The sequence below is a fragment of the Rhizobium sp. CRRU65 genome, assembly GCF_048551595.1.
In the GTDB taxonomy this organism is placed as follows: Bacteria; Pseudomonadota; Alphaproteobacteria; order Rhizobiales; family Rhizobiaceae; genus Rhizobium; species Rhizobium leguminosarum_J.
In genome coordinates this window covers 55,839-113,509 of sequence record NZ_JBLYZH010000005.1, presented here as the reverse complement: position 1 = coordinate 113,509, position 57,671 = coordinate 55,839, and the positions used below count along the sequence as shown (strand labels likewise).

The following is a 57,671-nucleotide window of genomic DNA, read 5'->3' as shown; positions in this document are numbered from 1 at the left end:
CGTCCACACACGGCAGTGCTTAAGCGCCGCGGCGTTACGTCGAGACGTACTGGCGCGAGCCGGCCCTGCGGTCTGCACTCACGGGCGCCAGCTGAGCGAGGTACGTCGGTCCGTCGGAAAGCCCCGTAATCGGTGGCTGAGCGTTCCGGCGAGTAGGGCGTGACTCACACAGATCTTGCGGGAATGGCTGCTTGTGGCGCGACTATGAACTTTAGGTCATCGCCAATGTCGGCTCCCGGGGGCCAACACGAGGGCGCAAAGCGGTCGTTGAGCGTGAACCGCAGTTGGCATCGAGCGGATGCCGGACCAGCTTCTTCGCCTTGAAGAGATCAGAACCTACGGCCTGTCACTGAAATCGGCTAAATGCTTACACTGTCGCCCGCAATCGCCTAGAAGATCGCTCTGAGCGCTTCGGCGAGCCGGCCGAATTCGCAAAGACTGTGCTGTTTCTAGCAAGCGAAGACTCGTCTTACACAACGGGCAGGGAACTGAGCGGGCGGCCGCTATTCTATCTGAGGAACGCGCCCAAATTCACCAAGCGCTTCTCGCAGCTTAGGCACAGCGAAGTCAATGAACCGACGTCGCTTTAAAGGCATGTTGTTTCGGGTAAGATGGACGATGTGAACCGGGATCGCTTCAACTTCATACTCTTGCAAGATATAGGTCAGCTTTCCCGCTTTGATAGCAGCATCGGCGTCGTGCTCCAGCACGACGGTTGCGCCGATACTGTCAATGCTGCGTCGACGGCAGCGTCCGGCGACGATACCAGCAGCCTGGGCAGCCAGGGCGAGAGGTTGGGGCTATCGAAGACAACGATCATCGAGCCGTGCAAAATGCCCGCCTTGAACGATGTGAGAGGCCTACACCTGATAACTTCATCCAAGTAACGAGATCCCGCGCTCCGAGCATCACTTGAACGCCATATCAAGCGCGCTTAAAAACTCGAGCATGAGGTCATTGACGGCACGCTGGCGCAAAATCCGGGCTTCTCTGATTTCCGTGTCGTCTGCAGCACCTTCAATTTCGAACTGCGCCACGGCAACGTTGCCTTCGCGCAGGTAGCCTTCGTCTGGCTCCGGATCACAAAAACGGGTGAGCAATATCGTCAGTGCACGTTCGATGACCTCCCGATCGCTTCCCTTCAGAGCCTCTTGGAATTTGGCGATTGCACCGGCGAGCCCGCCTTCTCCGTGTTCGAGGCAGTAGACGAGATCGTGCGCATCTTTGCGCTCACGCCGGTGATCAAAGGCAAACACCTTGAGGCATGTGAATGCCACGATATCGGCGTAGGGGATGGATTCTGTCGAGCGGCCTTTTTCACCCAACAGATCAGCGGTGACTTCCATCCGATCGTGGTGCCCGAACACGAGCGACGCGTGAGGGATATTCACCGCAGAAACATTTCCTTCCGTCGGCAGTTCCTGCAATGCGCCACCCCGGAGCTTCGGATCGTCTGCCAAGAACTCCAGAATGACGAGAATGCCGTGCTCGGTCATGGTCTGCCAACGCCAGTTGACCTTATTGCCCTTGTCATTTCGCGCACGCTCGAAACCCATTTTTTTGAGGTTCTGCTCGAGCGTCCGGTATGCCTCGGTGTCGGCGAGGATCGACAGATCGACGACGACATCGATATCGCCGGTTCCTGCATGAGGCGGGACGTCAGGCGGCCTCTTGGTGACGATGTAGCGCGGTGCAAGCCCACCGACCAGAAAGACGGAATCACGCCAGGGGCCGAGGCCGCTGAAGAGCGTAACCAGGACGCGCTCGCAGTCGCGGGTAACATCGGCACTGTATTCAGTCAGTATCTGGGGCTTTGTCATTCGGGTACCGCGAGTTTTGTCAGCCGAAGATGGTCGGCCAGTTCCTTCGAGCGACCGCTGTCAAGCTGCAGGAGGTCGAGGTAAGTTTGAAGTGGATCTGTGACCCAGACATGACCGACCCGTTGGCGAAACAGAAAGTCATGCCGTGGATTAGAGTCTATAACTCCCAGATTCCAACCCTCTTTGACGGCCTTTGCTCCCAGTTTTCGAAGAAGGCTTTCGCCGCCATGATCGATGCGACAATGGATTTGGGATATTTTCGAGAGGTGCGGTGCATGGATCTGCCCGGCCATGAGCCCGGAAATTTCGTAGCGAACTCCCGTCTCATCGCAGATGCGGTCAATCTCATGGATCGCCTCATCGATATTGGTCATCCGCATATAGTACGAGCGGAGCGGCTTCGGCTTGATCGAAGCGACATAGGAAGACCACTCGTCAAGTAGCGCGCGCGGATTGGAGAGTATCCTTTCCTTCGATGGACCGGCACCCTTGGAGCTCACCCATTCGCGGCGCTCTAGATCGATAAGAACCTGGGATGCCGTTGTCGGAGATACGGATGCCCGCTCGGCCAGTTCATGCACACCGAACCATTGGTCCTTAAATGTCCAGACGGCATGGAGGGCCTGTGCGCGACTTCCAACGAACAGATTGTTGAGCGATCGAGCCTGCTGCTTCGAGGCTGGCTTTTCGACGAGAACAAAGAGATTGTCGGCCGAAAGATAGAGACTGCCGCTACGATCGAAATAACCGACCTTCTCCTCGCGCAGGAGTGCACGTGCACCTGGGGAAATGGTATTGGCCATCAATAAGGGGAGAACTCTGGAATTGCCTGGCGGCATGGCGGCAATGTATTTCTTCAGCTGCCAGATTGCTTCCCTGACGTCTCTTGGAAAAGCTGATCTTTTGACCTCGACAACAAGTTTGAGAGGCGCATCAAAAAATCGCGCATCTATAAGGAAATCTGCGTGAGAGTTTCCCATCTGCGGCTCAAACATGGGCTGGGACGTGATTTCCCCGCCTGCCTTCGTGAGGCTAGCCGTCAACTCACTCAACATATCGAAAGCTATGGACTGTTCCAAAGATATTCCCTGCGCAGCAAATATTACCCTTATGCCGCATATCCGCGAAAATGTCTATATGTACTGCGCAGCAAACAAATGAAAACCCCCTGTGCAAGGTCCGGCCTGCGCGGCAAGTACGCATTACCAGGTAAGCAAATACCTGATTTGAAATCGAATTCACGTAGCAACGGGATCAAGCGAAACTCATAGGGGGGACCAGCCGACGGCGGATTTCAGCTGCTGGCAATCGGCAACACGGTTCCCGCATACTAGTGGTCGAATTCCACATGATCGCCATCGGCGAACTGATCAAGTACCCAGCACACCATCCCCGAAGCAAGCCCCAACCGCGGGCCTGTGCTACTACAACTGCAAACGTTCCAGGCACGTAAGGGCGGGCGTGAGCCCGGCTCTGTGAACGAGCATGAAGTGGCGCGAACGTTTCAGTGTGCGGTGCCTGGTTTTTCGTTTGCCCTCACAATGGCGTCCGCTTCCGATGAAGGTGGATGGCGAGGGCTGAGCGTTTCTGGTGCGGCGGGACGAAGAGATTTCGGACTGCTGAAAAGACTGAGATGAAACGTTGCAAGCCGCCGGTATATCGAAATCCCTGTATCATTCGTTCTCGTTTTCGAAGTGGCACGTGAGAATTTTCAGAGGACGGTGCTGTCCGCGGGCGCCGCAAGCTCGTCGCGGCCTGCTTGGGGCGAGACAGCGACATTATTAAGTTTTGTTGCTCGGGGCGCCAACAGGTTGCAGGACATTTGTGACACATCTAAACCGATCAGCGCAGACGTCACGCAAATACGTCCAGTTTGAGTTTGAAAATCACCAAGGAACATACTCATTGCTGAACGCCATCGCCGATGCCTTGCCCGGGCCGCCAGTCAGATTTCCAGGGAGCACGTGATCCCATGCATGGAAGTTCGCTTTTCGACAGATTGATCGACGCGACGGTCGCCGCCGCCAACGAACATTCCCTCAAGACGGCATTGAGCGACGTTGCCCGAGCGCATGGATTTGAGCGGTTTGCCTACCTTAATCTCCATACCGCAAAGAGCTTTGCCGTTTCAACCTACCAAAAGGAATGGCAATCGCTCTATTTCTCCCGTTCTTATATGGCCATCGATCCTGTGGTGACCGCAGCCAAGCGACTGAGGCGGGCTTTCAGGTGGTCAGCCGATTTCGAACGCCGGCGCGCGGACGATGGCATCAAGGAATTCTACGATACCGCGGCTGAATTCGGGATTCGGTCAGGTCTGTCGATCCCCATCTGGACGGGGTTTGGCCAGTTTGCCATCTTGACGCTGGCCTCAGCCAGGCACCTGGAGACCTCGGGACCGGACGATCTCGACACGGTCGGCGCAGCTGGCGCGGCGGCACTGATCCATGCCCGGCTCCAGGGTACGACCACGCCGACCCAAAGACCGGACTTCATCTTTTCCGATCGCGAGGCGCTTTGCCTGCGATGGGCGGCCGAAGGCCTTCCGATGCACTCCATCGCCGATGTGACGGGCCTGACCTATCACACCGTGCGCTGGGACCTCGATCGGGTAAAGGCCAAGCTTGGCGTCTACACCCAGAAACAGGCCGTGGCGGTCGCAAGCCGGTTCGGGCTGATCTGACGGGCCTAGCTGGCGCGCGTATAGATCAGTTGCGATAAGGGCCTGGGAAAACGACGTCCTGGTCGACCAGCACGTTGAACTTGTAGCCGGGTCTGATTTGAAGTGTCGGCTGGACGTCGAGGTTTTTGCCCACGCTCCGTTCGGATAACCGTCCGAAAACATCCGCGAAATTCCGCCGGGCAGCGTCCGAGGCGGTATCCTCCGTCGAACTCTCCGGCATGGCCATATCGACCCCTGTGCCGATAAGAGCGATGAGAACCGCCGAACCGAACGTTTGAAGGTAATGTCGGTCGACTTGGTCTCGAAAGCCGCCGTAGCCTTCAGCGTCGGTCCCCGCCATGCCGCCGAGCTGAAGGGTCGAGCCGTTGGGAAAGATGATATCGGTCCACACGACCAGCACGCGCGACTGACCGAAAGAGATCTTGTGATCGTAGCGGCCAAAGAGCTTGGCACCTTGCGGGACGAGCAACTGGTGGCCGGTGGCGCTGTCGTAGACATTCTGGCTTGTCTGGGCGGTAATCCGCCCCGGAAGATCGGAGCTTATGCCGGTAATCAGCGTGGCGGGGATGACCGAACCGCGTTTCAGCTCGTAGCGTGAAATCTGAGGCGCCACCTTGTTCGGCAGATAGCCGAGATCCTTGATGTCTTGGTTGAAGAATGATTCTTTCGCTGACTGCATGTTGGGATCGCCGTTTTGCCCTGAAAGTCCTGCCTGCATCGCCGCGGCGTACAGGTCTGAGGCCCCGCCAGGTGTTTTTGCGCTTTGGGTATTCGCCTGCGTCGTATCGGCGGCGGAAAGATCCTTTAGACTGACATCGACGGCAAGTGGTGAATCAAGTGCTGCGGCTTTGGCTTGAAGACTTGCCATTTGCTGGCGATGGCGCTCCCGCAGGAATTGCTCTTTCTGCTCACGCCCGAGGCGGGCAAGCCATTCTTCCTCCGGCTCGAGACCGGGCTTATTGCGCGCCCTTTCGGTCTTTTCGGTTTCGACCGTGTGTTGCGACTTCTCCTCTTGCCTGTTGCTGACCGGTGCCGGCTGATAGATCTGTGTCTGCTCGGGATCGCCGATGATGGCATCCTTGACGCCTCGCTTCAGCTGATCGGCATAAGTGGAGGCCGACGCATTCGAGGCCTGACCAATGCCATCCGCCCCTTGAAAATAAAACCCGCGGGACGAAAGACCGTAGCTGATCACGCCGAGAAAGAGCACGATCAGGGCGATGGCGATGATGATCGGGATGCGGTTCAGCCGCTTGTTGCTGCTGTCCTTGTTTGAAGCGCCGCCAAGCTGAAGCGATTGGACCACCCCCCTCTCCTCCCCTAATTGCGCCTGACAGAGACGGGGCTGGCCGGCGATGCGCCGGTCGCGCTAGTGGCGTAAGCCCGCGCGAGTTCAATCGAACCTGCCGATATCGAAACAAGCGCCTGCCCCTCAAGGTCGTCGACGCCATAGGTTAGGGCGACCATGCGTTTCGTCTCGTCGAGCTTCTGCTCCGTCACGACCTCGTAGCCCCATGCCTTCAGGGCGGCTTCCATGGCCTGCCCGAAGGGCGTGGCGTCCTCGTTCCATTTGACCTTGTTGATCCCCGGGCCCACCTGTTCCGCAAGCCGACCGACCATGTCGCCTGCGATCGCACTGGCGGCAGGGTCGGAGAGGTCGCGCGAGACTGAGCTAGCGGTAGGGCCGTCGGTGGCGGTCGTGCAGCCTGCAAGCAGGCACCCGATGACGGATAGTAGGAGGCTTCGCATGGTCACCCTCCCCTGCGAATGGTGATCTTCTGTTTGTGCTTTCCAACACCGGAGATGAGAACCGCGCGGTCGATATTATAGTCCACTACCATCATGTCGTTCTTCATACGGTAGTTGACGACCCGATTTTGGCCGCCTGAGACGACAAAAAGCACCGGCGCGTCCTGACCGGCGATCGAGCGGGGAAACTGGATGTAGGTCTTCAGGCCGTCCGAATAGACGCGCATGGGCTTCCACGAGGCTTTGCCGCTAACCGAATAGGCGAAGGTCAATTGCTCCGACGGGACGCCTGCTCCCGGCGTCCTTCCAGCTTCGAGACGGGCGTTGACATCGGCAAGCTTGCTCGACACATCCTCCGGATAGTCGAAGCCGACGCGCGCCATGTACTGGCTCGTGTGTGATTTGAGCTGGATATGATAGGTCCGGCGCGAGGTCGTCACCACCATGGAGGTGACGAGGCCTGGTTCCGACGGTTTGACGATGAGGTGGATCGCCTGGCCGCCCGCGGCGCCGGACGTTGCCGGTTCGACCTTCCATCGAACGGTGTCGCCGACAAGCACATCGCGAACGACCTCGCCGCCCTGAAGCTCGATGTCGCAGACCTGCAGCGGCGAACACACCACCGACGGCTGAGTTTCTCCAAACAGGAAGATGACCTTTCCATCCGCCCCCTTGGTGACGAGCCCCGTGCCCCCGCGCCACTTTCCTGAGAGGTTCGCGCCCTTTGCTTCGTTTGCGGTCATGCTCTGCGCCTTGGCTTCGTTTGTCGCAAAGACGACGACCCAGGCGCAGCCAAGGGCCGCGAGATATGTTGCTCTTCTCATCGACGTATCCCTGTCCTCAAAGCTGCGCGGTCCACTCGAAGTCTTTCAGATAAAGACCGATCGGATTAAGCCTGATCACGCCCTCGTCCTGTGGTGCCGTCAGCGTAACGGTCGCAATCCCGCGGTATCGGCGTGTTCCGGTTTCCTTTCCCTTCCGATCGCGCTCGAACTCCGTCCAGTCGATCTGGTAGGACTGGTTGGAGAGGGCGACGATGTTGCTGACTTCGATCGCAACTGTCGCGTTCTTGGCTTTCTCGAACGGCGAATTGCCGCGGAACCAGGCGTTGATTTTCTCGGTCGACGGATCGGATGTCCGAAGCAGCGCATACGTCCGATCGATGTATTGCTTTTGAACGACGGCGTCTGGCGTCACCGACCGGAAGCTCGTGACGAAGCCACCGAGCGTGGCGCGAACCACCCGCGGGTCGGCATATTCGATCTGCTGAGGAAAACCCGCGCTGACCGAGGTCCCAAGCTTGTCGACCTCGACGATATAGGGGACGAGTTTGACCTGCGTGCTCAAATAGAGCGCATAGACGAAGCCGATCACGGCCATTGCCAGTGCGATCATGCCGACAACGCGCCAGGCCGCCGCCGCCCTGACATAGGAACCATATCGTTCGTTCCATTCCTGCCTGGCGGCGAGATATGGGTTCTCAGGGGCGCGTTGCATTGCCATCGACCGATCCTTGCGGTGATTATTTTTTGTCGTCGCGGAGCGGCGACGGGCGTAAACCGCCGCGTGCCTGCGCCTGATCGAGTTTCGCATTGGCGAGGCCAAGAAGAGAGCTGGCATGGGCGCCGGGTGAGCCGATCGCCTTTTCCTTGGCCGCGGATCCGACCGCTTCGCCCGTCGCGCTCAATCCCGCACCAACGCCGCGCAAGGCAGCGCCCGCTATGGACGCACCCTCGGCACGCGCAGCACGCGCGGCGGCAAAGCCCGCGCTGGCGCCACCGCCAGCTAGAATCCCTGCGCCCAGTGCGAATGATCCCGCCTGCCCGCCATGGCGGATCACCTCCATGCCGCCGCTGACGGAGACGCCTTGGACGACACCCTGCAGAATGTTTGGGACGTAGATTGATATCATGAAGACGACAACTGATAGGCCAGCGATCGCCAGGCTGGTGATGAGTTGCTGTTCAGCCGCGACCGACACCTCGGCCAAGCCGATGAGAACCTCCGAGCCGATGCGCGCAATCATTACCAGTGCCATCAGCTTCATACCGACTGAAAACGCATAGACGAGATATTTGACCGCGAAGTCCTTGGTGAAGGATGAACCACCTAATCCAAGCATGATCATGCCGGCCAACAAGCCTACATACATTTCGACGATGACAGCGACGAACACCGCGGCGACGAGCGAGAACGCGATGACGACAACAACCATGGCGAAGACGGCGGCAATAGCCAGAGAGTTGTCCTCAAAGAGGCCGAACTGGACCTGTTCGGACATTTTGTCCGCGACCTCTATGCCAGCGTCGAAGATCGCGGCCGGAGAAGCGGAGCCACCTTCCGCGCCCAACTGATATAGGCTGTCCACCACCGCCTTGGCGAGGGCTGGTCCCCGATCCAGGATAAAGGCAAAGAGACCGACGAACATGATCCGGCGAACGAGTTCCGCGAACCAACTATCCAGTGACGCAGCTTGCAGCGCCAGCCATACGGCTGCTATTCCAATTTCTATCCCAGCCAGGATCCAAAAGAGCGACCGAGCTGCCCGTGACACCGTCGACTCCCAATCCTTCGCGGCACTGACCACCTGGTTTTCCAACGTCGAGAGCGCCGATCCTTGCTGGGCGAAGGCTGGCCCTACCGCCACGATCGCAAGGCCGATCGCAAGCATGATCAATCCGAGTGTTCGTCCTGAGTTTACCACCTTGTCCGCATCTCCTGTCCTTGCCTCAGATGCCGTTTCGTCAACGGCTTAAAGAAATCCTCAGGCGTTGTTCGGCGGCTGTCGCGGTCGTCGAGGTAGGATGGGAATGCGTGTCCACCATGATGAGGACCGCTGCGGTGGCCACTCCAACCGTACCCACGCGGAAGGCAATGATCGCGACAGGGCTCACCAGCGCGGCTCCATCATTTGTCCATCTGGGATTCCTCTTCCCGCGGGTTCGAAAAACTTCTCTCTTCTCTTCTGCGCCAGGTCCTTGTCGGTCTGGTTTGCCTGCAGCCAGGTGCCCATCATCGTCATTTGCTGGGAAAGTAGACCGCGCAGCTTCTGCATCTGGGCGACCTGCTGCGCCGCGATCTGGTGGCCGACCTGCAGGGCCTTCATCTGCCCATCCGCGCTTTGGGACATCGAGCGGAGTGAGGCCATGGTGGATTCTTCGGTCTCGAACTGGTCCGCCGTCAGGCTTGCGGCGTTCAAACTGCCCGCGATCGTGTCACGGTTGGTGTCGGACCAAGACTGATAGGTCGAGGAGAAGCTCGTCCCGTCCGACAGACTGGTCTTGAGATCCGCATAGCTCGGGAAGCGCTGTTTGAGGATATCGTCGGCGTTGCCCATGGAAAACGCGATCCCCTGCCCTTGCGAGACGACACTCTGCAGGCGCTTGAGGTCGCTCTCGACTTCGCCCCAGATGTGGTTGGGCAGCTGCGCTGTATTCTGCAGCATGTTTTGGTAGATTTTCAGCTGGTTCTGGATCTGCTCGGCGAGCTGGCTGATCTGGGTAAGCTGGTTTTCGACCTGGACGCTGGAGCTTTCGAGCAACTTGATCAGCTCGGCATTGTTGGCAAGTTGTGTCCATTCCGTTGCAGCGCCCGTCGCGCTGCCGGCGTTTGCAGGATCAGGCAGAACGAGCGCGCTTGACAGGGCTGCGACCATCAGAAGCCTATGCGTCTTTGAGAAGCGATGCAGCATCCTTGATCCCTCTTTTGTGGAGCCAGTGCAGCGGCCATTCAGGGCCATGTTCTTCATGAAGCGCACGGATGTGCTTCAAGTCGTCCTTACTCGAGGCGCCCACGAACGACAGCGTCAGCGGGCCAAGAGCCATGTCGAACAGGCGGCGCCCTTCGGGTGACGCGACGTAATATTCCCGTTTCGGTATGGCGGTCGCGACGATCTCGATCTGCCGTCGGTTAAAGCCGATCCGCTCATAGAAATCGCGGGTCCCGGTCTCGCGGGCTGCCCCATTCGGCAGGCAGATTTTCGTTGGGCAGCTCTCTTTCAGGACGTCGATGATGCCAGAGCGTTCGGCATCCGAGATCGACTGGGTGGCAAGCAACACCGCGCAATTGGCTTTGCGCAGCACCTTGAGCCATTCCCGGATTTTGTCGCGGAACACGGGATGACCGAGCATCAGCCAGGCCTCGTCGAGGACGATGAGGCTTGGCGCGCCGGTTAGGCGTTTTTCGATGCGGCGGAAGAGATAGGTGAGCACCGGCACGAGATTGCGCTCGCCCATGTTCATGACCTGCTCGATTTCAAACGTCTGAAATAGCCCCAGTGCGAGGCCGTCGGTCTCGGCATCGAGCAACTGGCCCATCGGGCCGTCGACGGTGTAGTGATGGAGAGCATCCTTGATCTCGCGCATCTGAACGCCACTGACGAAATCCGAGATCGACCGACCCGGAGCCCCGTCCATCAGGCCGATCTGGCGGGAGATGGCGTTGCGGTGATCGGGCGTGATCGAGATGCCCTGCATCACCACCAAGCTTTCGATCCACTCGGACGCCCAGGCACGATCGCCGTCCGACGACAGTTCGGACAGCGGGCAAAAGGAGAGCCCGGTGTCTTCGTCGCCGCCGATCTCGTAGTGATCGCCGCCGCAAGCAAGTGTCAGCGGCAGCATCGAACGGCCTTTGTCGAAGGCGAAGATCTGGGCGTTCTCGTAGCGGCGGAACTGTGCAGCGATCAGCGCAAGGAGCGTCGACTTTCCTGAGCCGGTGGGACCGAACACCAGGGTATGGCCGACGTCATCGACATGAAGGTTGAGCCGAAAGGGCGTCGAGCCGGTCGCGACCTGCATCAGCGGTGGTGAATCGGGTGGGTAAAACGGGCAAGGTGCCTGCGGATTTCCGGACCAGACGGAGTTGAGCGGGATGAGATCGGAGAGATTGCGCGTGTTGATCAGCGGCTCGCGAATGTTGCAATACCAGTTTCCAGGCAGGCTCCCCAAATAGGCGTCGGTCGCATTCAGCGTCTCGATTCGTGCGCCAAAGCCCTCGGCCTGGATGAGACGCCGGATCGCTTCCGTCTTTTCGTTAAGTCGTTCCGCATCGTTGTCGAACAGCACGACGACCGGCGTGTAATATCCATAAGCGACGAGCTGTGACGATGCTTGTGCGATTGCATCCTCGGTCTCGGCGACCATCGATATTGCGTCCTGGTCGACCGAACGGCTTTGCGTCTGGAAAAGTTGGTCGAAGAAAGGTCGAACCTTCTGCAGCCACTTCTTGCGGGTCCGCTCAAGGCGTACCCTCGCCTCCTCGGCGTCGAGGAAAATGAAGCGCGACGACCATCGATAGCCAAGCGGCATCGCATCCAGGCTGTTCAGGATGCCCGGCCAGCTTTCGGATGGAAGGCCGTCGATTGCCACCACGCCGAGAAAACGGTCCTCCACCTTGGGAGCAAGACCGTGCTGAAGCTCGGCGGTCACGATCCAGTCGATATACATTGGGATATCGGGAAGTCGGACAGGGTGGTTCTCGCCCGTCACGCAAAAGCGGACGAATTGTAGCAGTTCGTCATAGCGAGCAACGCACGCGCCGCCGCGCTCGGCGGTCTCCCGGGTCAGCATTCGCCTGATGGAAATGATATTGGCGAGATACTGTTCGACTTCCCGGATCGCATTGCGGAAGATGAAGAGCACGGTGTCGGCATAGGATTGCTTTCGACTGTCTTCGTCGGAATAGATGTACTTGCTGAGCCTCGATCGACGCTGCTCGGTCGGCCGATAGGTGGCGATGATGGCATGACGGCTTTCGAAATGCCCCTGCTCGCGCTCGAAGTGGGCTCGTCGTTCCTCGTCGATCGCCTGCGTCACCCGATCGGGGAAATGCGATTTCCCAGCCGAGGCGTAGTCGACCGTTGCGAGCCGCACCGCCTCCACCTGGATCATCCAACCGGACCCGAGACGTGACAATATGGCGTTGATCTGGCGCGACACCTCGTTCCGTTCGAAATCGGTGGAGCTTTCGGAATCAGGCCCGGCAAAATACCAGCCGGCCATCAGTGAGCCATCCTTGAGCAGGATGATCCCGTTATCGACAAGCCCTGCGTAGGGGACGAGATCGGCGAAGGACGGCGCCGTGTGCCGGAAAGCGCGAAGCGATACCATCTTTGCCCCTCAGTAACGTCGCCAGGGGGAGGACGTGGCCCTGTAGGAGGGTCTGTAGGCCATGTGGCGGATATACACGCGTCGCATCAGCGGATCGGCCTTTGCCATCATTCTCAACGCTGCGACGATGACGGTCCACAGCGCCGCACCAAACAGCGCGGAATAGATCGTCAGGACGACAAAGATCAGGATGATCGCCGCAAGTCCCGTGATCAGAACCAGTTCCCGGTCCGCACCCATCAGGAGGTTGGGGCGCGAAAGCGCGCGATGTATGGGATTGCGCTGCAAGGTGGTCGCCTCAACCGCCATTACCTGCCCTCCCCTCTTCGCCATCGCGGGCCTTCAGCTTGTGATCGGCAATGCCGATAGAGGCGCCGGTCGCGCCAAAAAGGGCGACGATCTGGGTCGCGCCAAGCAGAATGCCGGCAACGAGCACCACGTACATGAGCCGGCGTGCGAAGTCGTTGAGTTCTCCGCCGAAGATCAACATGCCGCCTGCGATTGCGACAGCAGCAAGCGCGATAAACCCGGCAACCGGACCGGTGATCGATTCTTGGATTTGTTGAAGAGGATCTTCCCAGGGCAGGCCGCCGCCCGAACTTGCCCAAGCCGGGTCGGCAAGGATGAAGGCCAATACAAGCGCGATGGCGGCGAGGTCTATCGAGCGTTCAAGCCGCATGCTGCAGGTCTCCACGAGTCTCGAGCTGATATTCGCCGCCTATAAATCCATGAACGCGCAGGATGTCGCTGACGCGGCGGCCTTTTGGGGTTCGATCGATCGAGATGATCAGGTCGACTGCCTCGCCTATGACTGCTTGTACCGGTTGCCTGCTCACCTCGGCGGTCAGTTGCTCCAGCCGTCGAAGCGCCGATTGCGCGGTATTTGAATGGATGGTCGCCACGCCCCCGGGATGGCCCGTGTTCCAGGCCTTGAGCAGAGTGAGCGCTGCGCCGTCGCGAACCTCGCCGACGATGATCCTGTCCGGCCGCAATCTCATCGTGCTCTTCAGGAGTTGCGCCATGTCGACACGATCGCTTGTGCGCAATGCGACCGCGTTGCTGGCGGCGCATTGGATCTCGACCGTGTCCTCCAGAATGACCAATCGGTCGTTCGGAGCCTGCTCGGCGATCGCTGCGACGACAGCATTGGTCAGGGTCGTCTTGCCGGACCCTGTCCCCCCGCAGATGACCATGTTCCACCGCTTATCTATCGCCTGGCGGATCATGAGGGCCTGACCGGCCGTCATGGCGCTGCTTGTCAGATAGTCTTCGAGCCGGATGCGCTGCGACGCCCGCCGGCGGATCGAAAAACACGGCGCGGGGACGATCGGGGGCAGCAGGCCCTCGAAACGATGGCCGCCAAGGGGCAGTTCACCGGAGACGATCGGCTTTCGGTCGCCCACCTCGGTATTCAACACGTGTGCAACGCAGCCGATGGCGACCTCGGCGGCGCGCTTGTCCATTTGGCCGGTATGGACGATCCCGCGTCCCAGACGCTCCACGAACAGATTTCCGTCGGGGTTCAGCATGATTTCGACGACGCTCGGGTCGTTGAGGGCAAGGCAAAGTTCCTCGCCAAGGGCGTCCTCGAGTTTGCGGATAAGGCGCGGCAGCGCCAGGTTGGGTATCGACATCGCGGCTGCCTGCTTATGCCGCATGCTGGCGCCGCGCACCGAATGCGGAGCGGTAGGCGTGCGGTCGGACCCGTTCGAAGTTCTCCCACTTGACCGGCAGGATGCCGGCCACGCTCAGCGTCTCGTTGATCATGATCGGCTGACCAAGGCGCTGCATCGGCCAGCCGGCGCGCCGCAAGATTCGCTCGAAGCGAACATCGGTGGCTGTTGCGATTTCGCGGTAACCGTGATGGAGGCACCATTCGAGGATGCCTGCGAACATGCCGAACGTGACGTCGCTCAGGCCCCCTTCCCCGGCCCTACGGGAACCCGCGGTATCGACGCAAAAACGAGAGCTTTCGATCATGGCCGGATCGGCGTCGAGCCGTCCTGCCGAAAGAAGCTGCGGGAAGACCTGCTGCAGCATGGTAGGACCGATGGCCGGCAGCAGCCGTGCGCAGCCGATCACCACATCGCCATCCGATAGGGCAAGAATATAGGTCGGCTCGAATTCGTCGAATTGATCGCGCTCCCGCCCGTTGGACCTGGACACGTTCCAGGCGAGACGGTCGGCGAAAACACGCGACCGCAGCCGGTACATTTGATCGAGAAGTGCTGCGTCCTTGCGCGATTTTGTCGTCTTGAGTGCTATCAGCTTCATCATCCCACTCCGCAATTAGGCTGGTCTGCGGATGCTGGTTTGCGGAAAGCGGCGGGTTGGTTCCAGTCGCAAATCTGCGAGTCGCGCATCGGTCAGGGCCGATGGTGACGCCGGGTTGGGCGCCGGGACGGTCGGCCCACATTGGGCCGCACCCGCAAAACTGCGGGTACAGAGACGGGCGCTGGAGGCCGCGGGATCGTCTTAAGCATATGAAAAATATGGTGAAGGCCAGCAACAGGTTGCCGGCAGCGGCTCATTCGTTAAGTTTTCGTTAACCAAAGAACATTTGACGACTCAGGCGAGAACTGCAACCCTTGCGACGGAAAATGCGCGATGATCGGTGAAAAACCGTCGCGAGGTGAAAATGGATCAGATGACGACCCGCAAGCCAACGAGCGAATCCTCCGCTGCGAAGATTACACGCCAAGCGCAGATGTTGTCAGCGCAGTTGCAGTCTCTTCGCACCCATATGTATCCGCCGGAGGCGATGAAATCGTTGCGCACCTTTACCTCGCGCGACGTGGCCACCATGCTTGGGATCGCCGAATCGACGCTCCGACAGATGTCGTTGGACGGCGAAGGCGCAATGCCCGAGAGGCTGGAGAATGGCCGCAGGAGCTATACGCTCGCCCAGGTCAATGAGATCCGTCGATACCTGGCGGTGAAGCGGCCCATGGAAGCCTTGGATTTCTTCCCGCGCCGGCGTCCCGGTGAGAAGTTGCAGGTTATCGCGGTTGCGAACTTCAAGGGCGGATCGGCCAAAACGACGACGACCGTTCATCTCGCCCATTATCTTGCTCTGACGGGTTTGCGGGTGCTCGCGATCGATCTTGACCCGCAGGCATCCTTGTCGGCCATGTTCGGCTATCAGCCGGAGTTCGATGTCAGCGACAACGAGACCATATATGCGGCGATTCGCTATGACGACGACAACCGCCGGCCGATGCGCGACGTCATTCGCAAAACCTATTTTGACGGAATCGATCTCATACCCGGCAACCTGGAGCTCATGGAATACGAGCATGAGACGCCGCAGGCGATCGCAAGCGGCGGCGGGCGCGGCGACGGGATCTTCTTCCGGCGGCTCGGCGCCGTCATAAACAGCGTCGAGGAAGACTACGATGTCGTCGTCATCGACGCGCCGCCGCAACTGGGCTATCTGACCCTGGGCGCGCTTTGTGCGGCGACCTCGCTGCTGATCACCGTTCATCCGGCGATGATCGACGTTGCCAGCATGAACCAGTTCCTGGCAATGATGAGCGATGTCATGCACGTCATCGAGGAGCGTGGCGGTGTTCTGGAACACGATTTCATCCGATATGTCATCACCAGGCACAATCCGAACGACGTCCCGCAGGTGAACGTCGTCGCGCTCCTGCGCTCCCTGTTCGGCGAGGACGTGCTGGCGCCAGCGGTGGTGGACACGACCGCGATTGCCAGCGCCGGCCTTGAGAAGAAGAGCCTTTACGAAATGGCGCGTGGTTCGGTTGGTCGAGACACGCTCACGCGCGCCCTGGATTCCGTCGACGCAGTCAATCTCGAGATCTTCAACCACCTCAAATCGGTATGGGGACGGTCATGACGAATGCCAAAGAACGCTCCAGTCGGATGAAAAGTCTGTTCGCGAATGTCGATTCCGCCGAGCTTGCCAAGCAAATCTCAGCTGGGCCTGCGGTGAAGGTCGGATCTGGAGCCGTCAAGTCGATGGACCGGGCCTTCGTTGCCGTCGAAGAGGAGAATGAACGCCTCCGCCTGCAATTGAGCGGCTCGGAAGCCATTGTCGAAATTGACTCCGCTCTTGTCGTTCCCTCCTTTGTCAGGGACCGCCTCGATATCGAGGGAGATCCGAATTTCCAGGGTTTCGTCGAGGGCATTCGGGAAAGCGGCCAGAGACTTCCCATCCTCGTTCGCCCCTCCCCCGACAAGCAAGGCTACTTTCAGGTCGCTTACGGCCACAGGCGCTTGCGCGCCTGTCAGATCCTTGAACGGCCGGTGAAAGCGATCGTCCGCGATCTTACCGACGATGAACTGGTGGTCGCTCAAGGTATCGAGAATACCGAACGCGCCAATCTCTCCTTCATCGAGCAGGCGTTCTTTGCCGCGACCCTCAAGGCGCGCGGCTTTCGGCGGGAGACGATCGCCGCCGCGCTCGGCAGGGCGGATGGCAAGCTGACCTACGTTTCGATGCTGATTGGAATCGCCGAACAGGTCCCCGCCGAACTGATCGGCATCATTGGTCCGGCTCCTTCGATCGGCCGCCCCAAGTGGGAAAAGCTCGCCGCCCAATTCAAGGATGGCAAGGCACCGGCTGCGGCCCAGACGATCATTGATAAGCTGACTTCGACGGCTGTATGGGCCGCTGCCACGAGTGACCAGCGCTTCGCCGCGCTGATGAGCGCGCTCGAACACAAGGCGGCTAGGGGAAACCAGGGCGAAGAGGTCGACCTCGGCGGCGGCGCCGTGATCACCGCGAAATCTTCGCGTTCTTCAACGCTTATCACGATTCCGGAAAGCAAGGTGCCGGGCCTCTCGGCCTGGCTCGTCGAAAGGCTTCCGGCGCTGGTGGAGGAGTACCGAAAGCAAACGGGAGAGACGCCGATGGGGTAGGCTAATTCAGAAATAGGAAAGGGCCCACCGACGGCAATCGGCGAACCCTTGAATCCTAGCCGACAGTACGAAAACGTCCCGTCGACATCAGCTCTTACAAACTGATTCTATGACGGACCGCTGGCACAATCAACCCCTGCGTAACAGCCGGGAATGAAAAACTGTGCCCGTCTGCTGGCTTTCATCAACAAGAATCTCGATGGAGCCGCACGCCAAGGCGTTGCGGGCAGCTAGCCCATGACAGAAGCAACGGCAATCGCATCGTTCAGACGCGTCAGTCCGGCCATTCTCGCAAGCGCGCGGATGGCGATGGCCAACGACATACCGGACACCTCGAAGTCGGAGATCTCTCTCCTGTTGAAAAAGGCAGCGCCGATCCTTGGGATCGACGGCACGACCTATCACGTCCTGGACATTCTCCTTGGCCTCTCGCGCGCCGATGACTGGAAAGGCGCCGGGCGACCGATCGTTGCCATCTCGAACGCCAAGCTCGCCGAATACACGCTGCGCTCCGAACGCACAGTGATGCGTTGCCTGCGCAGGATCGTTGAGGCTGGGATCGCCGCCTACCGTGACAGTCCGACCGGCCGGCGTTTCGTGTACCGCGACAATGACGGGATGGTTGCCAGCGGCTTCGGGCTTGATTTCACGCCGGCGCGCGTGCGGCTCGCAGAGATCAGGGAGAGCGTCGAGAACTACCAGAGGGAACTCAAGGCCAGCCAGGATGCACGTCGCGCGGTCACGCGATTTTCCAGAGCAATCATCGATGCCTGCGAGGCGTTCCCGGAAAAGGCAGACATCTGGAGGAGCGCCGCACAAGCAATCATCGATGCCGTAGCCGGCCGGGCAGAACAGGCAAGCGGTCTCGAATCACTCCACGGAGAGGTTCTTGAGTACGCGGAGCAACGCTTCCGGGAACAAGATTTGTCATGCGCGGGTGACATCCGCGTCACCTCTAATATTAATACAACCCCTAAAAACCTTTCTGATAGTAATCAACGGACCCGCTCTAACGAGCGAGACATAATTTCCACTGACGACGGCTTCGCCGTCGATATGGCTTATGAAAATAAGTCTGAAGCGGCTGCGGGTGACATGCAATCCCGATTGCGGCAGGCGGAAAAGACGGTTGGTGATATCCAAGGTGTCGTTCTAGCTGCGGTGCCGATTGGTTTGCTTCAGGTTGGGTGCCGCGCGGCGCAGGAATGTGTCAGCGTGGAGTTTGACGGATGGTCCGATGTAGTCGGGGCGGCTGAAACGATGCGGCGCATGATCGGCCTGTCGGAGACTGCATGGGTAGACGGTGTAGGGAGGGTCGGCCGATATGCTGCGTCCGCCATCTTGGCGACCGTGCTCGAAAAATCCTTGCGCGACCCGGAGCTAATTGCAAAGCCCGGGGGCTATTTCCGTGCAATGGTCGACCGGGCTGTCGATGGAAGTCTTCACCTCTCGAAAAGCCTTTACGGTCTTGCGGAAAGCGAGATGAACACACGGGATAGATAGGCGAAAAGTAACAGCTGTTACCCTGCCCTTGGCCTTGCGGGACGGATTAATCGCGACGAGGTTTTGGGGCGAAGCCGCCGCAGGAATGGATCGAGTTCAGGGGCGTGGCCTCGCCATCTGGGGCGGATGGGCGGCAACGGGGCGGGCGAATACAGGAAGAGTGGTCGTTTCGTCGGGTATCCATTTTCGCCCGACGTCGATGCAGCCATATCCATCTGGCTTCCGCAACAAGACGGCGAGGGCGGTACAACTGCCCTGAAGTAACTTCAGACAAAGCTGTTGCCGAGAACTGCCATTCCTACTGTCGATTGAAATGGGATCTGCTTGGCTGCCGATCGAGGGCACCCCTCAGATCTGAATGTGTTGCCGGTGATAGCCCAGCGTCGACGGTTCTGGCGGTTGCGATCTCGCTCTCTGGCTGCGTGGTTCATACTTTTCGGGGATGAATTTTTGCGCGTCCTTGGAGCCACTCCGCTCGAGGAAGAACGTGGATGTTGGCGGGCATAGACGAATTCGAAGGAGCGGGGGCGGCCCACGGCGAGGGCATTGGGTAAGGACGTTCGCATATACGTCCATGATGCTGCGGGGTGGCAGCTGAGCGTGCGCGAGGGATGGAGTTTATGATGAGAGTGAGGGAGAGTCGTGAAGAAGGACGTCTTCGAATGTTCATTCAGCAACCCATGCCACCTGTCTCGGCCCGCCTGTGGCCCGCTCAGAGATCATGTGCATTGCTGCTTAAAGGGACCGAACGTCAGTCGGGGCGTGCGGCACCCGCCATGCAAAAGAAGTTCCAGGAAGGCCGGCAATGGCGTTTGCGCGATGGGTGCTGCAGGCCGTCTTGCTGGAGAGATCGACGGGTGGAGGGTTGCCTATCGTCGCTTCTGAAATGAAAGTTGCCTATCCACGGACGGAGAGGTCCGTGGGCAGGATCCGGTCGACACGCCCGTTTCGCGCTGTCATCATCGTGAATGTTTTTGTCGCTCGCGTTGGACCAACCAGGCGATCTTAACGAGAAACCCAAAAGGTAACAGCTGTTACCTTTTGGGCGTTGCGTGCCGACAAGGATGTGACCCTTCTCCTTCTTCAAAATGCTCAATCACCAAAGGCGACACTGCTTCCTGGAGCTCGGGTAGGTGCCGAGCGGTCTGACTTTCAAGGCGTAAGAGACGTGGAAGGGTCCGGCGCAGGGCGGCAGAAATCGGTGCCACTGGCGACGTCGACACTATGGCGTAGCGTGCACTTGATGCTGGAGCGGTGGCAGCGAGAATGACTTGCGGAGAGAGGGCCGAGCGCGATCGTGATAGGCGGGGCCTAAAAAAGTAACAGCTGTTACCTTCTGCGACACGGCTTTAAGACACGCAATGATGCAGCGTTTGAACACGCAATCGTTTCAATCGCGGCATGCGCGCGAATTGCTCGATGACTTCACATCCGCCGCATTGCATGACTTTTTTTGGGCCCCCGTGTCGCCTCGACTGGTTCGGCCTCTTCGGTCCTTTGTCCAAGGGGACGCGGCGGTTGGGATCTATCTCTTTTTCTTAATCAGGGCAGATTTAGTGCATAGCGTGCGTGCCGGCGATCGCCGGTGCGCGTGAGCGCTTCTTTCTCCACCAAGTCATGAAGATCGCGCGTCGCTGTCGCTCGCGAGGTCCACGTGATCGAAATGTAATTCTCAGCGCTCAATCCGCCTTTAAACCCCCCAGGACCTTCTCGGAACATCCGAGCGAGGGCCTTCTCCTGGCGGTCGTTGAATTGCCCGCGGAACCTGTCATAGAATTGCGCCTTGCTGATGTAGAAGGCCACCCGCATCAAGGTGGTCTGTTGTGCATCAAGGATGGTTCCCGCAAAATACACCAGCCATTCGGTGATATCGAGCGTGCGCTGATGCCGTTCGAGCTGATCGTAATAGGCTTTCCGGCCATTCTCGATCGTGTAGGCAAGTGCAATCAAGCTCGGTTGCCCGATATTTTGGGCAAGCGATTTTTCGGCGAGCGCTCGGCCAAGCCTGCCATTTCCATCTTCAAACGGATGGATGCTTTCGAAGTACAAATGGCCTATGCCGGCACGGGTGAGCGCGGGCAAGGGGAGTTCACCGTGCGGCGCCGTTTTGTTGAACCACTCGGTGTAGGCCGCCATTTCCGCCGGGACCTGCCTTGATGGTGGAGCCTCATAGTGGACGGTCGGATTGTCCAGACGGCCGGACACAATCTGCATGGCATCTTCATGCGTTCGATATGCGCCGATCGCTCCAAGATGGCGATTGCCTGTCATCAACATGCCGTTCCAGCGAAACAGGGTTTCATCATTGAGCGGGGCCGACCAAGTGTCGTACACATCGACCATCATTTCCGCGATGCCGCGCTCTTGCGGAGTTGATGGCCGATTGTCGGCATCGAGACCAAACTGGCGGCGCAATGAGGATTGCACGCTCAACCGATCAAGCATTTCGCCCTCAATCTCGGAGGTTTTCACTGCCTCGTCGCTTAAAAGCTCGATACGAAGCAGATTGCGTTCCTCATCGCCGACATGACGGACTGCGCCGATCACCTCCCCCGAGGACAGAAGGAATCGGCTTTCGAGTGGTTCAAGCGGCGCATGATCATAGATGAAATGCGGCCAACCTTCCTGCGTCCAGTTCCACTTCATGAGTTATAGGCACCTTTTCTATAACTCACTATAATGCATTGCGATGAGTGATAGAAATGAATTCTATCGCTCATGCAATGGATCGAAGGTGCTCGCGGAGACCCAGAGAGCACCTTGAAAGGTTAGAATCGACTATATCCAAAGGGCAGCAAACCCATATGTCGCCAATCAAACGCGCCTCGTCGGCTGCGTCACAACCGGCACTCATAAGCGTATGGCCTGAGGACGCGCTTCGTCCAACAGCGCCCTCGGATTGTTGATGACGCTCGCGCCCGGGTTTGGAAGACATTGCGATAGCAGCCACGGCTAAAGTGCACGGATTCACGGTCTTGACCCGCAATATGCGCCATTTCGGGCCCTGGGCGTTCAGGCACTCGATCCGTTTGAAACATTGCCGGAGTTATAGGTGAGGGGCTTTTTCTGGAAGTCCGGCCGCTCAAGTCAGATTGGTCGGGAGACGAGAACCTGGGCATACAGGCATGGGAAAGACGAAGATCATGGGGGCTCCTCTAGGCGATATGCATCTATCTATTCGCTAAGTAAGACTAATCAGAGCTTTGCCTATCGAGACTAGCGGCATTGCTTCCACATCGTGCTTTAGGGGGAAAGTTTCCTGCCCAGGGTAAACGACGATGCGTCGTGCCGGGTCGAGATCTTCACATGCAAGATAGAAGCCTTTCTCGAGTTTCGGTGTCAGGCTCCGCTTGATTTCGATAGCCCAAGGTTGTTCGCCCGGGGGCGTTAGAAGAAGGTCGATCTCGGCACCAGCCGACGTCCGATAAAAATTGCTCTGAGTTCCGGGCGGCGCTGCTGCAATCAAGGTCTCGATCACGAACCCTTCCCAGCTTGCTCCGGCGACCGGGTGCCCGAGCAGGTCCTCCTGAGTGGTCAGCCCCAAAAGGGTGTGGGTGATGCCGCTATCGCGAACATAGACCCGCGGTGATTTGACCAGGCGTTTGCCAATGTTCACGTGCCAGGGCTCTAGGCGTCGTACGAGGAGTAGATCAACCAGGAGATCGAGATAGGAGGCGACCGTCTTGCCATCGACGCCGAGCGAACGCGCAAATTCCGCGGCATTTAACAGTCCGGATTGGTGATGCGCGAGCATGGTCCAGAAGCGCCGCAATGTCTCGGCTGGAATGCGAGGACCAAGCAAGGAAATGTCTCGTTCCAGATAGGTTCGTATAAAGTCTTGCCGCCAGCGCTGGCTTTCACGATCACTCGCTGCTAGGAAACTATCCGGGAAGCCGCCTCGCACCCATAGCGTATTCAGATCGTCAACTGGCACTTCCAGGCCGTCGATCGGACCCATTTCAAGGTAGGCGATGCGACCTGCCAGCGTCTCACCCGACTGTTTCAATAGATCGATGGATGCGGACCCGAGCAGCAGGAAATGGCCAGCCTTCCTTCCATTTCGCCGGCCCCGGTCGATAAGCCCACGCAAATTCTGAAAAAGATTTGGTAGCCGGTGAACCTCGTCCAGGATAACGAGCTTGTCGCTGTGCTGGCTGAGATATAGTTCCGGCTCGGTGAGTTTGGCGCGGTCGGCATCCGATTCCAGGTCGAGATAGATTGATGGGCGCTGTTCGGCTATCGCGAGCGCCAGCGTCGTCTTGCCGACCTGACGCGGGCCAATGAGCCCAACGGCGGGGCTCGAATCGATCAACTCAATCAGTTTTGTAGATATTCGACGTTCAATCATCCTTGCATTTATGGAGGATAATTCCGCAATTGCAAGGATTACATATTGATGTTTGGGCTGCGTCAGTTGGCGCGTCGCTCGGCGTGTGCGATTTGAGGGTCAGTTCCTTCAAATGACCAGCCTTGCGGCCCGCCCGTTCTTCTGTTCTGCGTTGTTGTAGTAGCTTGCAGCCTGCGCACCGGTTTATGAAGGGACTGCCGCTTTCGCCGAACTGCGACCCAAAACATCACCATTGGCGAGGCAACCGGGCCAGGAGTTCTTTTTCAGCGAGCTTTTCGCGGACCATAAGATGAACGGTGCGACGGAGGCGCTCGAGGGGAAATGCTCGGTCGGGCCCTATCGCGTCAAGCGGATTCATATTGCGGTCGCATGGGGTCACGCAGCAATTCAGGTAAATAGGGCAATACAGACGGCCATCCAGATTAACGCCGTCCCCAGTACCATCGCTCGCCTGGCGACGACGACTTTGTCTGCATCGTCCTCCGCTACAGGTGTAGTCACAATCCAAGGCACGGAACCAAGTGCTGCAAATCCGATGATAGCCAGACCCATCACAAAATAGTCGAATGAATGCCAGGCCCCATGTTCATATACCCCCCAGTAACCCAGAAAGGCCATTCCGACTGCAAACATTGTGGCGGACGCCGAGCAGAGGCCTGTGACGGATCCGGTAGGTGCGCGCATGTTCCTTTTTTCACGTGTTTCCAAGTTCATGACGCGATATCCATGACGGTTGGCTGCCTCTCTGCAAATATGTCAGGAATTGAGCGCGGCGTGAAGCGCGTGTGACTGTCTGGGACGGCCGCAAAATTCCCCGCCTCGGCATGGGATGCTGGGCGATCAGCGGCCACTTTCCTCCGTGACAGAAGAGCGCTGCATCCGCGTGTCGCATACGAACATCACATATCACACCATTTGAGCTGCCCGCCCGCTTCGACGTGTCGCGTTGTTGTAGTAACCTGACGCTTGTTGAATCGAGCGGTGGCGGGACTGCTCCATCGCCTCGGGCAGGGGGATGCCACGGTTTGCCGCCTCGGTCAGATATCCAGATCGTAGCCCGTGCGCGGAAAATTCCCCCGGCTCCAATCCAGCCAGTTCCACCCGCTGCTTGATGATCGCATTGACCGACTGCGGATCGATCGCCCGTCGCGACACAGTCCCCCATCGCCCGATCGCCCGAAACACGCTGCCGCTCTCGATCTTGGCGGCCACCATCCAGGCATTCAACGCCTCCACCGGCCGACCGGTCAGATAGACGATATCATCCTGCTCACCATTGCTGGTTTTGGTGCGGCCAAGATGGATGGCGAGAGAGGGGAGGGGGGCGCCGTTTTCGACCGGGACCGGCGGCTCGACGGTCAGCTGTTCGCGTCGCAGTCCGGCGATCTCGCTGCGCCGCCGACCACCGGAGGCAAAGGCGACCATCAGGATCGCCCGGTCACGCAGATCACGCAGACTGTCGCTCGAGCAGCTCGCCAGCAGTTTGGCCAGCACGTCACCGGTGACCGCCTTGGCGCTCTTCCGACCCCGCGTCCGGGGGACAGCGCGAACCGCAAGGCGGATGGCCGATTTCAGGGCCGGGGAGGCGAAGGCGCCGTCCAGACCACGCCATCTGGTCAGCGTCGACCAGTTCGCCAGCCGCCGGCGCACCGTTGCGGGCGCGTGCGGGCCTGCGGATCTGAGAAAACCTTGGCTCCGAAGGTTCTCGTCGACCGCAGCGGGCATGCCGTGATCCGGATCGGTCTCGCGGTGCTGCGGATCCCAGAGGTGATGGGCGACGAATTTCAAAAGCAGCGCCTCGGGTGCCGGCCAGGGCAGCGATCGTCCGGTCGCCGCCAGTCCCCAGGCTTCCAGATAGGCGAGATCGGAGGTCAGGGCGCGAAGTGTGTTGTCGCCCATGCCTTGGTTGACGAGGTGGCGCAGGGTCTCGACGTCGTGGTCGGTGAGCAGCTCGGCGAGCTCGTCGCGGCGCTCGATCGGGAGGACGGCGGCGATGGTGTCGAGCTCTTCGGCGCGGCGCTCCACGGCGGTCAGTGATGTCTTGGCTTTGGCCACGGACGCTCCAAAATAGCGGGATTCTGCGGTCTACAGGACCGTGATTTGCTACGATTCTTTCTGATTTGCGGGGCGAAATCAATCTACCATCGATAACCAGTACTTATCGATGGTTAGAGCATCACCCACCAATCATACCATGTGAGGAACTGTAACTTTTAGATAGAGTTCCTGTAAGAAATCATTTACCATGATTTCAATGGCTTACGATCTCGCAAAAATCGGCACGACAGCCCTGATGCGCTCGGCTTTCGACGCCGGTGTCGCGCTCACGCGACTCGACGAGCGCATCGCCCGTTCGCCAGTCGGCCCGGGCTTCCTCGAACGATCGCAATTTACCGACGCCTGCGCCTCGCTGTGGATCGACGGCGAACTCGTCCATCTCGAAGACCTCGTCCTCCACGACGCTTTTCGCGACACCCGTACCCCCACCCACGAACTGACCATCGCCCGCGACGTGCTGCGTACCCGCCGGCGCATTGCTGCGCAGTCGCCTGATTGGGCGTTATCGACTGAGGGTATCCGAACTTTGCGACAGACGTCGGACATCAATTCGGTCGGCACTGAGGCGTTGGAGGAGGTCGGCGTCATTCGGCCGGCGGTGGCCATCGATCCGGAAGGGGAGGGGGACGAGGGTGATGACGCGGAGAATTTACCAGGCGTCGACTATGCCGCCATTGATGCGCTGCTCGCGCGCTCTGACGCCGCGATCGAACGAGCCAAAAAGCCCGGCCGGGCTGCGGCCGATCCGCTGGTCTATGATCTCGACTGGGACGAGGACGAGCGGCTCGACGAATGGCGCGTCGTGCTGCGGCAGGCGGAAAATCTTCCGGCGATGCTGCAGGCCATCGTTGCCCTCGATGCCTGGAACGAGCTTGCCGTGCTGCAGCACGCGCCGTGGCTCGGTCGCCTGTTCACCGCGTCGATCCTGCGCCAGGCCGGCATCACGTCAGGCGCGCACCTCGCAGCAATCAATCTCGGCCTCAAAACCATTCCCGTCGATCGGCGCCGGCATCGCGATCGCGAAACCCGGCTGCTCGCCATCGCCCATGGGCTTCTGGCGGCCGCCGAGATCGGCCTCAAGGAGCATGACCGACTGACGCTGGCGAAGACGATGATGGACCGAAAACTTGAAGGACGGCGAACCTCCTCGAAATTGCCGGAGCTGGTCGAGCTGGTGATGGCAAGGCCGCTGTTGTCGGCCGGGATGGTGGCGAAGACGCTGGACGTCACGCCGCAGGCGGCGCGGCGGATCGTTTTGGAACTCGGCCTGCGCGAGATGACGGGGAGGGGGAGGTTTCGAGCATGGGGAATCATGTAGTCGGAACGAGCCCTCGGGACGCGCTTTCAGAAAACAAGCACTTGTTCTTTACGCAATTTTTCAGTATATGATTCCATGATTGCGCAAATGACTATTGGAGCATTTAGTGGAAAAATTTCTTAAAAGGCGGTTTCCCCCGGCTCTTTTCAAAAACCTCTTTTTGGATCTTGAAGATCAGCTACGCGCGGCGGCTCTTAAAGCTCATGACATGGTGCGGGAGCATTCCGGCCTTGATGCCAAACGCAGCCGCGAACTTGAGGGACAGGCCCGGTTTCGCATGATGGAGAAGTCCTTCCAGGAGATATGCGAACTCCACGGAGGTTCACTTCTCGCCGACGGCATCATCCCTCTCAGCGATTTGAGGGTTTTCCAGCCATTCATGCGTTTCGAACATCTGGGGCAGGGAATTATCTTTGGCCTGGCGGCGATGCCAGAGGCGAAAACCCTGCCTATAAAGAACCGATCCCGCAAAGCAGGCGTGACCCTCAATTACTTTCTTTCGCCGCGGCTGGATCTGGACGGTACAGGTCCTAGAATCGGCGATATTTTCGTTCTCTTTCTTGTTGCTCGTGACCGGGAGAAAGCAGGAAAAATTAGCGAATTCGCTATAGGCGTCATCGACACCGGATATGAGCAGTATCTGTTTTATGAGTCGCTAGACAAATATCTCGAAGGTTATGCTGATGAACCAGTAACTGCGCCCAGACCTTCGTCCGCTCCAGGCACAAAGGCGCCTATCGTAAGCCTCAAGAGGACCATCAAGCCGTTTATTCCCCCTGAGAGCCCCGACCCAGGATCAGAGGACGACAGCGACGTAAATGACCTGCGCCCGTAATAAGGCCAGGGAAGGAAATACATGCGTGTAGGAACCCCAGGATTTGTACCCGAAAGGCTAATCGAAGCCAGAGCGGCGAGACGGATCTTAAGCAAAAAAGCCCTGGCGACAGCGATGAGCGTGAATCCCAGTACTGTTACCCGTTGGGAGGACGGGAGCAGTGCTCCAGATGCTGAAGCGCTCAGTGCGCTCGCATCTCAACTTCATGTTCGTAGAGAATATTTTTTAAGACCGGTCGCTCACAGCGACCGGCCTCTTTTTTACCGCTCACTCTCCTCGACCCTCGTAAAGGACCTGAACTATCAGGAGTCCCAGATGCGTTGGCTGCAGGAAATCAGCGGCATCGTGGAGCACTATGTCGATTTTCCTGAGATCGATTTTCCTGAGGTGTTGAATGGTGCGTCTTATAAACAGCTGCGCGATGAGGATATCGAACAGATCGCATCTGATATGCGGGTGCGATGGGGAATCGGTGAAGGACCGTGCACCGACATGATGCCGCTTCTCGAGCGCATTGGCTGTATCGCTGCCTCTATCGAAATGGGGACTGCGAAGTTAGATGGGTTGTGCAGCTGGATAAGGGGCAGCGAACGTCCGCACATTCTTCTTTCAACCGACAAGATGTCGTTCCCTCGGCGTCAGATGGACGCGGCGCATGAACTCGGTCATGCCATTTTGCACCGGAATGTAACGGAAGACGAGCTTAAGAGAGATCTCAAGGAAATCGAACGGCAAGCTTTCCGGTTCGCGAGTGCATTCTTGATGCCCGCGACGACCTATTCCTATGAAGTCAAAAGCCCGTCATTGGCTTCGCTGTTGACCCTGAAGGAAAGGTGGCGCGTTTCAGTGAAGGCGCAGATACGTCGTCTTTCGGATCTAGACCTTATCCCTTCAGAGTACGCCACTTCCCTCTATAAGCTCTACTCTGCGAAGGGCTGGAGCAGGGAAGAACCCTTGGATCGAAATTGGCAGATTTCGGAGCCGACGCTGCTTCGCAATTCGCTGGAGCTGATCGTAGAGTCAGGGGTGAGGGGAAAATCCGATCTGTTGAATGTGGAATTTACAATGAAGGCCGGCGACATCGAAAACTTGGCCGCGCTACCGCCTGGCTGGTTTTCGAAGGCAGGGGAGCTTGTGAGCTTAAAACTTCGGGATACGGATTCCAAAGTCGGAGCAACAGCAGCAGGCATTTTGCCTTTCTCTCCTCGGCGGTAAAACGGGGCATTTCAAATAACCATCGCGATCCCTTGCTATGGCAAGAACTCAAACCCTTCGATCAACATACAGAAGCCGCACGCAGGCGATCTTTGCGATCTGGCCGAGGTCTAAAACATGACAAGAAGAGCCGTCGATACCCTCATCATAGACCTCGACAATACGATCTTCGATTGGTTCGCTGTCTGGTTTGCGTCGTTCGAGCCTATTTATAACGAGCTGCTCCGCGTTACGGGCCGACCGGCAGCGGAGATCGAGGAGGAAATTCGGCGCGTGCATAAAGCGCGCCGTACATCGGAATATTCATTCCTGATCGAAGAAATCGATGCATTGGCCGACCTGCGGGCAACGGGCGACGTCCGTGATTCTTTCAGCGATGCCATTGATCTTTCCCGCCGGGGCAGGGATCAAAATCTTAGCCTCTACCCAAGCGTGTTTCGTTGCCTGTGGGAACTGAAAAAGAAGGGCACTAAGATCGTGGCGTATACGGAGTCTATGGGCTTTTACAGCGCCTACAGACTGAAGCGGTTTGGACTGGATGGCGTAATCGACGTGATGTTCAGCCCTCAAGATCATGACCTGCCTGCCGGTGTCTCGGTCGAAAACCTTCGGCGGCTCCCGGATGAATTCTATGAGCTGCAGGTGACGGAGATGCGGCACACACCGCTAGGCGAATTGAAACCCAATCCGACCGTGCTGCTCGACATCCTTAGAACCGTAGGCGCACGCACTGACCGCTGTGCATATGTGGGCGACAGCCTGTTCAAGGACGTAGCCATGGCGCGTGCAGTCGGTGTATTCGATATCCATGCCAAGTATGGGGAAAGCCAAAAGCGACCTGAATATGCACTCCTGCAGCGCGTATCACACTGGACGGATGCAGACGTACAACGCGAACGAGCTATAAACGCGAAGGGTCACGATTTCGAGCCGAGCGCCGTGCTAAAGGAGTCGTTCGCAGAAATTTTCATGCACTGCGATTTCGAAGCTTTTCCTTCGGGAGAAAAAGGGCCGGATTCCGAGCTAGAAATCAAAAATGCGCTCGAAGTCTGGAAGAAGACCGTAGATGTTCAGCAACATTTCAATGATCTGGAAATGCGCATTCGCAATTTCGCAATCACTGTGGTCGGCGCGTTGATAGCGGCAGTTGGCTATACCTATCAACAGGGCCTCCAGGCAAATATCCTCGGCCATCAGTTCGCGGCGGGCCTTGGCTTCATTGTGGCCGCCTTGTTCGCCTGGTTTGCGTTCTTCCTCATGGATTACAGTGGTATCATGTGTTTTTGCGGGGAGCCGTGAAACACGCCAGCAAAATAGAGAAGGCCCTCAAAGACAGAATTCCTGGCATCGACCTTGGAAGCACTATCTCCTCAGAGAGCCAAGCGGTGAAAATCTTTGGCCTCGTACCAACGAACTCAGAGATGCGGTTAAAAATGTTCTATTGGCTGGGCTTTGGCATGATCGGGGTAGTTTTCCTCACTTTGCTGCTCGCGACGCAAAACAAGCCAACCACCATAACCCCCGCCATTACGACTTCGCAGAACGTCCAACCGGGTGTCAAAACGGACACGGAACGGAAGTAAAACCTTCCAGAACGAATAGTTTTCGCACATTGGCCCGTAACAACGATGGGTGCTTATGGTCATGACGAATGCGGCTCTGACACCGATTTCATGTAGTGTTTTTTGAAGGCTTCGGTGAGACCGTCGTCGTTGGCGGCCTTGCACTCTGCCAGTATCTGCGGCGCAAACTTGAGATCTATCGTGTAACGTTCTGGCCGGATCGTCGACTTCGCAGCGTCGAACATTGCGATCGCTTGAGCTGATAATGTGCCCGTCGCCCAGAACTCAAACCGGAATTTGAGGTTTTGGTATTCAGGATGGTTTTTCAGCCATTTAAAGCTGACTGGTACGTTATGCTGCAGCCAGCGTTGCATATACTTATCCGGAATCGTCGTATAGGGGCCATATCCCTTGCATTCGATCATCAGAATGGCTTGGTTGTCTTTGACCGCCATTACGTCAACTTCTGCCTCCTTGCCATCCGGGTTTTTAAGTTTTCGGTTCAACCGGACAGTCGGAGAAAAAGTTTTCCGGGCCACGTCGGCGACGATGTATTCAAACAAGGTGCCGCGCAACTGGATCGCGGCGCCCTCGATCTTTCCGAGTCGGCGAAACAGAAAATCGAACTTCACGGGATCAATTGAAGCCGCGGCTTCGTGCAAGACTTGCGTGAGCTGCTGAAGGCCTTCCGCAACCTCCCTGCCAAATAGGCTTTCCGGCGTAGCCGGCATGATGCCGTGCTTTTTTGCGAGGGCAAACGCGCCCTGGTCATAGCGATCTGCAACAAATATCTGCAAGCAAGGCCCCACATTCCTGAGCCTTCGAAGGGTGGTGCATTTATGGATGAATGGGCGCATGCTTCCGGCGGTCATTCCCTTTCCAAGCAGGACATCGCAAGCAATGAAACCATTCTTGGCATTACCATCCTTGTCGTATTTCAGCATGGGGCCAAGGTACGAGGGGGCCGTCAAATCCCAAGCGAATGTGCCAACGGTCGGATAACTACCGCCAGCCAGATTATCATCTCGGGTCTGAACACTGTCGTAGCTCCCCAGGCCAAGCTTTTTCACCCAATCCCGAACTGCTGTCAGCAGCAGGGCTTCCGTGATGAGGCGGGCACGAATATCGGATTCGTGGAGGTCGTAGTAGCCTTCCGCCTGGACCAGAGTGACACAATCGCCTACGCCCGAAACCTGCACTTGTTGCAAAAGGTTCGCTTGCGTTAGCCTCTGAAGGACCGTGGTTGGAGAAAGATGTCTGGCTTGCTTGAGAGGGGATCCACAAGCGATTTGGAAATGGCCCACCGGGATAACACCGCCCCTGTGACGGATCGCGGAAATCGCCAGACCATAAACCGAGTTGGTGGCCAGCAAAGCCGCTTCTAGGGCGCGCCAATAACGGGGTGATCCAAAATCCTTACTGAGATAAACAAACCGTGCCTTGCGCGGGAAAGTTATGTAAGCGAGCCGTCTAACGTTCCCGGCAACGCGCGAAACTCGTTTTCGAGCCGCTGCCGGCGCCAGACCGCAAACCTTGACGAGGTGGTCGGAAACGGCGCTCGTCAAACACGGCCCCTCCGTGTCGAGGAAGCTCTCTATGATGCTACCCACATGCCAACTTTCGATTTGTCACACAGCGCTATTAATACCATAAGTATATGATCTCTCTCCACGATTTTGCGTTCGAGGTAATGCTGTTGATTTTATTGATGAATTTTGAGTGTTTTCGCCGCGATTTTTGAAAGTTGTCACAGTGCTATTCGGGAGATAGCCAAACAGCCTAGATCAAATAGGCTCGACTTCATCCAAGCTTACATCATGGCTGCGCCGGTCGTAAAGTTGGGTCGTGCGCGTCGATCTGTGATTACCCATGTTTGGTCGCCTTCTCCAGCGTGCCACCGTTCTTGATTTAGGCGGTAATTCCAGTGGCGCGGAACGTATGGCAGCATACCAGTGTCGATGCCGGCCGCTTCGACCGGCCGCTGGATCATGGTATAGGAAGTGGCCTGGGGAAGTGGGTTTTGCAAGAGAACGCCCGTTCCCTGGCCGATTGTGCGGGACAACGGGCTGCGCGACTGATCCTTCAACCCTCCGGCCGCCATGTGCCGCAGTTGGAGGAATATCTGGATGCCTATTGGTTGGAGTATCGGCCGCCATCATGGTCGGAAGGCCAAGGGTGCCGGCGCCGAGGGTGACAATCTCGTTCACAACCCTTCCTCCAATGGAAAATCGTAATCTCCTAATGCCCAAATGGGATCGGGCTGCGGAGCGGGACGGTTGCCCTGACACGCCAGTGTGATGAAAGTATCTTTCCTCATTTCTAGAAACGTCGCCTCATCTCCCAAGTGCTCAATAAACCACCGATGGGCAAAATTGCGATCTTCGACCGGCGTAATATCAACCAATTCACCATTAGAATAACGTAAAACGGAATGGGCGGTATAGCCGCGACTATCGGGGCCAAAGCCCGCGTAGCACAACCACCCGCGGACAGGAGTATATCCATCCTGGTGCGCTACCCAGTAATCCACATTGGCGTGGCACTCACCGACATTCGGTTTCCAGTCCCCAATGAAGGGATCGGGCCAGAACGGGACATCGACGGCTGCGCCGCTCCTTGCACAGATATCGCGGACGTATTCATCCCGTGTCACGGCAGCCCCTCCTACGGGACATTTCACAAAAAAAGTCGATATTAGGTTGTATAACCGCTTTACACAACTTGCAGCGATTGTGAGGCGAGTATATCGTGGGATACATCGACGGCTGAAGTTAGAGGAAATGTACATGGCTCGATGCACAGCACCGTCACGGGGTCACCGCACGGCGAGCGGCAGAGCAGAGTGCCCTGCTTGCGGTGGTGGCTCGAGCCGGTATGGCGGCTCCGGCTTTGGGGCGTATTCGTCCCCGTCCCGATCGTACTCCTCCCCGTCGTACTCCTCTTCATCGGGACGTAGTGGCGGCGGCTCCAGCACTGTAAGGGCGAAGTGGTCGAAAGCCAATTCAACAGTTTTGTATACGCCCGTGGAAGCTAAGGCACTCGAACCGATCCGCGAAACCGTCGAGAGGCGCGCGGAAATACCTGATCTACGTGACGTGTTCCTGTGCCATGCGTGGGCTGACCGGCTGGAGGATGCCACAGAACTCTACAATCAGCTCAAGGCACGCGGTCTATCCGTCTGGTTCAGCGAAAAGGATATCCCTCTCGGATCGTCTTTCCTTCGCGAAATCGATAGGGGATTGGCAAAGTCGCGCATCGGGATCGTGCTCGTGACACCCGCGCTTCTACTTCGCCTTCCAACGGGAGGTATAGCAGACCGCGAGCTTTCGGTGCTTCTCGCGACTGACCAACTAGTGCCCATTATTCATAACACGACTTACGATGCTCTTCGTAACGTCAGTCCACTGCTGGCCTCGCGAAACGGCCTGAGCACTGGGGAGGACACTTTAGCGGTCGTGGCAAATAAACTCGCCGAGCTCATTGCCGTCTAGCTCCAGCGCGATGTTGGCGGCAACGCTCGGGCTCGTCGTTTTATGACATGTCGAGCTGAGCCGGTTTCGCGACGGCGCGCGCGGGCGCGCGCCTGGTCTGCTTATAAGGAGTTATGCCGGGTAGCACTGCATTCTTTGCGTGCACAAAAGTCACGCTATAGCGCGCGCGGGTAACGGCAACATACGTTTTCGCCCGTGATCCATCAATGTGCGAGTCAACCCCGGTGTTCAACCATTTCCCCATTATTTTTGTTGGGAAGATCAGCACCCTGTCAAACGTCATTCCCTTTGAAATTCCAAAGTTCATCGCGTCAAACCCGGCGCAGTCGCTGTTTTTGTCGTATCGCAGAATCTGCGGCTGATACTTAGCAATGTAGGCAGCTACATCCGGCATTGAAATCAGGAAAACGCCGTCATGGCCAGTCCTTATGAGGTTCTTTGAAGTTGTCTTCGGCTCTGCCGGATAAAGGGCATCTGCGAAATCTGTGATCTCCTGATTGCAGCGGTGCGTGTGAAGTTGGTAGTCGAGGGAACACAGTTTCTTCTTCTGCCACTCACGAAACTTCTTGATAATTTTGTAGCCCCCATAGCCCCTGTTTTTTCCCGCATAGTTCGTGCGGAACGTGGGCTGTCGATGATCACCAACCAAGGAGAGATTTACACCGGCCCGCATCATGGCTTCGAGCAATTCGAGGTCATATCCAGCCATATCCTGGATCTCATCAATGTAAATTCGATCGAAGCGCTCCCGCAATCGCGCAAAAACCATGCCTTTAGAGGCGATTTCGCATTCGCAGGCAAACCGGGCGATCTTGTCGGAATAGACCAGGTCGCCATTTCCAAAATAATACCGGCCGACCTTGTCGGCAGTTGCGTAGGGATCAGACCGACCTGCGACCCAGTGGATACCCCGAACTCTCTCACTATAAAGAACGTTCTGATAAGGGCGTGTCATTTCTCTCAGAAGGAAAGTAAACCACGAGAGCACTTCGATATGGGCGGCCGGAACGCGATTTTGATCGACAATGCACTCGCGGATCCCGCGAACGTTGTTGTCTGTGTAGGTCAAAATCGCTACGCGCTGCGTAGGATCAGCAAGCGCGTCGGCAACAATTTTGGTTGTCTTACCACCGCCGGCCGCGCAAATGACGACATCACTGGACGGCATTTGCGATGTACTCCGGGGCTTCCCAATCTTCTGTGGTGTCAAAAAACCTCAACGCACACTCGGTCTTGTTTTTCGACATAAAAGCCAGGAGCAGCTCCTTCGTCGCATATGTGGTTCCCAGGATTTTATTAACCTTTTCAAGGCCGTTTTTCTTGAACAACTGCGGTTCAAGTGTCGGAAAAGCTATGTCGCCGTCATAGCAGACGGTGATATCTCTCACTCCGTCGAACTTAGCATATTTGGCCGCGAGAGCGGCGAGGTCGCCGTCGTTGTCTGTGACCACTGCAGTCTTCACGTGCAGGAGCGCCGCTATCTCCAAAAACCGTGACCTGCCACTGAGAATTTCCTCCAGAATGGATTAGAGTCCGGCCTATTAAGGGACGGACGAATGAAGAAGCAGAGATTTACGGAAGAGCAGATTATCGGTGTGCTGAAGGAGCAGGAGGCTGGCGCGAAGGCGGCCGACCTCTGCCGCAAGCACGGGATTTCAGAAGCGACGTTTTATAACTGGAAAGCCAAATATGGCGGCATGGAAGTCTCCGAGGCGAAGCGGCTGAAGGCGCTTGAGGACGAGAATACCAGGCTGAAGAAGCTGTTGGCCGAACAGATGCTTGATGCAGCCGCGCTCCGCGAGCTTCTTGCAAAAAAATGGTAGGGCCTGCCGCCAAGCGTGAAGCCGTCACGCATCTGAAGGCCGTCATGGGTCTTTCGGAACGGCGGGCCTGCCAGATCGTATCCGCCGACCGCAAGACGATCCGTTATCGGTCCAATCGACCGCCGGAGGTCGATCTGCGAGCGAAGCTGCGTGACCTCGCTAATGAGCGACGGCGTTTCGGCTACCGGCGGCTATTCATCCTGCTTCGGCGAGACGGAGAGCCGTCCGGGGTCAATCGCATATACCGTCTTTATCGCGAGGAAGGGCTTTCCGTTCGCAAGCGAAAGGCCCGTCGGCGTGCTGTCGGCACGCGTGCGCCGATCCTGGTCGAAGCGAAGGCCAATGCCCGCTGGTCGCTGGATTTCGTCCACGACCAGTTTGCCTGCGGTAGACGCTTCCGGGTGCTAAACGTTGTCGATGATGTGACGCGCGAATGCCTGGCGGCAATCCCCGACACGTCGATCTCCGGTCGCCGTGTTGCTCGGGAACTGACGACGCTGATCGAACGACGCGGCAAGCCTGACATGATTGTCTCCGACAACGGCACCGAATTCACCTCGAATGCCATTCTTGCCTGGTCGAAGGATCACAAGGTCGAGTGGCACTACATCGCGCCGGGAAAGCCAATGCAGAACGGCTATGTCGAGAGTTTCAACGGTCGCATGCGCGACGAGTTGCTCAACGAGAGCCTCTTCTTCGGCCTCGATCATGCCCGCAGCGCCATCGCTGAATGGGCTGAGGATTATAACCATTTCCGGCCGCACTCATCGCTCGGATATCAGACCCCGGCAGACTATGCCGGGACCATCGCCGCAACCGGCTCCAACGCTGCGCAAGATGAAAGCTTCGCGTTTCCGCCGGTTGCTCACACCGCGCCATTTGGCGTATTCAAAGCCGCCGAGGCTCTAACCGCCGCTGGATGAAAGTTCAGTGGCAGGTCAACCGCGGGAAAGCCAAGGAGTTGACGGTGATGACATCGACACCATCGCCAAGCGGCATCCGCCCGTGCTTCTTAGAGTAGGCCTTCTGCACAATCAGCTCGTCGGAGGAGCCCTCCACCAGGATCGCCCTGCGGGAAAGGATTAGGCGCAACGTATCGTGACCGGGGAGCTTCATAAAATAGCTGAAGGTCGGCTTTGTCAGGTCTGAAAGCCGGCCGGCAACGCCATTGCGGAAAAGAATGATGTTTTCGACGCCCAGTTTGTTCACAACAAAGCTGCTGTGGGTCGTGACGATAATCTGTCTGGTCTTATAGGCAGCTGAAATCGTGTCGATAAGAATATTGAGGTTCCCGAAAGACAGGTGATTTTCCGGTTCCTCGATCAAAAAGATGTGGGACGTCGCGGCCGAGTTCATCGCCAATCGGATTTTAACACTGTTCTGTTCGCCTTTCCCAACGAGAGTGATCGGGATATCGTTGAGGTGCGGCATGATACCGGTTTCCCAGTTGCCGCGCGCGGAGTTGTCGAGCGAAACGGAGATCTCCTTTCCGGAGATCTTGCCCTTCAACTTGGAGAGGCCCAAGTTTACGTCCCCCACGGTGTCGTCCTTGAGGAACGTGTTTTTCATCTTCCGGTAGGACAGCGACAGACCCGCGAGCTGCTTTGCGGACAGAACGTCTTTGACGATGTCGACGACATATCTGTTCGCGGACGACGTGTTGCGCACAATGCTCGCGTCGATAAAGCTGGATTTCGTGGGGATAGATCTGGCGGTGACAGGATTTCCGCAAAAGCTGCGCCACTCGATTTTGTAGTATTCAACCGGCATCGACCGGACTTCGCTCATCTGAGCGGCGTAGACTGCATACTCAGGCGCATAGTCGTTATCGAAAACCAGTTTAAGGCGGACACCGGGTACATTCTCACTAAGGGAATTGTTGATGCCCTTGAGTGCCGTCAGTGAAGGGTCGTCCTTAAAATAAAGCTCGATGGAAATCTCGGGCGGCAGTAGAGGCTTGGCGGTTGCAAGGGAGGCGATGTACTCGGCGACAACTTCGGAATTAAACAGGTACGGATGCAATTCTGAAATTAGCGGCCGCCCATTGAGCTGGCCGGTCAGTGCGAGATTGATTGCCTCAAGCAGCGTGGACTTACCGCATTCATTGTCCCCAACAATAATGTTCAAATGCTCGTTAAGTGGCACCGTCGTTTTCTTTAAGGTCCTGTAGTTTTCGACGATGACTTTCGTGATGTGCATTGACGATCCTAACGCTCTGATTCCACAACTGAACTTTCTCCTACTCGCGGCAATGTTGCAAGTTCAATCGGCACGCATACTTCTGCAAATACTCCGCTGCGTTGTCTCTGTTTTCAATTACTTAGCGGATTCGATCGCGGGGTCATCGGTTCCGATCCCTTCAAGGCGCGCAACACTCTTTACGGCAATTCGGCCGCTTTGACCAATAACCTGTATGAATAGCATGCCCAGATCTCGCTATTGGACAGGCTGTATCCCGTCCTTCATATTGCGCCAGCCAGTAAAGGGCCTAGGTCCGCGCGGTTGCCTCTGAGACCGCGCGTTTTTGGCCCGGCTGCGTCTTCGCAGCCGGGCTTTTTGCTAAGTCACATAATCAAGGGAGAAGATTAGCGGTCTAATCCCTCAACTACTCCACTGCGTTGCTGCCTTCACCAGATCCGCAAACAAAGCGCTAAAAGCGTAGGAACAAACGTTCAATGGCATCGCGGCTGTCACCTCGCGCGAGGCACAGCGCGAGCAAGATCCGCGCCTTTTGAGGGCCGATATCGCCGCCAGCGATGATTTCAAGCTGTCTGTGCTGGGCACTATCCACCACTAATCCGGAACCAGTTCTCGATGATTGAACAACGATCAACCCGGCTTGTATCAAATCCCGCAGGGCAGCCGTTTCAGCGGGCGTCCCCATTCCCGGGCCGAATCCCGCAGAAACAATGCCCTTTGCGCCGGCCGCCGCGAACGCGCGAGCTGCGGTTCCGTCAGCCCCGATGTGACTGTAAGTAATATCCACTCTCGGGAGCAATCGAAGAAGCGAATGGGGGAAGACAGGTTGCGAGCCATTATCGATCCGCGACATCCGCACAATCGGACCATCCACATACCCAACCGGTCCTGCCCAAGGAGACTGAAACGCGCCAAGTCGCAAAGTATGGGTTTTCGTTACTGATCGAGGGGAGTGAATTTCATCATTTATAACGACCAAAACGCCGGTCACACCAGGGGTTGACGCAACGCGAACTGCCGCCGCTAGATTGGCGTGAGCGTCGGTCGATATGCCAGTTAGTGGCCGCATGGATCCCGTCAAGATCACCGGCTTTTTCGGTTCAAGTACCAGGGAAAGAGCCCAGGCTGTTTCTTCAAGGCTCGCAGTCCCATGGCCGATCACGATACCCGCCAGATCAGGGTCGTCCATGAGTTCACGACAGATTTCCGCGAGTTCGGCCCAATCCTCATTGGTCAAAGCTGTGCTATCAACTTCCCGAAAGTTGATCGGAATGATCTCGGCTATCTTGCCTTGAATGCCGGCATCTTCAATCAAGGAAGCTGCATCGACCCTTTCGTTGCCGGCGTTATAATCCAGGAGATCGAATTGATCTTTGCCCAGCGATGCGATCGTTCCGCCGGTTCCAATGAAAGCGACCTTTGAGAGCATGAGTGTTCCAATCTGGCGGATGCGGTCTTTGTCTGGCTAATCGTTTTCCGACAAAGATTTGAAAGGATAGTAGAGGTAGGATTGCTTGAGCGCGGTGGACGGGATAGCTCAGCCTATAAGCTGCGGCAAGCCGGTTGCATAGATCTTGCAACGAGTGGAAAGATAGTAGTCCAATCCGCACAGACTTGTTGCTTCGACCTCCGGCGCAGATGACTTTGGTGGCGTTTCGGACCCGAACTCAATTACGAACTTTTGGAAGAATGCGATGAACTTGCGGCAGGTGGAGATCTTTCGAGTTGTGATGACGAACGGGACTACTGCCCGTGCGGCCGAAGTCTTGCATGTGTCTCAGCCGGCGGTCAGCAAGATGATCAAGGATCTTGAACGATCTCTCGGCTTCGACCTGTTCAGCCGAATAAAGGGAAGGCTGCATCCCACACCAGAAGGTCAACTTTTTTACCGGGAGGTGGAACATGCCTATCTAGGCTTGACCCACCTTCGTGGAGCTGCAGCGCGTATTCGCGATTTTGGATCCGGTGAGTTAAGGATCGCTTGTCTTTCGGCTCTGTCCACAAATGTTCTGCCCAGGGCTTTGAGTGCGTTCATGTCTCGCAACCCGAATGTCGCCATCACATTTCAGGCTCGCATGTCGTCGACGGTCCGTGATCTCGTCGCATCGGGCCAATTCGATCTTGGTATCGTTGCCGATGAAATCGACCAGACGGGCGTTACGGTTGCTGAATTTTCACAGTTTCGAGTTGCCGTTGGAGTGCCAGACGGCCATCCGCTCGCGAAACTGGAAATGATACGCCCACAGGACCTCGATGGAATCCCGTTTATCGCTCTCGCGCCGGAGGATACCACCCGAGAAGAAGCCGAGGCCGTTTTCGAAAGGCTCGGCGTGAAGGTAAGAGTGGTAATGGAGACACCTTACTCGACAACGATCTGCGCCATGGTTGCGGCAGGCATTGGTGTCGGACTGGTCGATCCACTGACGGCCGAACCCTATGTCGGTCGAGGTCTAACACTGATTCCGTTTGAGACGGGGTTGTATTTCCGCACGCTTCTGATCACTCCGCCAAACCGTATTGCCTCGCGACACCTCGAAGAGTTCGTCAATGATTTGAAGCAGGCCATTTAGCCAATAGGGCCGTCAAGCAATCTGGATTAGCGGCGGCACCAAGGTTGCGCCGACACTTTCTTTCCAGATCGACAAGCGAACCTCGACTATTGGTAAAGGTTCGCACGCCTCTTTTTCCTAGCCAGGGCGGCGCCAGAGGACCGGGAACCAATCTTCTCTGAGCCGGTCGCCCGTTTTCATGTCGTGCCCTGGAAATGGTGGCGCAGACCAAGGCCTGTCCATTCGTCACATCCTGGGCCTGTTTCAAACCATTGGCTTTAACCCGGTTGTAAAACACCGCGCGGCATCGATCGAATTGCTTCGCAGTTTGTCTGCAAATGGAGAGGGCTACGGCATAAGCTATACAAATCCTCCAGGCACAATGACATACGATGGTCTACGGGTTGCCCGGGTACGGATCAGCGATGCGCATGCTATCGAGCCTATTGTTCTCGTCTCGATTGGTTCGCAGCCCGAGCCCATAGGCCAGGTCCGCGCGTCTATCGCTGAATTCGTCACTCATCGCCTTCCCGTCTCGGACGCCTAAACCTTCTTTCGACCATATCAGCTGTGCCGGCTGAGCCCTGCTCCCTTACGCGCAGCGTGCTGAAAGCAGCCATCCATTTGGCATCAAGCTATAACCTACAGGAATTGATTGCCCGAATTTTATTGTTGGACGGCAAGTATGTTTGGGGACCATATTGCCTTCATCGGATACATCGTCTGGCTCCCAGAGATCTGATGATCCGTTGCAATAACAAGATGGGGAACATCAATGTTCAAAAATATCACTCGCCTGCCATTCATTGCAGCGCTGGCTTTGTCCTCCTTAACCACCACAGGATTCGCGCAGAGTTTCGACACCTCGGCGATCAAGGTCGATGAAGCTCTTGCGGCTCGCCTCCCTGCTAAAATCAAGTCGGCAGGAGTGCTGACGATCGGTTCCGACACGTCATACGCGCCTTGGGAATTCCTGAGCGAAAAGGACGGACAGACACCGGAGGGGATCGACGTCGATATCGCAAACGCGATCGGTCAGAAGCTCGGCGTCAAGATCGATTTCCAAACCTCGGCATTTGAAGCAATTCTCCCCGCCCTGGGTTCGAAATTCGACATCGGGGTCTCGGCATTTTCCATCACGAACGAACGGATGAACGCGGTCAACTTCGTAAGTTACGCCGACACCGGCAGCCTGTGGGCGGTCAAAGCTGGTAACCCGACAAAATTCGATCCGGACAATATCTGCGGTCGAAAGATTGCTATCCAGTCCGGCACATACTTCGAGCGATCGATCAATCAGGAAAACGATAAATGCAAATCGGAAGGCAAGGCTGAAATCGAAATTCTGCCTTTTTCGAAGCAGCCTGAGACACTGACGCGTGTGGCGGCAGGTGGTGCAGATGCCACGGTTTCCGGCGAGGCTGGCATTGGCTACGCAGCCAAACAGTCAAGTGGCGCCTTCGAAACGATGAAGCCGAAGTCTGGTCCGTTGAGCAAACACGGCCCGAATGGCATTGCTGTCGCCAAGTCCGATATGGCTCTGACCGAGCTTATTGCGGACACGATCAACGCCCTGATCGCGGATGGAACCTATAAATCACTCCTCGACACGTGGGGTATCGGTTCCGTTATCGTCGAAAAAGCGCTGGTCAATCCAGAAGTCAAGATCTGAATCATGGCTTCAAATATCAAAAGCATGGAGGCCGGCTCACAGCCGGTCTCCACAAGAACACGAGATTTCACGCACAATGTTGTGGCTCCGCGTCGCCATCCCGGCCGTTGGCTTGCCATTGCAGTCCTGGCGATTGTCGTCCTCCAGATTGGTCAGGCGATCTCGACCAATCCGAACTTCCATTGGGATGTTTATCTCAAATATCTGTTCGCGCCTCAGGTTGTGCGCGGTGTTGGCTGGACGCTCCTTCTGACCGTCATAGCCATGGCGGTAGCGATCGTGGTCGCGGGCCTGCTTGTCATCATGCGTGACAGTGACAATCCGGTCCTGCGCGGTTTGGCTTATTCGTGGGTTTGGTTCTTTCGCGGCACGCCAATCTACACGCAACTTCTGTTCTGGGGCCTCTTTGCCGTGCTGTTCCCGAACCTGAGCATCGCGATCCCCTTTGGTCCCGAGGTCATCAGCGTGGAAACGAAATACATCGTGACGCCGGCGATCGCCGCGATCCTCGGCCTTGGGTTCAACGAATCTGCTTATCTAACAGAGATTTTCAGGGCAGGCTTCAACTCTATCGATCGTGGTCAGGCCGAGGCGGCTCAGGCGCTCGGAATGAAGCCGCCAAAAATCTGGTGGCGGATCCTGATGCCGCAGGCGATGCGGGTGATCATCCCGCCAACCGGAAATGAAGCCATCGGCATGTTGAAGATGACCTCGCTCGTGCTGGCGATTCCATTCACCCTGGATCTGACATTCGCCACCAATGCGATTTCAAACCGCCTCTATCTTCCGATCCCGCTCTTGCTCGTCGCAGGCACCTGGTATCTTGCGATAACCAGCCTGCTGATGGTCGGCCAGCATTTCCTCGAACGTCACTTCGGCAAGGGCGTTTCCGTTCATCCAACCAGGGCGGAGTAGGCCATGAATGCGATCGTCTCCGAATTCTGCGTCGAAATGCAGAACATCCACAAATATTATGGTCCGGTTCATGCTCTGAAAGGCGTCGATCTCCGCGTCAAGCGAGGCGAAGTCTGCGTTGCGATCGGCCCGTCCGGCTCTGGGAAATCGACACTTCTGCGGTGCATCAACCAGTTGGAGAGCATTTCAGCGGGCCGCGTGTTCCTGAAGGGCGAATTGCAGGGCTACACGGAACGCAATGGCCGGTTCCATCAACTGTCATTAAGCCAGATCTCTGCCCAAAGGCGTCTGACCGGTATGGTCTTTCAGCGGTTCCAATTGTTCCCGCATATGACGGCTTTGGACAACGTTATGGAGGGGCCACTGCACGTCAAAGGGTGGCCGAAGGAACGGGCGCGCGCAAAGGCGAACGAGCTGATGAAACGTGTCGGATTGGATGGGTTCGGTAATCGCTATCCAGGCCAGCTCTCCGGGGGCCAGCAGCAGCGTGTCGCTATCGCTCGCGCGCTCGCAATGGAGCCCGAGGTGATGCTTTTCGACGAGCCCACGTCTGCGCTCGATCCCGAACTGGTGGGCGAGGTGCTGGATGTGATCAAGGATCTCGCACAAAGCGGGATCACCATGGTCGTCGTCACCCATGAGATCGGGTTCGCGCGTGAAGTAGGCAACCACCTTGTGTTCATGGATCAAGGTCAGGTCATCGAAGAGGGGCACCCCCGTACCATGCTCGCCAGCCCAAAGAACCCACGCACTGCTGCCTTCCTGTCGAAGGTGCTGTGAGAGGGTTCAGTGCTCCTCAGAAAAAGCGCCGACGAAATTCGACTATCGTGCGTCGTTATCGTTTCAAATGTCGTCATCAAGGTCCCGCTGAGAGCACTCGTGCAGGATCACGCCTCCTATCGCTTTCCGGGCGATCGAATAGCTTCAGAAAGGTTCGTTCATGAACGATCTCACCCAATGTGTCCTCACACCTGAAATCTCGCCGGAAGGCTTCGATCCCCTTGGTGTCGGCGTCCATCGTGCGTCGACAATCGTGTTCAAGGATGCCGCGGCCTATGCCTCTCGCGGTGATCGCGGCCATGAGGGTTATTCGTATGGCCTTTATGGGACGCCAACGACACGGACGCTTGAAGCGAAGCTGACGACACTGGAAGGCGGAGCCTGGACCTTCCTGACGCCCTCCGGCCAGGCCGCGAACGCGCTTGCGGTTCTACCGTTTCTGGCAGCCGGCGATCATATTCTGATTGCCGACACGGCTTACCCGCCAATGCGCGATTTCGCCGACACGGATTTGCAGCGACTTGGTGTGGAGGTCGAGTTCTTCGATCCGCAGTCACCGGATGACGTCGCCGCCAAGATCAACGAGAAAACCAGAATTGTCTGGTGCGAGAGCCCCGGTTCCACGACGATGGAAATCGTGGATCTACCGATGATCGCTGCGATCGCGCATCAACGTGGCGCGCTTGTCGGCGTCGACAACACCTGGGCAACGCCGCTTAACTTCAAGCCGCTTGAACATGGTGCGGACATCGTCACCGAGGCGCTGACCAAATTCGTGTCGGGTCACTCGGATGTGCTTATGGGGTCAATCACCATAAAGGACACGGCCCTCCTCAAACCGATCCGATCGCTGATCGGCCGGATGGGGATCGGCGTTTCTCCGGACGACGCATCGCTGGTGCTGCGTGGCTTCGAGACGCTGGGCGTTCGTCTGCGCCATTCGGAGAAAGTAGCCCTGGATTTCGCGGCAAAGATCGCGGGGCATCCTCTTGTCGATCAGGTGCTGCACCCGGCACTTCGAACTTTCCCCGGTTTTACGCTCTGGAAAAGAGATTTTCTCGGATCAAGCGGCGTCTTCAGCGTTGTCTTCAAACAGGAAGCAGCGGCCCATGTTGCCACAGCACTCGACACGTTGGAGGTTTTTGCTATCGGGGCATCCTGGGGTGGAACCCGAAGCCTTGCCGCTCCGATGTCCATCGACGGTTTCCGGACTGCAACAACCTGGGACGGGCCAGATGTTATTTTGCGCCTGAGCATTGGCCTTGAAGATGAGAACGAACTTTGGGCGGACATAGAGCGGTTTCTCGATACGCTTGCCGCGCAAACCACAGCCGCTTTAACCGGACGGCAGACAAAGGCAGCAAGTAACGCCTGATATGGGCAGCGGCTGACTGGACAACATAAAGGATATCACGTGCCCAATAGAGAAGACGTGCTGCAGGATATCGACCGGAATTTTGATGTTGCGGTCGGCAAGCTGCTGGAGCTGATTTCCATACCATCGGTCTCCAGTGAGCCGACAGGTGAAGCCGCCATTGCCAAGGCGGCCGCATGGCTCAAGGCGGAACTGGACGCGATGGGGCTTGCGGCGAAAGTTGTGCCGACAAAGGGTCACCCTGTCGTAATGGCGCGGTCCGAGCGAACCTCAGGTCCGAAGCGTCCATGCCTTCTGTTTTACGGTCATTACGATGTGCAACCTGTGGGCGATGAGGCGCAATGGAAACATGCGCCATTCGATCCTCGAATTGTGCAAGAGGATGGCGTTCACCGCTTCTACGGGCGGGGCGCGTCCGACAGCAAGAGCCAGCTCTGGACCTTTATCGAAGCGCTGCGTTCATGGAAGACCATTTACGGTGATTTCCCGGCCGATATAATTGTCCTGCTGGAAGGAGAGGAAGAGTGCGGCTCACCAAGCCTGCCGGAGTTCATCAAGGCGCACAGGAAAGAGCTTGAATGCGACGTCGCGTTCATCTGCGACGCAGAGATGTGGTCACAGACCCAGCCCGCGATTACGACGCAACTCAAGGGTCTGGTTCACGAGAGGGTCACCGTTTCCGCGCCAAATCAAGACCTTCATTCAGGCCATTATGGTGCCGTCGCGGCAAACCCCATCCGCATCCTGAGCTCGATTCTCGCAGGCCTTCACGATGACAAGGGGCGCGTAACGATCGACGGGTTTTATGATGGAGTGATGGATCTTCCCGATAAAGTGCGTAAGCAATGGCATGAACTTGCAAAGGAACCCGGCTTGTTGGGAGAGGTGGACCTGACAGGTGGGGTAACGGAGGAGGGGTATTCTCCACTCGAGGCGATGTGGGGGAGGCCGACGGTCGATATCAACGGCATCACTGGCGGAAATCAAGGCCCCGGTGAACGCTCCGTTTTGCCGGGGTCAGCGACTGCACGTCTTTCCTTCCGGCTGGTGGAGGGGCAGGACCCAGAAGAGATCAGACGCCGCTTCCGCCGCCATGTTGACGCTCACCTCCCTGAGGGCTGTAGCGTCGTGTTCGATGGTATCCACGGTAGCTCAGCGGTGGTGTTGCGACAGGAGAGCCCGTTTCTGACAGCGACCGCACGTGGTCTCGAGGAGGAGTGGGGCACGCCGACCGTTCTTCGCGGTACCGGGGGTGCTATTCCCCTCGTCGAGCAATTCAGCAATGGGCTTGGCGCCGAGTGCGTTGTTGTCGGTTTTATTCTGCCAGGCGATGCAATCCACGCGCCGGACGAACGATATGACACTGAGCGACTGAAGAAAGGTGCCCGCAGCTGGGTTCGCATTTTGGAACAGGTCCAGCTTGATATGGCGAACTGACCGTGACCACTTCTCCACTAATACCTTCCCGCGTTGAAGAAGACGCTCTTGGCACCCGTCTGATGCCCTACGACACTGCGTACGGTATACAGACCACCCGCGCGATTGAGAATTTTTCGATTTCGGGCCGAACCATCGCTGACATCGAGGGCTTTGTACCGGCGATCTTACTGATCAAGCAAGCTGCGGCCAGAGCAAACCATCAAGCAGGCGAGCTGGACACGTCGATTGCCGAGGCAATCGAGACCGCAATAACGGAGCAGCTGCATGGGATAAAACGTGGGGACTTTCCCGTGGACATTTATCATGGCGGCGGCGGTACTGCCGCTAACATGAATGTCAACGAAGTTCTGGCAAACCGCGCAAGCGAAATACTGGTCGGGCGCAAAGGGTCTGACCCTGTGCATCCCAATACTCATGTGAATATGGCGCAGTCCACAAACGACGTTATCCCGTCGGCGATGAAGATCGCAATCGGTAACGAACTCGGATCGCTTCGGGGTAGTCTGGCCGTTCTCGTCGAAGCCCTGCTTGAAAAGGAACGAGCGTTCAAAGACATCCTCAAGCTGGCTCGCACCTGTCTTCAGGACGCGCTTCCGATTACTTTTGGTCAGCAGTTTTCCGGCTATCGTGCTGCGTTTCAGCGGCAAGCACAGGACCTTGAGGGTTTGGAAATGACTTGCCTGACCCTGCCGCTCGGCGCCACGGCCGTCGGCACAGGCTTCGGCTCCTCTGCTGCCTATCGGCAGTTCGTCTACAAAGAATTGGGGATGCTGACCGGCAAAGCTTATCATCCAGAAGACAATCTGTTCGACGGATTGCAGAATGCCGACCACTGGATCCGGGTTTCGGGTTCGTTGAAAGCAATTGCCGTCACGCTTTCGAAGCTATCATCGGATCTCAGGCTGATGTCTTCCGGCCCCCGCGCCGGCCTTGCCGAAATCACCTTGCCGGCAGTTCAGCCGGGGTCGTCGATCATGCCGGGTAAGGTCAATCCCGTGATGCCAGAAATGATGATGCAGGTCGCATTCCGGGTGATCGGAAACGATGCCACGGTGACGCGAGCTGCCGAAGGAGAGCTCGATCTCAACGTTTGGGAGTCTGTTATCCTGGATGCCCTGAGCGAATCCATACGGCTTATGCGGAAAGCTATCCCGCTATTCGTCTCCGGCTGTGTGTCAGGGATCGAGGTGGATAGCAAACGCGGCTTGGCAGATGCTTCCGGTTCGCTCGCCCTGTCTACTATCCTCGCCGCTATTTACGGATATCCGGCGGCATCCGCAGTTGCCAAGCATGCCGCGCAGCACGATCTGCCGATAGGGCAAGCGGCTGTCGAATATGGGCTCATGAGCGAGCAGGACTCACGCCGCCTTTTTGCCGACCCTTCCGCCTTCACTGATGCTGAACGCTCAGAGCGCTTGATTGCCGACTTAAACGCCCAGCTACACGAGCCATCAATGCAACCGATCCCTTATGTATAGTTTCCGAAGGTTTGACGGTGGAACGATGTCTGATTTTCTCCGGCGAACGAAAGAATGAACAGCATCACATGGACGCCTTTTGTGCGGCTTTGGATTGGGAATACCTCTTCGGGTCTCGCCACGTGGGCCTTGCCATTTGTACTTGGTTTTGCAGTGCTTGGAGGACAATTGACCTCGGCATCGCTTGGGGTTGCCCTGGCAGTTCGTACACTGGGGTTCCTGATCGCTATGCCGATATCAGGTGTCTTGTCCGACCGCTCAGGTCCCAGACCCGTCATCTTCGCGTCAGGGATAGCAGGGGCGGCGGGATTGCCGATTATTTTCGTTGGAATATTTGCAGGGGGACAGTTGACGTCGCTCTTGCTCGTAGTGGGGGCGATCGTCGTTGGGATCGGGCAGGGCGCTTGCCGGCCAGCCTACCAATCCATCATCCCGGAGATAGTACCCGTTGAGGGACTTCAGGCCGCCAATGCCGCGCTGAGTATCTCAGTTCGTGTGACAAGTATCGTGGGTCCCGCCCTCGTCGGTCTTATCGTCTTAGGGCCGGGAATCGAAATAGCCTTTCTGGTAATCGCCGCCCTTTGGCTCACCAGCGCACTCGCGCCGCCAGCGGGAAGGACGAGAAGAATTGACGATGGTTTGCCTTCAGTCGGTAAACTTACTCTTGGGAACATTTTTCACGACTTTATCGAAGGCGCGGGCGAGGCTCGCCGACATCCTTGGTTCGTTACCGGGCTTGTCTGTCTGACTATCACGATCGCAGCCGGTTACTCGGTCACAGCAGTTCTCCTACCGGGCATCAGCCAGGAAGTTTCTGGCGGTGCAAGCCTGATGACGGCGACGGCCACATCATACATGGTGGGAGCGCTCTTCGGAGCGCTACTCATGGCGCGGTGGCGACCCAGTAATAGAGGCTGGGTGGCACTTTTAGGCCTTTGCTTTTACGGGCTCGCGCCGCTAAGCCTTCTTGCGACTGAGACCATGGTGGTGCCGCTCGCGGCATATCTTGTGGCAGGGATCGGGATCGAGATGTTCAATGTCCCATGGTTCACTTCGATCCAGAACGAAATCCCTCAGAACCGACTATCCCGCGTATCATCGCTTGATTTTCTCTTCTCGTACGGCCTGGCCCCATTGGGCTTGGCACTTATGTCGCCGTTGACAGAAACACTTGGTCGGGAGGTCGTTCTCGTTGGAACAGGTCTCCTGTGTCTGGCGGGCCCCGCGATCGCGATGTGTCTACCGACCGTAAGGCGCTTTTCTCGAGAGCCTCAGACATAACCGCCGCGCTCACGTAAAATCCACCTGGATCGTATTGCACGCTGGTTGAGGCGTCCGCTAGGTCTGAAGCATACTTGCCCGGCGGTCCATTTCTGATCCTAGTTACCGCCGCCGCCCCCGACCACTGGTCGGGTATGCATAGATTAAAAGCGAGCGCCTTGGCGTTAGAAAAGATCCATCCTTCTAATTTCCGGATAAGTCGCCGCTTTGATGATCGCCCAGGTCGTGTTGCCCGATCCCTAAAGTAAAGACGGCGACGCCGAGGCAAAAGCAATTGCTCGCCATCATTCCGGCGGGGGCATCAAGAGTTATAACTATTGGTAATCAACCGACCGCCTGCGGGAATTAGGAAGTCTCAAATCGACCTGTTAGCGTTATTTGACCAAAGACAATCCCGAGAGTGACCGAACCTGATGGCGAAACCCTTTCCTCAGACGATTGCCGAAGCTCAAGGCTCGTTCCTGGAAGGATTGTCGCCCCTCGATATTGTCACGGCATGCCTAGACCGCATTCAGGAGCGCAATGATAAACTCGGGGCGATGATCTTCGTCGCGCGGTGCGACGCACTTGAGGAAGCGCAAGAGGCGGAAGCGGCAATTCGAGCCGGAAAACGCATTGGCCCGCTGCACGGTATTCCGGTCGCGGTCAAGGACGTGATCGATGTTCGTGGCTGGCAAACGACCGGGGGGTCACGCCTGTTCGATGAAAACGATGCGCTGAGCGATGCCAGTTGCGTGGCGAACCTCAGATCGGCGGGGGCGATCATCATTGGCAAGACCAATTTGCACGAACTCACGGCAGGCAACCACGATAATCCCTGGTACGGGAAGGTCGTCAACCCACTGGATCAAGTGCGAGGCACTGGCGGAACGAGCAGCGGTTCGGCCGCAGCCGTAGCGGCGGGTTTTTGTTTTGCCGCCATAGGAACCGACACTGGTGGCTCGAACCGATCGACAGCAGCTGCGACCGGACTTGTGGGCTTCAAGCCGACCAACGGCGTCATTGACCCGACCGGAACGATGCCCACAGCACCAACCTTCGACACGATCGGTCCAATCGCCAGAAATGTGGCAGACGCCCGTCTGCTCCATTATGTCATGGCAGGCATCGATCCGCCGGAAGCGAAAAGCGTATCGGTTGCAGGGATGCGAATTGGTTTGTGCCCCAAACTATACGCGGCCGCTGTCGATCCCGCGATTGCAACCGCGCACGACGCATTCCTGGCCTCCGCACAACGGGCGGGCGCTCAAATCCAGGTCCTCCCATTCCAGTTTGCTCGCGAGGTTCGCGAAACGGGTCTGACAATCCTTATGTACGAGTTTACGGTTCACTATGGCCAATTTGTCGAGGCCAATCCCGAGCGGGTCGGGGCAGCAGTCCGCGACTTCCTGTCGAATGGCGCCTCGATTTCGGCGGCCGCATATCAATCAGCGCTCGCGAGCCGAGCGCAAATGCAGAGTGAATTTGAACGGATGTCTCTTGGGATCGACGTTCTGGCGACGCCGGTTGTTCCCGGTCTCGCACCGAGGTTATCGGACGAACTGACGGCAGTGGGCGAAGATTTCGTGCCCTACGGTCTGGCCGGCGGTCACTTTCGCCGCTGGGCGAATTTTTTCGGTGTGCCAACGCTTGCGATGCCGATACCCATGCCGGGCGCTCTTCCAGCATCCATTCAGATCACGACGCCCAAAAACTCGGAAAGCTATTTGTTTTCTGCGTGCGAGGCCCTGAGCCGATTGGAGACTGGCTCGGCCAATTGAACTTAACATCCACAAAAGGGGAATAAAAGTATGAAAAAGATCGCAATTGTACTGTCCGTCATCGCCGCCACGTTCGGCACTGCCACCTCGTCCTCCGCCGCTGACGATGTCATACGTTTCGGCGTTGCCGCAGAACCCTACGCACCGTTTTCAGTAAAAGATTCCAGCGGCAAATGGCAGGGTTGGGAAATCGACCTGATGGATGCCGTCTGCAAGGAGATGACGGCCAAATGTGAGGTCGTCGACGTCGCATGGGACGGCATAATCCCGGCTCTGCTCGCCAAGAAATTCGACGTCATCTGGAGCTCCATGTCGATCACGGACGAGCGCAAGAAGATCATCGACTTCACCGACAAGTACTACTACTCGCCCAACGTACTCGTTGGTGCAAAGGCCGATACACGCAGTTTCGATGTTGCCAAGCCTGAAACCTTCAAGGGCATCACCGTTGCGGCGCAAAGCTCGAGTCTGCAGGCCACCTATATGCAACAGAAGTTCAACGGCATCTCGGATCTCAAGCTCTATCCGACGCTTGACGATGAGATCGCCGATATTCAGGCTGGCCGCGTCGACCTGATGGCCGCCGCCGGCATCCAGATCCAGGACTTCCTCAACAAGCCCGAGGGCCAGGCCTACGAGATCAAGATAACCCTGCCGCACGAAACGATGTTCGGTTATGGCGACGGCGGCGGGCTTCGCAAGGAAGACACCGCACTCAAGGACAAGCTGAATGCGGCGCTCAAGGCTGTGCGTGCGAGCGGTGAATATGACGCGATCACCAAGCGTTATTTCAAAATCGACATCTATGGCGAATGATGATCGAGCTGAGGTCAGGAGCCGGTCCCTCGGGGCCGGCTCTTTTCCAATCTCGACGAATTGACGCGGCGTGGATGCACATATGGCCTGGTTAAACTTACTCAGCTTTGGCGACCGAGGCTGGAGCGACGAGCTGCTGCAAGGCGCGTGGCTCAGCATCGAGATTTCCCTCAGTGCCTATCTCATCGGGTTGGTGCTCGGGCTGTTCGGCGCCATTGCCAAACTGTCGAAGAGCGGCGTGGCCAGATCTGTTGCCAGTGGCTACACGACTGTCATTCGGTCCGTTCCGGACATTCTTGTTATCTTTCTGATCTACTACTCGGCGACCGACGCGCTGAGCTATCTGATCAGTATGACGGGTCTGTCAGTCCAGTTCCAACTCAATGGCTTTGTCGCCGCCGCGATCTCGCTCGGCGTTGTTCAGGGTGGCTACAGCACGGAAATACTGCGCGGCGCGATCGTTGCCGTGTCTCGCGGCCAGACCGAAGCGGCCTTCGCAGTCGGACTGACGCGCAAGCAGGCGTTCTTGCTGGTCATCATTCCGCAGATGTTGCCGCTGGCTTTGCCGGGACTGGGCAACTTGTGGCTCATAGTCCTCAAGGAAAGCTCTCTGGTCAGCCTCATCGGCTTCACCGAACTCGTGCTAGTCGGAAAAATGGCAGCCGGGGCCACGCGGCAGTACCTGTTCTTCTATGCCGCGATCGGCGTGGTGTTTCTCGTCATGTCCGGGGTGTCGTCGCTTGTATTCCATTATTTCGAAGTGAAGGCTTCTCACGCCTGGAGGCGGAAATAGATGTCTGATTTCGGATCTTATCTGTCAGGCGAACTTCTTACGGGCCTGCAAACGACTATCGTGCTGTTCATCGCCTGTGCGATCACCGGAAACCTTTTAGCGCTACCGGTGGCACTGGGTCGGATATCCCAGCGTGCTTGGATCAGATATCCCGTCATGGGTTTCATGCTTGCATTCCGCGGCACGCCGTTGTTGGTTCAGCTCTATATATTTTACTTTGGTGTCGGTCAGGTCCTCGCGACCGTTCCGACCATCCGCTACAGCCCCTTCTGGCCGCTGTTTCGCAGTGCAAACGGCTATGCCTACGTCGTCCTTTCCTTGAATACCGCCGCCTATTGCGCGGAAATTTGGCGAGGCGCCATTCTCGGCCTACCGACGGGGCAAACCGAGGCAGGTCGCTCGCTTGGGCTTTCCAAGTACCGGATAACCCGATCAATCCTGCTCCCGCAGGCATTCCGGTTGGCGCTGCCGGCGATTGGCGGCCAGAACATCCTGCTTTTGAAGGGGACCGCGCTGACCGCTGCGATCACGGTTTTCGAGACGATGGCAGCTGCTAACCTGGTTCGCGCACAGACGTTTCGTACCTACGAGCCCTTGCTCGCGGCCGCACTGGTTTACTTTGTCCTTGCATCCGTCATTACCTCCGGCTTCAAAGTTATAGAAACCCGGTTGGCTTCCCGATACTAATCGAGGCTTCTTTGCTGTTTCTCGTCAACGGAGGCTAGGGTGATCCCAGGCGATGTGGATTTTACACCACGCGAGGTCGAGGTCTTTGCTGCCGTCATGTCGCATGGCACGACGACGAAGGCGGCCGATGCTCTCGATATCACCCAGCCGGCGGTCAGCAAGATCCTGCTGCAGCTGACGAACAAAGCCGGCTTTCCGCTGTTTCGCAATCACCGACAGCGGTTGATCCCGACGCCGGAAGCCCACATGCTCTATGCCGAGGTGCGGCGCCTGTTCGAGACGGTTCGCGGGATATCACAAATCGCAAAGGAAATCCGGGAGCTCAGAAGTGGCCGGCTCAACATCTCGGCACTGCCCGCGTTTGGCCTCACTCTCCTTCCGTCCATCGTCGCAAGCTTCACCAAGCAATACCCTGATGTTTCGGTCACTCTGGATATCCGAAGTTCATCCACCATCATTCAGCGCGCCGGGCGCAACCAGCTTGATATCGGAGTAGCGGCCGAGGTCAACGACGACACTCCATCGGTAGTTCGCCGGTCCCTCGTCGCGACCCCGCCGGTCTGCGTCATGCCGAAGGGCCATCCTCTGAGCAAACTCTCCGTTGTCCAGCCAGACGACCTGGATGGCCTTGACTTCGTATCGCTCGGCGTTGGCGATCCCATGCGCAAGCAGCTGGATGACCTCTGCGAAAGCAGAGGCGTCACCCGTTCGTTGAAGGTCGAAGCGGCGCTTTCCAATACCTGCATCAATCTGGTTGCAAGCGGGCTCGGTGTAACCGTGGTAGATCGGCTCTCGGCATGGATGGCGAAAGACCTGCCAATCGAGATCCGCGATTTCCAACCCCATCTGGACATCAATCTTGGTGTCTACAGGCCGTGGGGCACGATCGCCTCGTCTGCCGCAGACACTTTCATCGAGCATCTTATCCAGACGACCCGGGAATACATGAATATCGTCGATCGTGAGATCAAGGCGCTCGGCGAACGCTAGCGCCTTGATCAGCGTAGACTTAGGCAGTCAGCGTGTCGATAAGCTGAAACAGTCTGTGGATGTCTCGCTCTTCGTTATAGACGTGAGGCGTGATGCGCATCTTTGTCCCGCGTATTGTGACAAAGGCCTTGTTATCCTTCAGGCTCTTAACCAGATCCGCCCGGAAGCGCGCACCCAATTCCACAACCGCGATGTGTGGTGCGCGAAGATCTTTGCGGGGGCCCTCGAAGCCTCGCGCCTCTGCCTCCTGCCAGATCAATTGGTTCAGATGCACCAGGCGTTCGAAAACCGCTTCCGATCCCCAGCTTTGAAGAAGTTCGAGCGAGCGAATGGCGATCGGTAGTACCGCGAAGTCGGAGCGCTCGCCCATGTCGAACCGGCGAGCGCCTGGCAGATAGTCAGGCATTGTCTCAAGGTAGAAATCAGGCCGTTCTCCACCCCGACGGTTCCAGGAGTGGAACTCGATCGGTTTGCCGACTGCCTGCCACTTCTTGTCGGCGTAGAGGAAAGCGAGGCGATAGGGACCGAGAAGGAACTTGTAGGTCGCAAAGGACAGGAAGTCTGGGCGCACCTTTGAGACATCGAAAGGCACAGCGCCAACCCATTGCGTACCATCCATCACGAGGGCGGCACCAACGGCATGCGCAGCGTCGGCGACCGCCTGAATATCGACGCTCATGCCCTCGAACCAATGGACGATGGTACCGGCCACGACAGACACAGGAACCGTCGAGTTGTTGATGGCTGCCACAAGCGCAGAGCCCCAGTCCTGGTCAGGATCTCTCGGCACCGTCACAACCGTGGCGTCCTTTCTTTCCGCCAGTTCGTACCACGCGTAGCGATGCGACGTGTGCTCGTTGTCCATCATCATGATGACCGAGCCGGGTGCGACATGGACATTTGCCGCCGCGACCGCAATTCCGTAGCTGGTCGCCGGAATGACACCGACGTCGTCGATCGATGCGCCGATGAAGGATGCGGCAAGCTCTCGGGCCTGCTCCACCTCGTCGTAATAGGAGTTGATGGTCATGTCCCAGGGGGCAGCCTTGACCAGAACCCCTTCTTGACCGGCGTCCGCTGATATGTTCGGGATCGGCGACATGTAAGCCGCATCGAGGTAAGTCACATCGGCGGGGATCGAAAACAGATGTCTTTGGCTCGGAAGCATGTCAGTCCTCACAATGATACTTCGACGCCGAGACCAAGGTCTCTCGCCTTCCGGAAAATAAAGTCGGCAAACACGATGTCCTGAGCGGGGACACCGAGGGATCGATAAAGTGTGATCTCGGATCGAGCGTTTCGCCCGCTGATGCTACCATTCAACGCGGCACCGATCTCGCCAATAAGATTTGACGGACCGATGATGCCCTTGGCGAGAGGCTCGAAAATGTCCGAAGCGGCGGCCATTGCCATCGGCATGTAGTCGACCCAGATGCGGGAACGCTTCACACATTCGAGGTCGACTTCCTGGAGAGTCGCGACACTGGCGCCGACGGCATTGATATGGGTTCCGGGCGTCAGCCATTCTCCCATCAGAACGGGCAATTTTGCCGAGGTCACGGTGCAGACGATATCTGCTCCGTCCACGGCCGCCCGCGCCGTATCATAAGGCACCGTCGGCATGCCCTTGCTGGTCTGTTGGTCAGCGAAAGCCCTCGCCTTCTCAGGGTTTCGACCCCATACGCGCACGCGCGATATCGGGCGGACCGCACCGATCGTTGCGATGTGCCGTTCAGCCTGCTCGCCATATCCGATAAGCGCGAGTTCGCAGGCGTCGGGGCGCGAGAGCGCCCGCGTCGCCACCGCGCTTGCCGCCGGCGTCCGCATGCCTGTAATGGCGCTGGCATTAATAAGAGCGACGGGCCGTCCTGTTTCCCGATCGAAAAGCAGAACTCCACCCTGGTGAGAGGGTCGCTGATGCTCAAAATTGTGCGGATAGACCGACTGGACCTTCGCGCCGAACGGTTCGGCTTCACTTGCCGATCCATACATGACCGAAAGACAGGTGCCGGCGGTGCCGGGGAGGGGCAGGGTTCGGCGAATGTCTTGTTGTGCCGTACCATCTGACGTTTGTCGAAGCGCGGTGTCGGCAAGCGCGATGGCCTCGTCGATGGAGACGAGAGATTCTGCGGTTGGACCATCAATGACCAGAAGACCGTGCGCGTGTCCTGGTTGGGATGTCGTTGAAGACATTTTAATCTCGCACTGGTGGCACAGGAGACAAAAGATATCAGCAATGAAAACGCCAGGGTGATCAAACTTGATAACCTGAGAGGGTAAGTTTCCTCCTGTTTCTCATAGTCGTAGTGTCGAGCACGGATCGTGCGGCCTTCATAACTATTGCTTATAAACCGCCCCCTTGCGGTTGTTTGACCCTCCAGTCCTCCGTCGCCCATACATGCTGACATCGCCGAATTGTTGCCTTCTATCGGGATGGCGCAAAGCGGATCGAATTGATGCAAATAGGAGAAGAATATGCGCGTCGTAGTGATAGGGGCCGGGATCGTCGGAAGTTCCGTGGCCTACGAGGCGGCTAAAGCCGGGGCTCAGGTGACAGTGCTCGAGGCGGGCAGGATCGCCGGCGGAGCATCAACCTCCAGTTTCGCGTGGACCAATGCGACCGGCAAAAGGCCACAGCCTTATTTCGCTTTGAACGTCTTGGGCATGCGAGCGCATCTCGACCTTGCCCGCGAATTCGGTCATGCGCCATGGTTCCACCAGACCGGCAGCATCGAATGGTATTCGGATGCGAGCGACTGGCCGGCCCAGCTCGATAATGCCGATCAGATGCGCGACTGGGGCTACGGCGTGGAATGGATCAGCAAAAGCCGGTTGGCGGAACTGGAACCGGATATCGATCATTCCGCGATCAAGGATTCGCCACTTGTCTATTACCCGGAAGAGGGTTGGGTCCATCCAGCTCTTTATTCTGCATGGCTTCTGCGCGCGGCGAAAGAGAAGTGGAACGCCGACATTCGGCCGTTTACCGGGGTCAAGTCGATCGACGTCCAAAATGGCGTGGCAAAATCGGTCAAGACCGTCGACGGCTCGACCTTTGAAGCCGATGCCATCATCAATTGCACGGGGAGTTGGGCTGCCGATGTCCTGGACGGCGTGCCGGCCATCCCGATGGCCTCGAATATGGGCATCGTGGGCTTTACACTGCCGATCGCGACTACGCTTCGCCGGCAGTTCCACATGGATGATCTCGATGTGCGTCCTGATGGCGCCGGTCGTCTGATGATCCACAAAGTCTCGGTCGATTCTCTGGTGACTGAAATGCAGCCCCTCGACACAGCTGGCCCGGAGGCTGCCCTCCTGCTGGACGCCGTCAGAAAGGTTCTGCCGGCCATACAGCCTACCGACATGGAATCAATCCGCACCATCGTGCGGCCAATTCCCGGCGACAACCTGACCTGCAGCGGCTGGGTTCCCGGCGTCGACGGATACTATGTTGCCGTCACGCATAGCGGCGTATCTATCGCGCCGCATCTGGGCAAAGCCGTCGCTCAGGAAGTGGTTCGCGGGCGTCTCCACGAG

Annotated in this window: 50 protein-coding genes and 2 pseudogenes (1 of these 52 only partly in view); 24 read left to right on the top strand and 28 right to left on the bottom strand. The window is 57.4% G+C overall.

The window, feature by feature from the left end:
• Nucleotides 1-503: 503 nt before the first annotated feature.
• The 4 genes and pseudogenes from ACM5SV_RS12065 to ACM5SV_RS12050 all read right to left on the bottom strand — a co-directional run.
• Nucleotides 504-710, bottom strand: coding sequence for a hypothetical protein (locus ACM5SV_RS12065; protein WP_210162204.1), 207 nt, complete (start codon nt 708-710; stop codon nt 504-506).
• Between the two features lie 198 nt (nt 711-908).
• Nucleotides 909-1,820 (bottom strand): hypothetical protein, encoded by a 912-nt coding sequence (locus ACM5SV_RS12060; protein ID WP_012760251.1) that lies wholly within the window; start codon nt 1,818-1,820, stop codon nt 909-911.
• The gene (locus tag ACM5SV_RS12055) at nt 1,817-2,899 is read right to left on the bottom strand and encodes a hypothetical protein (protein ID WP_026157739.1); all 1,083 of its coding nucleotides are present in this window, start codon (nt 2,897-2,899) and stop codon (nt 1,817-1,819) included. Before ACM5SV_RS12055 ends, ACM5SV_RS12060 begins: the two co-directional genes overlap by 4 nt.
• Nucleotides 2,900-3,356: 457 nt before the next feature.
• Nucleotides 3,357-3,536 (bottom strand): annotated as a pseudogene (locus tag ACM5SV_RS12050) (IS6 family transposase); the annotation flags it as partial.
• A 256-nt stretch (nt 3,537-3,792) separates the two neighbouring features.
• Between ACM5SV_RS12050 and ACM5SV_RS12045 the strand changes: the two are divergent.
• Nucleotides 3,793-4,503: an autoinducer binding domain-containing protein gene (locus ACM5SV_RS12045; protein WP_012760249.1), complete on the top strand. Its 711-nt coding sequence runs from the start codon at nt 3,793-3,795 to the stop codon at nt 4,501-4,503.
• Between the two features lie 25 nt (nt 4,504-4,528).
• Here ACM5SV_RS12045 and trbI read toward each other — a convergent pair whose 3' ends face one another.
• From trbI to ACM5SV_RS11990, 11 genes are all read right to left on the bottom strand, one after another.
• Nucleotides 4,529-5,809, bottom strand: a complete 1,281-nt coding sequence (trbI, locus tag ACM5SV_RS12040) for an IncP-type conjugal transfer protein TrbI (RefSeq protein ID WP_419425247.1) — start codon at nt 5,807-5,809, stop codon at nt 4,529-4,531.
• Nucleotides 5,810-5,823: 14 nt separating this feature from the next.
• A complete protein-coding gene (gene trbH, locus ACM5SV_RS12035) occupies nt 5,824-6,252 on the bottom strand; it encodes a conjugal transfer protein TrbH (protein ID WP_017997453.1) in 429 nt (142 codons plus the stop codon).
• 2 nt (nt 6,253-6,254) lie between these two features.
• Nucleotides 6,255-7,076 (bottom strand): P-type conjugative transfer protein TrbG, encoded by an 822-nt coding sequence (gene trbG / locus ACM5SV_RS12030; RefSeq protein WP_012760246.1) that lies wholly within the window; start codon nt 7,074-7,076, stop codon nt 6,255-6,257.
• 16 nt (nt 7,077-7,092) lie between these two features.
• The gene (locus ACM5SV_RS12025; protein WP_012760245.1) at nt 7,093-7,755 is read right to left on the bottom strand and encodes a conjugal transfer protein TrbF; all 663 of its coding nucleotides are present in this window, start codon (nt 7,753-7,755) and stop codon (nt 7,093-7,095) included.
• Nucleotides 7,756-7,774: 19 nt separating this feature from the next.
• Nucleotides 7,775-8,923 carry a P-type conjugative transfer protein TrbL gene (gene trbL, locus ACM5SV_RS12020; protein ID WP_012760244.1) on the bottom strand — a complete coding sequence of 383 codons (1,149 nt, stop codon included), beginning with the start codon at nt 8,921-8,923 and terminating at the stop codon, nt 7,775-7,777.
• Nucleotides 8,924-9,142: 219 nt separating this feature from the next.
• The gene (gene trbJ, locus ACM5SV_RS12015; RefSeq protein ID WP_012760242.1) at nt 9,143-9,943 is read right to left on the bottom strand and encodes a P-type conjugative transfer protein TrbJ; all 801 of its coding nucleotides are present in this window, start codon (nt 9,941-9,943) and stop codon (nt 9,143-9,145) included.
• Nucleotides 9,915-12,362, bottom strand: coding sequence for a conjugal transfer protein TrbE (locus ACM5SV_RS12010; RefSeq protein WP_419425246.1), 2,448 nt, complete (start codon nt 12,360-12,362; stop codon nt 9,915-9,917). Before ACM5SV_RS12010 ends, trbJ begins: the two co-directional genes overlap by 29 nt.
• A gap of 9 nt (nt 12,363-12,371) precedes the next feature.
• On the bottom strand, nt 12,372-12,671 hold the full coding sequence (locus ACM5SV_RS12005; protein ID WP_012760240.1) for a conjugal transfer protein TrbD: 300 nt from the start codon (nt 12,669-12,671) through the stop codon (nt 12,372-12,374).
• Nucleotides 12,661-13,041: a TrbC/VirB2 family protein gene (locus tag ACM5SV_RS12000; RefSeq protein ID WP_012760239.1), complete on the bottom strand. Its 381-nt coding sequence runs from the start codon at nt 13,039-13,041 to the stop codon at nt 12,661-12,663. The genes ACM5SV_RS12005 and ACM5SV_RS12000 overlap by 11 nt, the downstream gene beginning before the upstream one ends.
• Nucleotides 13,031-13,996, bottom strand: coding sequence for a P-type conjugative transfer ATPase TrbB (gene trbB, locus ACM5SV_RS11995; RefSeq protein ID WP_012760238.1), 966 nt, complete (start codon nt 13,994-13,996; stop codon nt 13,031-13,033). Before trbB ends, ACM5SV_RS12000 begins: the two co-directional genes overlap by 11 nt.
• Nucleotides 13,997-14,009: 13 nt before the next feature.
• Complete coding sequence (locus ACM5SV_RS11990; protein WP_221965917.1) at nt 14,010-14,636, bottom strand: acyl-homoserine-lactone synthase; 627 nt, start codon at nt 14,634-14,636, stop codon at nt 14,010-14,012.
• A gap of 364 nt (nt 14,637-15,000) precedes the next feature.
• Here ACM5SV_RS11990 and repA point away from each other — a divergent pair, with 364 nt between their 5' ends.
• The 3 genes from repA (at nt 15,001) to repC (ending at nt 18,746) form a co-directional block, all read left to right on the top strand.
• Nucleotides 15,001-16,218, top strand: a complete 1,218-nt coding sequence (gene repA, locus ACM5SV_RS11985; protein WP_012760236.1) for a plasmid partitioning protein RepA — start codon at nt 15,001-15,003, stop codon at nt 16,216-16,218.
• On the top strand, nt 16,203-17,243 hold the full coding sequence (gene repB / locus ACM5SV_RS11980) for a plasmid partitioning protein RepB (protein WP_017997447.1): 1,041 nt from the start codon (nt 16,203-16,205) through the stop codon (nt 17,241-17,243). The genes repA and repB overlap by 16 nt, the downstream gene beginning before the upstream one ends.
• A 237-nt stretch (nt 17,244-17,480) precedes the next feature.
• A complete protein-coding gene (gene repC / locus ACM5SV_RS11975) occupies nt 17,481-18,746 on the top strand; it encodes a plasmid replication protein RepC (RefSeq protein ID WP_419425245.1) in 1,266 nt (421 codons plus the stop codon).
• 1,542 nt (nt 18,747-20,288) lie between these two features.
• Here the strand turns inward: repC and ACM5SV_RS11970 are convergent.
• The 5 genes and pseudogenes from ACM5SV_RS11970 to ACM5SV_RS11950 all read right to left on the bottom strand — a co-directional run bounded on the left by ACM5SV_RS11970 (nt 20,289) and on the right by ACM5SV_RS11950 (nt 25,149).
• Entirely contained in the window at nt 20,289-21,392 is a 1,104-nt protein-coding gene (locus tag ACM5SV_RS11970) for a Fic family protein (protein WP_419425244.1), read from the bottom strand.
• 535 nt (nt 21,393-21,927) lie between these two features.
• Nucleotides 21,928-23,094: an ATP-binding protein gene (locus tag ACM5SV_RS11965; RefSeq protein ID WP_221996413.1), complete on the bottom strand. Its 1,167-nt coding sequence runs from the start codon at nt 23,092-23,094 to the stop codon at nt 21,928-21,930.
• 108 nt (nt 23,095-23,202) lie between these two features.
• A pseudogene (locus ACM5SV_RS11960) lies at nt 23,203-23,294 on the bottom strand (integrase); the annotation flags it as partial.
• A 187-nt stretch (nt 23,295-23,481) separates the two neighbouring features.
• The gene (locus ACM5SV_RS11955; RefSeq protein ID WP_020487171.1) at nt 23,482-23,808 is read right to left on the bottom strand and encodes a hypothetical protein; all 327 of its coding nucleotides are present in this window, start codon (nt 23,806-23,808) and stop codon (nt 23,482-23,484) included.
• A gap of 192 nt (nt 23,809-24,000) precedes the next feature.
• Nucleotides 24,001-25,149, bottom strand: a complete 1,149-nt coding sequence (locus tag ACM5SV_RS11950) for a site-specific integrase (protein ID WP_221996414.1) — start codon at nt 25,147-25,149, stop codon at nt 24,001-24,003.
• A gap of 190 nt (nt 25,150-25,339) precedes the next feature.
• Here ACM5SV_RS11950 and ACM5SV_RS11945 point away from each other — a divergent pair, with 190 nt between their 5' ends.
• The 4 genes from ACM5SV_RS11945 (at nt 25,340) to ACM5SV_RS11930 (ending at nt 29,819) form a co-directional block, all read left to right on the top strand.
• Nucleotides 25,340-26,470 carry an RHE_PE00001 family protein gene (locus ACM5SV_RS11945; protein ID WP_419425243.1) on the top strand — a complete coding sequence of 377 codons (1,131 nt, stop codon included), beginning with the start codon at nt 25,340-25,342 and terminating at the stop codon, nt 26,468-26,470.
• Between the two features lie 106 nt (nt 26,471-26,576).
• Complete coding sequence (locus ACM5SV_RS11940) at nt 26,577-27,305, top strand: hypothetical protein (protein WP_419425242.1); 729 nt, start codon at nt 26,577-26,579, stop codon at nt 27,303-27,305.
• 21 nt (nt 27,306-27,326) lie between these two features.
• Nucleotides 27,327-28,520 (top strand): XRE family transcriptional regulator, encoded by a 1,194-nt coding sequence (locus ACM5SV_RS11935; RefSeq protein ID WP_419425241.1) that lies wholly within the window; start codon nt 27,327-27,329, stop codon nt 28,518-28,520.
• A 117-nt stretch (nt 28,521-28,637) separates the two neighbouring features.
• Nucleotides 28,638-29,819: an HAD family hydrolase gene (locus ACM5SV_RS11930; protein ID WP_419425240.1), complete on the top strand. Its 1,182-nt coding sequence runs from the start codon at nt 28,638-28,640 to the stop codon at nt 29,817-29,819.
• A 343-nt stretch (nt 29,820-30,162) separates the two neighbouring features.
• Here ACM5SV_RS11930 and ACM5SV_RS11925 read toward each other — a convergent pair whose 3' ends face one another.
• Both ACM5SV_RS11925 and ACM5SV_RS11920 read right to left on the bottom strand, forming a co-directional pair.
• Nucleotides 30,163-31,647: a hypothetical protein gene (locus ACM5SV_RS11925; RefSeq protein WP_419425239.1), complete on the bottom strand. Its 1,485-nt coding sequence runs from the start codon at nt 31,645-31,647 to the stop codon at nt 30,163-30,165.
• A gap of 638 nt (nt 31,648-32,285) precedes the next feature.
• Complete coding sequence (locus tag ACM5SV_RS11920) at nt 32,286-32,735, bottom strand: hypothetical protein (protein ID WP_419425238.1); 450 nt, start codon at nt 32,733-32,735, stop codon at nt 32,286-32,288.
• A 370-nt stretch (nt 32,736-33,105) separates the two neighbouring features.
• Here ACM5SV_RS11920 and ACM5SV_RS11915 point away from each other — a divergent pair, with 370 nt between their 5' ends.
• Nucleotides 33,106-33,573, top strand: coding sequence for a toll/interleukin-1 receptor domain-containing protein (locus tag ACM5SV_RS11915; RefSeq protein WP_419425237.1), 468 nt, complete (start codon nt 33,106-33,108; stop codon nt 33,571-33,573).
• A gap of 40 nt (nt 33,574-33,613) precedes the next feature.
• Here the strand turns inward: ACM5SV_RS11915 and ACM5SV_RS11910 are convergent, their stop codons facing one another.
• Both ACM5SV_RS11910 and ACM5SV_RS11905 read right to left on the bottom strand, forming a co-directional pair.
• Nucleotides 33,614-34,741: a UvrD-helicase domain-containing protein gene (locus tag ACM5SV_RS11910; protein ID WP_419425236.1), complete on the bottom strand. Its 1,128-nt coding sequence runs from the start codon at nt 34,739-34,741 to the stop codon at nt 33,614-33,616.
• On the bottom strand, nt 34,728-35,060 hold the full coding sequence (locus tag ACM5SV_RS11905; protein ID WP_419425235.1) for a hypothetical protein: 333 nt from the start codon (nt 35,058-35,060) through the stop codon (nt 34,728-34,730). The genes ACM5SV_RS11910 and ACM5SV_RS11905 overlap by 14 nt, the downstream gene beginning before the upstream one ends.
• Nucleotides 35,061-35,129: 69 nt before the next feature.
• On the opposite strand from ACM5SV_RS11905, the gene ACM5SV_RS11900 reads away from it, so the two are divergent.
• Nucleotides 35,130-36,319, top strand: a protein-coding gene (locus tag ACM5SV_RS11900) for an IS3 family transposase (RefSeq protein ID WP_085994801.1) whose coding sequence is annotated in 2 segments (ribosomal slippage) — nt 35,130-35,382 and nt 35,382-36,319 — 1,191 coding nt in all. Because the reading frame shifts where the segments join, the coding sequence is not laid out codon by codon here.
• Between the two features lie 4 nt (nt 36,320-36,323).
• Here ACM5SV_RS11900 and ACM5SV_RS11895 read toward each other — a convergent pair.
• Both ACM5SV_RS11895 and ACM5SV_RS11890 read right to left on the bottom strand, forming a co-directional pair.
• Nucleotides 36,324-37,595, bottom strand: a complete 1,272-nt coding sequence (locus ACM5SV_RS11895; protein WP_419425234.1) for an ATP-dependent nuclease — start codon at nt 37,593-37,595, stop codon at nt 36,324-36,326.
• A 451-nt stretch (nt 37,596-38,046) separates the two neighbouring features.
• A complete protein-coding gene (locus tag ACM5SV_RS11890) occupies nt 38,047-39,024 on the bottom strand; it encodes an asparaginase (protein WP_419425233.1) in 978 nt (325 codons plus the stop codon).
• Nucleotides 39,025-39,289: 265 nt separating this feature from the next.
• On the opposite strand from ACM5SV_RS11890, the gene ACM5SV_RS11885 reads away from it, so the two are divergent.
• The 13 genes from ACM5SV_RS11885 (at nt 39,290) to ACM5SV_RS11825 (ending at nt 54,131) form a co-directional block, all read left to right on the top strand.
• A complete protein-coding gene (locus ACM5SV_RS11885; RefSeq protein WP_419425232.1) occupies nt 39,290-40,165 on the top strand; it encodes a LysR substrate-binding domain-containing protein in 876 nt (291 codons plus the stop codon).
• A 754-nt stretch (nt 40,166-40,919) separates the two neighbouring features.
• A complete protein-coding gene (locus tag ACM5SV_RS11880; RefSeq protein ID WP_419425231.1) occupies nt 40,920-41,816 on the top strand; it encodes an ABC transporter substrate-binding protein in 897 nt (298 codons plus the stop codon).
• Between the two features lie 3 nt (nt 41,817-41,819).
• Nucleotides 41,820-42,731 carry an amino acid ABC transporter permease gene (locus tag ACM5SV_RS11875; protein WP_419425230.1) on the top strand — a complete coding sequence of 304 codons (912 nt, stop codon included), beginning with the start codon at nt 41,820-41,822 and terminating at the stop codon, nt 42,729-42,731.
• A gap of 3 nt (nt 42,732-42,734) precedes the next feature.
• The gene (locus tag ACM5SV_RS11870; protein WP_419425229.1) at nt 42,735-43,511 is read left to right on the top strand and encodes an amino acid ABC transporter ATP-binding protein; all 777 of its coding nucleotides are present in this window, start codon (nt 42,735-42,737) and stop codon (nt 43,509-43,511) included.
• Nucleotides 43,512-43,671: 160 nt separating this feature from the next.
• Complete coding sequence (locus ACM5SV_RS11865) at nt 43,672-44,886, top strand: trans-sulfuration enzyme family protein (protein WP_419425228.1); 1,215 nt, start codon at nt 43,672-43,674, stop codon at nt 44,884-44,886.
• A gap of 39 nt (nt 44,887-44,925) precedes the next feature.
• Entirely contained in the window at nt 44,926-46,323 is a 1,398-nt protein-coding gene (locus ACM5SV_RS11860; protein ID WP_419425227.1) for a M20/M25/M40 family metallo-hydrolase, read from the top strand.
• Between the two features lie 62 nt (nt 46,324-46,385).
• On the top strand, nt 46,386-47,804 hold the full coding sequence (locus ACM5SV_RS11855) for a lyase family protein (protein ID WP_419425226.1): 1,419 nt from the start codon (nt 46,386-46,388) through the stop codon (nt 47,802-47,804).
• 54 nt (nt 47,805-47,858) lie between these two features.
• Complete coding sequence (locus ACM5SV_RS11850) at nt 47,859-49,085, top strand: MFS transporter (protein WP_419425225.1); 1,227 nt, start codon at nt 47,859-47,861, stop codon at nt 49,083-49,085.
• 413 nt (nt 49,086-49,498) lie between these two features.
• A complete protein-coding gene (locus ACM5SV_RS11845) occupies nt 49,499-50,845 on the top strand; it encodes an amidase (protein WP_419425224.1) in 1,347 nt (448 codons plus the stop codon).
• Nucleotides 50,846-50,875: 30 nt separating this feature from the next.
• On the top strand, nt 50,876-51,661 hold the full coding sequence (locus ACM5SV_RS11840; protein WP_419425223.1) for a transporter substrate-binding domain-containing protein: 786 nt from the start codon (nt 50,876-50,878) through the stop codon (nt 51,659-51,661).
• A gap of 82 nt (nt 51,662-51,743) precedes the next feature.
• Nucleotides 51,744-52,454: an ABC transporter permease gene (locus ACM5SV_RS11835; protein WP_419425222.1), complete on the top strand. Its 711-nt coding sequence runs from the start codon at nt 51,744-51,746 to the stop codon at nt 52,452-52,454.
• Entirely contained in the window at nt 52,455-53,141 is a 687-nt protein-coding gene (locus ACM5SV_RS11830; protein ID WP_419425221.1) for an ABC transporter permease, read from the top strand.
• Nucleotides 53,142-53,180: 39 nt separating this feature from the next.
• Nucleotides 53,181-54,131 (top strand): LysR substrate-binding domain-containing protein, encoded by a 951-nt coding sequence (locus ACM5SV_RS11825; RefSeq protein WP_315855597.1) that lies wholly within the window; start codon nt 53,181-53,183, stop codon nt 54,129-54,131.
• Between the two features lie 19 nt (nt 54,132-54,150).
• On the opposite strand, the gene ACM5SV_RS11820 is transcribed toward ACM5SV_RS11825, so the two are convergent.
• Both ACM5SV_RS11820 and ACM5SV_RS11815 read right to left on the bottom strand, forming a co-directional pair.
• Nucleotides 54,151-55,299, bottom strand: coding sequence for an aminotransferase class V-fold PLP-dependent enzyme (locus ACM5SV_RS11820; protein ID WP_419425220.1), 1,149 nt, complete (start codon nt 55,297-55,299; stop codon nt 54,151-54,153).
• 8 nt (nt 55,300-55,307) lie between these two features.
• On the bottom strand, nt 55,308-56,324 hold the full coding sequence (locus ACM5SV_RS11815; RefSeq protein WP_222335505.1) for an ornithine cyclodeaminase family protein: 1,017 nt from the start codon (nt 56,322-56,324) through the stop codon (nt 55,308-55,310).
• Between the two features lie 282 nt (nt 56,325-56,606).
• Here ACM5SV_RS11815 and ACM5SV_RS11810 point away from each other — a divergent pair, with 282 nt between their 5' ends.
• A protein-coding gene (locus ACM5SV_RS11810; RefSeq protein ID WP_419425219.1) for an NAD(P)/FAD-dependent oxidoreductase crosses the window boundary here: on the top strand, nt 56,607-57,671 show its 5' portion. 66 nt of this gene lie beyond the right edge of the window; 1,065 of the gene's 1,131 nt are visible here — the first part of the coding sequence; the start codon lies at nt 56,607-56,609; its stop codon lies beyond the right edge, outside the window.

What these genes read in the sequence shown, in the direction of transcription:
- ACM5SV_RS12060 (WP_012760251.1), bottom strand. Translation starts at nt 1,820, where the DNA reads ATGACAAAGCCCCAGATACTGACTGAATACAGTGCCGATGTTACCCGC.
- ACM5SV_RS12045 (WP_012760249.1), top strand. Translation starts at nt 3,793, where the DNA reads ATGCATGGAAGTTCGCTTTTCGACAGATTGATCGACGCGACGGTCGCC.
- trbH (WP_017997453.1), bottom strand. Translation starts at nt 6,252, where the DNA reads ATGCGAAGCCTCCTACTATCCGTCATCGGGTGCCTGCTTGCAGGCTGC.
- trbG (WP_012760246.1), bottom strand. Translation starts at nt 7,076, where the DNA reads ATGAGAAGAGCAACATATCTCGCGGCCCTTGGCTGCGCCTGGGTCGTC.
- ACM5SV_RS12025 (WP_012760245.1), bottom strand. Translation starts at nt 7,755, where the DNA reads ATGGCAATGCAACGCGCCCCTGAGAACCCATATCTCGCCGCCAGGCAG.
- trbL (WP_012760244.1), bottom strand. Translation starts at nt 8,923, where the DNA reads ATGCTTGCGATCGGCCTTGCGATCGTGGCGGTAGGGCCAGCCTTCGCC.
- trbJ (WP_012760242.1), bottom strand. Translation starts at nt 9,943, where the DNA reads ATGCTGCATCGCTTCTCAAAGACGCATAGGCTTCTGATGGTCGCAGCC.
- ACM5SV_RS12010 (WP_419425246.1), bottom strand. Translation starts at nt 12,362, where the DNA reads ATGGTATCGCTTCGCGCTTTCCGGCACACGGCGCCGTCCTTCGCCGAT.
- ACM5SV_RS12005 (WP_012760240.1), bottom strand. Translation starts at nt 12,671, where the DNA reads ATGGCGGTTGAGGCGACCACCTTGCAGCGCAATCCCATACATCGCGCG.
- ACM5SV_RS12000 (WP_012760239.1), bottom strand. Translation starts at nt 13,041, where the DNA reads ATGCGGCTTGAACGCTCGATAGACCTCGCCGCCATCGCGCTTGTATTG.
- trbB (WP_012760238.1), bottom strand. Translation starts at nt 13,996, where the DNA reads ATGTCGATACCCAACCTGGCGCTGCCGCGCCTTATCCGCAAACTCGAG.
- ACM5SV_RS11990 (WP_221965917.1), bottom strand. Translation starts at nt 14,636, where the DNA reads ATGAAGCTGATAGCACTCAAGACGACAAAATCGCGCAAGGACGCAGCA.
- repA (WP_012760236.1), top strand. Translation starts at nt 15,001, where the DNA reads ATGGATCAGATGACGACCCGCAAGCCAACGAGCGAATCCTCCGCTGCG.
- repB (WP_017997447.1), top strand. Translation starts at nt 16,203, where the DNA reads ATGGGGACGGTCATGACGAATGCCAAAGAACGCTCCAGTCGGATGAAA.
- repC (WP_419425245.1), top strand. Translation starts at nt 17,481, where the DNA reads ATGACAGAAGCAACGGCAATCGCATCGTTCAGACGCGTCAGTCCGGCC.
- ACM5SV_RS11970 (WP_419425244.1), bottom strand. Translation starts at nt 21,392, where the DNA reads ATGAAGTGGAACTGGACGCAGGAAGGTTGGCCGCATTTCATCTATGAT.
- ACM5SV_RS11965 (WP_221996413.1), bottom strand. Translation starts at nt 23,094, where the DNA reads ATGATTGAACGTCGAATATCTACAAAACTGATTGAGTTGATCGATTCG.
- ACM5SV_RS11955 (WP_020487171.1), bottom strand. Translation starts at nt 23,808, where the DNA reads ATGAACTTGGAAACACGTGAAAAAAGGAACATGCGCGCACCTACCGGA.
- ACM5SV_RS11945 (WP_419425243.1), top strand. Translation starts at nt 25,340, where the DNA reads ATGATTTCAATGGCTTACGATCTCGCAAAAATCGGCACGACAGCCCTG.
- ACM5SV_RS11935 (WP_419425241.1), top strand. Translation starts at nt 27,327, where the DNA reads ATGCGTGTAGGAACCCCAGGATTTGTACCCGAAAGGCTAATCGAAGCC.
- ACM5SV_RS11930 (WP_419425240.1), top strand. Translation starts at nt 28,638, where the DNA reads ATGACAAGAAGAGCCGTCGATACCCTCATCATAGACCTCGACAATACG.
- ACM5SV_RS11910 (WP_419425236.1), bottom strand. Translation starts at nt 34,741, where the DNA reads ATGCCGTCCAGTGATGTCGTCATTTGCGCGGCCGGCGGTGGTAAGACA.
- ACM5SV_RS11895 (WP_419425234.1), bottom strand. Translation starts at nt 37,595, where the DNA reads ATGCACATCACGAAAGTCATCGTCGAAAACTACAGGACCTTAAAGAAA.
- ACM5SV_RS11890 (WP_419425233.1), bottom strand. Translation starts at nt 39,024, where the DNA reads ATGCTCTCAAAGGTCGCTTTCATTGGAACCGGCGGAACGATCGCATCG.
- ACM5SV_RS11885 (WP_419425232.1), top strand. Translation starts at nt 39,290, where the DNA reads ATGAACTTGCGGCAGGTGGAGATCTTTCGAGTTGTGATGACGAACGGG.
- ACM5SV_RS11880 (WP_419425231.1), top strand. Translation starts at nt 40,920, where the DNA reads ATGTTCAAAAATATCACTCGCCTGCCATTCATTGCAGCGCTGGCTTTG.
- ACM5SV_RS11875 (WP_419425230.1), top strand. Translation starts at nt 41,820, where the DNA reads ATGGCTTCAAATATCAAAAGCATGGAGGCCGGCTCACAGCCGGTCTCC.
- ACM5SV_RS11870 (WP_419425229.1), top strand. Translation starts at nt 42,735, where the DNA reads ATGAATGCGATCGTCTCCGAATTCTGCGTCGAAATGCAGAACATCCAC.
- ACM5SV_RS11865 (WP_419425228.1), top strand. Translation starts at nt 43,672, where the DNA reads ATGAACGATCTCACCCAATGTGTCCTCACACCTGAAATCTCGCCGGAA.
- ACM5SV_RS11855 (WP_419425226.1), top strand. Translation starts at nt 46,386, where the DNA reads ATGCCCTACGACACTGCGTACGGTATACAGACCACCCGCGCGATTGAG.
- ACM5SV_RS11850 (WP_419425225.1), top strand. Translation starts at nt 47,859, where the DNA reads ATGAACAGCATCACATGGACGCCTTTTGTGCGGCTTTGGATTGGGAAT.
- ACM5SV_RS11845 (WP_419425224.1), top strand. Translation starts at nt 49,499, where the DNA reads ATGGCGAAACCCTTTCCTCAGACGATTGCCGAAGCTCAAGGCTCGTTC.
- ACM5SV_RS11840 (WP_419425223.1), top strand. Translation starts at nt 50,876, where the DNA reads ATGAAAAAGATCGCAATTGTACTGTCCGTCATCGCCGCCACGTTCGGC.
- ACM5SV_RS11835 (WP_419425222.1), top strand. Translation starts at nt 51,744, where the DNA reads ATGGCCTGGTTAAACTTACTCAGCTTTGGCGACCGAGGCTGGAGCGAC.
- ACM5SV_RS11830 (WP_419425221.1), top strand. Translation starts at nt 52,455, where the DNA reads ATGTCTGATTTCGGATCTTATCTGTCAGGCGAACTTCTTACGGGCCTG.
- ACM5SV_RS11820 (WP_419425220.1), bottom strand. Translation starts at nt 55,299, where the DNA reads ATGCTTCCGAGCCAAAGACATCTGTTTTCGATCCCCGCCGATGTGACT.
- ACM5SV_RS11815 (WP_222335505.1), bottom strand. Translation starts at nt 56,324, where the DNA reads ATGTCTTCAACGACATCCCAACCAGGACACGCGCACGGTCTTCTGGTC.